A 50560-nucleotide genomic window follows, 5' to 3' on the forward strand; every position below is an offset into this window, starting at 1 on the left:
GTTTCTTTGGTGGAGATCAACAATGGTTTGAAGATGTTTTGCATTCAAACTATCTTACTAAAAAAGGTTGTTCAGTAATTGCCTTCACAAATTTTCTTATCTACATTGCAAATACAAAAAAAGAATATGCTAAGTTAGTTCCAGAAAATTTTATCGGAAGTCCGATAAATAAGACTGATTATATAAAATTTGCTGACAAGTTATCTACATTTATTAAACCTAAACTATATGGCGTTCCATTTTTATTTCCAATGAACAGCGCTATTCGAAAGTACGCCAAGAAAAACGGAGTGATTCTTGTTGTACAAAACTACAATTTTACATGGAATATCAGAAATATAGTGACATATATTATTGGTGCAATAGCAAATGGCTATCCAGTTTTGATGTTGACGTTAAATCATAGAAATCCTGATGTTAAATTTCATTGGGTTACGATAACTGCGATTTATTATGATGATAGTTGGAAAATTGAATGCTCAAACTGGGGAACAAAGAGAGTGTATGATTTAGAAAAATGGTTTAAGGAAAAGTCTTTGTACAAAGGTTTAATTTATTATCAATAGGAGGATTTTATGGATTATTTAAAAAAATATAATGAATGGTTAAATGATGAGTGTTATGATCAACAAACCAGAGACGAATTGATGTCAATAAAAGATGATGATGAAGAAATACAAGATAGATTTTATAAATCATTAGAATTTGGTACTGCAGGTTTGAGAGGAAAAATCGGGGCAGGTACTAATAGAATGAACAAGTACAACATAATGAAAACAACACAAGCACTTGCAGATACTATAAAAAATTACGGCGATGAAGCTTTGAAAAGAGGCGTAAGCATTAGCTACGATGTTAGAAAATTCTCCAAAGAATTTGCAGAAATATCGGCAAACGTATTAGCTTCTAATGGAATAAAAGTTTATTTGTCTGACGATATTAGACCAACACCAATGTTGTCTTATTCAATCAGAAAATTCAATTGTATTTCAGGAATTATGATTACAGCATCTCACAATCCAAAAGAATATAATGGATACAAGGCTTATTGGGAAGAAGGTAGCCAAATTCTTGAAGATAAGGCTAATGAAATTTTGAATAATTTGGACAAAATAGAAAGTTTTACAGAAGTGAAGATTGGAGATTTTGAAAAATTAATATCCGATGGGAAAATAGAATATTTTGGAGAAAATTTGGATAAAGATTATTTTGATGATGTTCTAAGCCTTACAATTAATGACGATAATATTGATAAAAATGTTAAAATCGTATACACTCCTTTAAACGGAACCGGAAATAGATTTGTAAGACATATCCTAGATGTTAGAGGATTCAAAAATGTTTATGTTGTAAAAGAACAAGAAAATCCAGATAGTAACTTCACAACTGTTCCTTATCCAAATCCTGAAAATCCAGAAGCATTTGAATATGCCATTAATTTGGGAAAAGAAGTTGGAGCTGATTTGTTATTGGCAACAGACCCAGACGCAGACAGAACCGCTGTAGAAGTTTTAAGTGATGGAGAATATGTCTTCTTAGATGGTAATAAAATTGGAGCATTATTGACTAATTATATTTTAAGTCAAAGATACGAAAAGCATGATTTGCCAGAAAATCCAGCAGTTGTTAAATCAATTGTAACAGGAGATTTGTCTGCTAAAATTGCAAAAAAATACGGCGTTGAAATGATTGAAACATTAACTGGATTCAAAAATGTTTGTGGAAAAGCAAATGAATACGAAAAAACTGGAGAAAAATCTTGGGTATTCGGATATGAAGAAAGTATTGGTTATTCCTATGGAACATTTGTAAGAGATAAGGATGCTGTAAGCTCTTCAATGATGATTTCAGAAATGTTAGCTTTTTATAAGAAACAAGGAAAGACATTGATTGATGTTTTAAATGATTTGTATGAAGAATTTGGATATCATGAAAATTCACTTTCTTCTGTTGTGTTAGAAGGATTAGATGGTCAAGAAAAAATCGCAAGAATTATGGAAGAATTCAGACATAATCCAATTAATGAAATAGGTTCTACAAAATTAGTTGAAACAAAAGACTACAATGTAAATTATGCGGATTTTGGAACTCCAAGATCAAATGTTTTGAAATATTACTACGACGATGGATCATGGTATGCTTTAAGACCTTCTGGAACTGAACCGAAAATCAAACTATATATTTATTCTGTTGCAGATTCAAAAGAAAAAGCTGAACAAAAAGTTTTGGATATCGAAAAAATAGCAAAAGAAAAAATGATGAATGTTAAATAATTTAAAATATCACTTGCCCTTTCATTCTTGGGTAAGTGATATTTTTTAATTGGCAAATATTGAGATTTTTTGATATTGTATGTATAATATACTATATTAAATTCTAGGAGAGAAAAATGAGAAAACTTGAAGAAAGAATAATGAAAGATGGTCAAGTATTACCAGGAAATATACTTAAAGTAGACAGGTTCATTAATCACATGATTGATCCTGCTCTTTTTGAAGATTTGGCAAATGAATTTTATGAAAAGTATAAGGATAAAAAAATAAACAAAATACTTACGATTGAAGTTAGTGGAATTGCAATTGCGTATGCATGTGGGATTAGATTTAATTGTCCTGTTGTTTTTGCAAAGAAAACAAGTTCAAAAACTTTGGGAGATAATTGTTACAGAACAGAAGTGTTTAGTTTTACTAAAAATAGAAGCTACGAAGTAATGGTTTCAAAAGAGTACTTAGATGAAAATGATCATGTTTTATTAATTGATGATTTCCTTGCAAATGGTAAAGCATTGGAAGGTTTGATTGATATTTGTTCACAAGCGAATGCAACTGTTGAAGGAATTGGAATCTTGATAGAAAAAGTTTTTCAAAAAGGTGGAGACCATTTAAGACAACAAGGTTACACTATAGAATCATTGGCGAGAATTAAAGGATTTACCGACGATTCTGTTATATTTGAGGATTAATTTTGACAAATTGTAACTTTATTATTCATTTTTTAAGTCCAAAATATGATATATTAGATTAGGATAAAATGTGAAAGGATGGGAGCCTGTGAAATACATTATTGACATATTGGACGCATTCTTTTCTATACAAATTACTCCAAATTTAAAATTATATAATTTAATTTCTATGTTTTTTAAATATTTGTTTGTAATAATAATTTACTATTTTATTTTCAACATAATCAAGATGATTTATTTGGACATAAAAGGAACAAACAATATGAATTACAGTTCAAATACTTATTTAAAACTAATTAATAGAAAAGAAAATTTGCCTTTTAAAATACAAGAGCATTATTTTATAGGAAGAACTGCTACTATAGGAAGAGACGACAGCAATCAAGTTGCATTAAAGGATAGGTTTATATCGAAGAGACATGCACGTATTTATAAAGAAAAAAATAATTATTATATCGAGGATTTGAATTCTGCTAATGGAACTTTTTTGAATGGACATAAATTGATTAATTCTGCAAGATTGAACGACAAAGATTTGATAGACATCGGACAAATTGAATTTATGTTTGTAAATGGTGACAAAGATGCAAACTAAACGTAAGAAAAATAGCAGATTTAAAGAATTTATCGATAATTTAAAACCAATGCGTGTAAATAGTAAAATGATAAAGCCAGTTTATTTGATATTACTGTTTAACATATTTGGTTTTTTTCTAGCTTTGGGTTCAAATGAAAAAGGATTAGAACCGAAAGCTTTAGCTTATTTTTTGTTTGCTACAATTTTAATGTTTTTGGCAAATAAATACGTAACGAGAATCACTAAAGGTGATGGATATATATTACAAATCGCTTGTATGCTATTTAGTATTGGTATAATCGTGATTTATAGGCTTAATCCTTATGAAGGATTGAAGCAGATAATGTGGTTTACCATAGGGATATTATTGTTTTTTGGAACATTTTTTATTTTAAAAAGCTACAAAAAATGGTACAAATTCACAGCACTTTATTTGATAGGTTGTGTTGTGATGTTTCTATTGACATTACTTCTTGCTGAAGATAAATACGGAGCTAGAAACTGGATTAGCATATTTGGAGTTGGATTCCAACCATCTGAAATTACAAAAATTTTGTATGTATTTTTCTTAGCTAGTTATGACTATAACACTGATTTGTTAGATAAGATAAATATAAAGTCAGCGCAAAAATACAAAAAATATCTACCTATAATCAAAAGATATTTCTTGATGATTGTTGTGTATCTGTTTATTGGGATGTTTTTCTTGCAAAAAGATTTGGGAACTGCAATGATTTTTTACGGGTTATTTTTAGTTTACCAAATTGTAAATCAAGAAGACATCAGATTAATTTTGTTAAATTTACTCATAGCTATTGCCGGAGCGGTAGCTGCATATATGCTTTTTTCCCATATACGAATAAGAGTGTCTACATGGCTAGATCCATGGAAGAATATTGATGGAATTGGATATCAAATTACACAAGCTTTGTTTGCGATTGCAAGTGGTGGATTTTTTGGAACTGGACTTGGATTAGGAAGACCTGATGTAGTTCCTGTAGTCACAAGTGATTTTATTTTCGCAGCGATATGTGAAGAAATGGGGACTTTCACAGGAATGGGTGTAATAATGTTGTTCTTGATTTTGATTTATAGAGGAATGAAAATTTCTTTGTATCAATCAAATAAATTTTACAAGATTGTGGCGCTTGGAATTTCTGTTATTTTTGCAATTCAAGGTCTTGTTATGTTTGGCGGTGTTATGAAGTTGGTTCCTCTAACAGGAATTACTATACCATTCGTAAGTTACGGTGGTACTTCAATGGCGATGTCATTTATTTGCCTTGCGATTTTACAATTCTGTTCAACTGATCAAGGAGAGGAAGATATTTATGCAAAATAAAATGAACAAAAGAATTATTGTGGTTTTATCTTTCTTGATGACTTTGTTTGTGTTGTTGGTTTTGTATTTGACTTATTTCCAGATAGTAAAAGCTGATAAAATTGCAAACAATGAATACAACAAAAGATTGTGGGTAGATGAAGATAAGGTTGAACGTGGAACAATCTATGATAGAGATAAAAATGTTTTGGTAGAAACTAAGAAAGATTCATCTGGGAAAAATTATAGATTTTTTGATTATGCCGATATTTATGGAAATATAACTGGATACAATTCAAAAACATACGGTACAGCTGGTCTTGAAAAATCATACATGAAAGAACTATTAAACATTAACAAAGATACGCCTTTATCACAATTGAGAAATATCGTAAGCTCAAATAATAAAGGTAACGATCTTGTTTTGACCACAAATTCCACTCTACAAAAACTTGCATACAATTTATTAGACGGCAAAAAAGGTTCAATCGTAATGATGAATCCGACAACTGGTGAAGTTTATGTAATGGCAACTTTTCCTTCATATAATCCAAACGAAGTTTCATCACAATGGCAAGAACTTTTAAATAGGGAGACATCTCCACTATTAAATCGTGCAACACAGGGAATGTATACTCCGGGATCGGTTTTTAAAATAATTACTGGTAATGCAATATTAGAAAATAAAGACAAAGTTGACAAAGTTGTAGAAGATAATACTGGTACAATTGAGTTTAACAAGTACACTATTTCCAATAATAATGGCGCTGTTTTTGGAGAGACTGATTTGAGAAAAGCGCTTAAAAAATCATCGAATGTGTATTTTGCATCGCAGGGTGTAAAATTAGGCAACAAAATTTTAGAAGATAATGCTTCAAAATTTATGATTGGCAAGAAGATTCCTTTTGATTTACCAGTAGCAGTAAGCGTTAATGGATATTCTAAAACAAAGAGTAATGCAGATATTGCAACAACAAGTTTTGGTCAAGGAGAAACTTTGGTGACTCCATTGAATATGGCGATGGCAATGAGCGCTGTAGCAAATGATGGGCAAATGTTAAAACCTTATTTGGTTAGTCAAATAATAGATTCAGAAGGCAAAGTAATTAAAGAAACTAAGCCTGAATTATTATCTGAAGTTGGCAATAAACAAAATATGGAAACATTGAAAGATTATTTGAGATCTACTGCAGAAAGTTACGATACACTAAATGTTAGTACATCTGTAATCGCAAAATCAGGTACGGCAGAAATTAAAGATAAAACAAGTACCCACGCTTGGTTTGTCGCTGCTGCACCGGCAAAGAAACCAAAATTTGCCATAGCAGTTATTTTGGAAGATGATAACTCTTATGGCGTAAAAACTGCAGGGCCTATAGCTTCAAAAATGCTCAACGCAGCGATTAATGAATTAGGTTTAGAAAAATAAAACAAAACATGGATAGCTTTGATGATTCATTGCAATCCATGTTTTTTTATTACTTATAAGAATTTGTCTTTTATATTTAACCAATACCAGTCTTTTAAGAAAACTAATTTATTGATATACTGATCTGAATAAGTGAAGTTTACATAATCTACATTGTCATAACTTCTATTCAATCCATCGGCTAAAACGATGGAGCTTTTTCTGTCAAAATTGTGATCTCTAAAATACAATGTAACGTTACTTTTTGATGGAACGACAAGGGAATTTAAAAGAGAACGGTATGCTTTTGAATTAATTGGGGCGAGAGGCGTTACTTGAAAACCATCAAGCCCGTGATATAATACGGATCCACCTGCTGAGAAGTTATACGCAGTCGATCCAGAAGGAGTGGATACAATTATTCCATCTCCAGCAAATGATTCTAGGTGGTTATCATCGATGTATACATCCAAATAAACAATGGATGAGTCATCACTTTTTACCACAAATTCGTTCAGAGCTTTGTGTGTATAAGTTTTGCTACTATTTCTGATAGCAGTCTTTGATTCGAGTAGGGAAATTTTTTCAATTCCATAATTTTGATTAATTAAATCTGAAATGAATTTGTCGATATTTGGAATAAGAATTTCTTGATAAAAGCCTAAGTGACCGGTGTTTATTCCAACAAAAGGAATAGTTGAAAATTCGTATTTGTGAACTGCTCTTAAGAATGCTCCATCCCCACCGATACAAAGATTAATCAGCGCATTCTCGTCAAAATCGAATGTAGGTTTGAATCCTTTCTGTTCTAATTTTTCCTTTACAATTAAAGCTGTTTCAAGTGATTTTTGGTTATCGTTTACATATATATTTATAATTTTGCTGTTTTTGTTCATTTATACTAAAAGCTCCTAATATTTGATATAATTTTATTATACCAAATAACTGGAGATTTAAACAATGAAACAAATTAGTTTTGATGTAGATAGAAAAATAAGGTTAGATGAGTTTTTGAAATCAAATCACATTTCCAAAAATTTATTTCTCAGTATTTACAAAGATGATATTTTTATAAATGGGAAACATGCAAAGAGAAATTCTAAATTAAAACCAGGTGACAAAGTAGCCATCAATCTTAGAAATGAAGAGAATAATTACAAACCAATAAATTTATACATTGAAGTTTTGTATGAAGATGATGATATTTTTGTATTAAATAAACCAGACAAACTTACAATGAATACAGACGGAGAAGAAAGCTTAGCGAATTTTGTGTCTTATTTATTTAAACAACGAAATATTAATCAAAAAGTTAGATTTATCAATAGATTGGATCAAGATACATCAGGTGTTGTAATGGTTGCTAAAAATAAAATAGCTCAAGCCTATTATCAAAAAAACTCGTTTGAGAAAAAATACTTGGCAATCGTAAAAGGAAATCCTAAAAATCAAAAGATAGAATTAAATTTAAAACGTCATGGAATTAAAACAGAAATCGATGAAAACGGGAAAAATAGTGTAACTATTTTACAAAATCTTAAAAATTATGGGGATTATTCATTGGTTAGTTTAAAGCTTGTGACAGGTAGAACTCATCAAATAAGAGTAAGCATGGAATATATTAATTGTCCAATAGTCGCAGATAGTTTGTACGGAGAAAAAATAGAAGGATTTTCTCAAATGCTACATGCAAATGAAATAGAATTTGTTGATATGAAAAGAAATGAGCATATTATTACGACAGAAATTCCACAAAGATTTAATAAATTTTTAAATAATTAATCTTACTTGAAAACACTTTTATGTTGTAGTATAATTAAATTAACCTCAGAAGAGGAACCCTGAAAAATTAAACCGACACACACTATAAGGGATGACGGACGTTCAATAATTGATGACGAGCCCTCTTTGAAGGGATGTCAGATGTTTGAGACAGTCAACCCACCTTCACATACTGAAGGTCATTAATTGATTAGGGTCTTCTGAGGATATTTTGAAAATAAAAGCGATTTCGCTTCTTAGCATGGGACAAAATCTCATGCTTTTTTCTTATGTGTTTAATTTGAGATTATCTATTCACTAAAGTAGTATGAGAATGTATAATATATGATAGATAAGGTGAGTGATATTATGAAAGATTCTAATTTAAAGAAATGCCCAAATTGTAATTCATTTGTTGGCGTTGAAGATAGATTTTGTAGAGTTTGTGGTCATGATTTTTCAAAAGATGATGATTTTTCTTCTGAAGGAAAAACATTTGAGGATTTTTTGTTAGAGGCTTCTAAATTTAGAAGCGAAACTCAAAATCACAATCTTGGTTTTATAAAAAAAGAAAAAGATAGTTCAACAGATAATGAGAAAAATTATTCTAAGATAGATAATGACTCTAATCAAGATACAACTGACAGATTAAATGTAGTGGATATTGAATCTGAATCATTGAAAGAAGAAAGAGAAAAAGCATTCCAAGAAACAAATACAGATTATGATGATTACTACGATTATTATGATGAAGATGATGAAAAATCATCGATATTTAAGAAAATTATATTTTCAATTATTGGTGTGGCTTTATTAATTGGTATTGTATTTGGTATTAAATACATAAAACCTATGTTCCAAGAAAATCTTGCTGGAAAAACTATTACAGCTGAAACTGTAAAAGCTAAATTTATTCAAGCAGTACAAGCAAAATCCTCAGAACAAATGATAAGTATTGTAAAATCATCAAATCAATCTGTGCCCTTTAAAGACAAAGATGCTGAAGAATTTATTAACGAAATAAATTCTAACCCTGAGCATCAAACAACTATTTTGAAATGGTTAGAAGATGATGAAGCAAATCTAAAATCAGATAAATCTTATAAAAGTACTAACCCATTAAAAATGGTAAAGGAAAATGACGGATATAAAATTTTGATTGATCCTATAAAGTTAACAATAGAAAATCCAGAAAACGCAAAGTTGAGTTTAGAAAATGCTTCACAATACGCATTTCCAGGAAAGAAAATTTTATTAATAGAATCTAATGATTTAACATTGAGACAAAATTATGATTTATCCTTTTTCTCAAAAAATAATGCGATTAATTGGGATATTGTAGACATAAATAAAACATTGCCTGATTTTGATGTAGCAAGTGGAGAGAAAAATTATGAAATCAGAAAAACAATAGATGATGATTGCCTTGTATTTGTAAATGACAAAAACACTGGACTTACTACTGATAAGTTTAATGAAAAAGGCAGAAAGAATTTAACGGAAGACCAAGATTTTGTAAGAATGGTTGCCAAAGGTAAAAATGGTTTATTAAAATCGCCAAAACAAACTGTTGGCTGGGAAACCTGGGTTAGATTGTATTTGAAAGATTAAATTTAATAAATAATTCACTAATAATGTTTGAGAATTTAAATTAGAGGGTATAAAATAATCATAAGAAAATTTATTTAAGGAGATGTTATTATGAGTTTAATGGATTATTTAGAACATAAAAGAAGAGAAAAGGAAAGACAAATCAAATGGGAAATTGCTAAACGTAAATATGAAGACGAAGCTAAAATTACTTTAGGTACAGTTATTGGTGCTTCATTAGGTTTAGCAGCAGGATTGTTATTGGCACCTAAATCAGGTGAAGAAACTAGAAAAGACATCAAAAAATTTGCAGAAGAAACTAAGAAAACAGCAGTAAATAACTTAAACGATGTAGTAGATACTGTAAAATTAACTGCTGACAATGTAACAGACAGTGTTAAAGACAAATATCAAGATTTCCAAGATAGAGGAATGACTGAATTAAATAGAGTTTCTGATCAATTCGATGAAGTTAAAACTGATTTGGGAGTTCTTGGTGAAGATCTTAAAGATGTAGTAAAAAAAGACGGAAAAGTAATCAAAGAAGACGTTAAAGATACTAAAGACCAAGTAAAAGATTCTGCAGAAAAAGTTGGAGATTCTGCTAAAAAAGTAGCAGAAGAAGCAAAAGACGGTGCAGAAAAAACTGCTGAAGAAGGAAAAAAACAAGCAAAGAAAACTGCTGACACTGCAAAAGAAGAAGCAAAAGAAGTTAAAAAAGAAATCAAAAAGTAGGTAAGAAATGGTAGATGCTTTATATATATTTAAAATAATATTATATATTTGTTTATCTGGATTCTTAATTGCTTTAATCGTATTTTTGTTCAAACTTACTGACTTAATAAAGAGCATAAAAGCTGTTTTAGCAGATAACAAAAAGGATATCGATAGATCAATTGGTGAAGTACCACAAATATTAGACAATGTAACTGGTATAACTAACAAAGCCGATCGACTAATAGGTGATGTGTCTCCAGATGTAAGAAATATTACAAACAATGTAAGTAACACTTTATCACACGTTGAGTCAGTTTCAAGCAACGTATCAAATACTGTGGATTATGTTGCTGAATCTGTAACTGATACTGCAACTAACATTAAATACGGATTCTTAAATTCTACAGATTATGTTGGTTCTGCAAGAGATATTATTAATTTCGTAAAAAGTTTAGCTAAAAGATAATTAAATAAGATTTTATAAGCCAATCGGAAAATTTCTGATTGGCTTATCGTAAATCTTTAAAAATTTTTATAATTCATGAAAACAATTGTAGAAATTGTTAAAATCCTATTGAAAAACAGTTAATTTTTTGGTATGCTATTAAGGAAAGATGGGATAGAATGAAAAAAATAAAAATTATCTCAAATCCTTCATCAGGAAGTCAAACACACGCAAGAGATTTAACAAAACTTATTAATTATTTAATTGAGGATAATTTTATAGTTCAGCTTTTTAAAACAAAAGGCAAGAATGATGCATATAATGAGGCGTTAAGCACATCTTCTGATGAATGGGATTTGATAGTTGTTTCAGGCGGAGATGGAACGGTTAATGAAGTTGTTCATGGAATTTGCGATAGCGAAAGTGGTATTCCTATTACGATTTACTCCACAGGTACAGTAAACGATTTCGCAACTTACTTAAACTTGCCCACAACACCTTACAAATTATATAGAATGATTAAAACTGGGAAAATAATTAAAAGTGATGTTGGAAAAGTCAGCAATGAAGACTCGCACAGGTATTTTATCAATGTTTTTGCAGTTGGAAATATTGCTTCTGTTAGTTATGTTACCGATAAAGCTCAAAAAGCGATTTTTGGTAGACTGGCGTATATTGTTGAAGGGTTGAAAGAACTTCCTAACACATTAAATCAACCTATGGAATTGAAGATTAAAACAAATGATGATTATTTAGAAGTAAAATCTCCTATTATGATTATTTCGAATTCAAATACTGTAGGTGGTTTTGAAAATATTTGCCCACAAGCAAAAATTGACGATCAAAAACTAGATGTTTTAATTATTAAGCATTCCCGTCTTAAAGAAGTTGCTCAGATTTTAATAGATGCTTTTAGTTCAAAGCATATTTATTCTGAAGATGTATTATATTTTCAAACTGATACTTTAACCATTGAATCTAATCAGACAGTTCCAGGAGATGTGGATGGAGAATATGGTGGGAATTTACCAGTGAAAGTTGAGATTAATAATAAACCAATAAATATTTTAGTAAGGAGCGATTAAATGTCATCACCAACAATTAAAGACGTAGCAAAACTTGCTGGAGTTTCGATTTCTACAGTATCTAGAGTTATGAATGATTCCAAGCCTGTTAGTCCAGAAGCGCGTAGAAAAGTTTTAGATGCAATTGAAAAACTTGATTTCAAACCAAACGAATTGGCAAGATCTTTAGTAATGAAAAGATCCAATTTAATAGGCGTAGTAGTGAAAGATATCGGCATTCCATATATGGCACAAATTGTAAGAGGTGCTGAAGAAATTGGAAGAATGTACAAATACGATATACTATTGTCTTCTACATACGGCGATTTGGAACAAGAAAAGAAGATTATAGACTTCATGTTTACTAAGCAAGTAGAAGGAATAATTTTGATTTCAGAAGACATTGAACCAGAGGTTATATTCAAGTTGAAAGATCAAACTGTTCCTTATATTCAATTGGATAAATTCTGGAATATAAAAGACGTGCACACAGTACAAATCGACTACAAAGAAGCCATGATAAATATGATTAATCATATTTATGATTTAGGTCACAAGAAAATTTTATTCGTAAAAGAAAATCAAGATACTGAAATAGGTCAAGAAAAACTTAAGGGATACAGACAAGCTTGTGATGATTTGAAATTAGAAAAAATTGAAATTTCATCAGAAGGAGTTTCAGTTAAAGATGGTTACGAAGCAGGAGATAAGATTTTCGAAATGAAAGATTCGAAAGACATAACTTGCGTAAGTTTTAGTGAAGATGCACAAGCAATAGGATTTATAAATTATTGCTATGATAATAACAAGAAAGTTCCAGAAGATATTTCCGTATCTGGATTTGGCGATATACCAATGACAAGTATTTACAGACCTACTCTTACTACAGTTCAAGAACCATATTATGACATAGGTGCTGTATCTATGAGAACTTTAGTAAAGGTTTTGAAAGAAAATAAAATTATCAACGAAAAGGCAATATTAGGTTCTCAAATAATGAAGAGAGAATCTGTAAAAGATATCAATTAAAATATTTTCCTGTTTAAAAAATCAATTAATAGGATATAAATAAAGTAGTCATAGGAGGATTATTATTATGGTAGAACAAAATGTTATAGTAAAAAACGAAACTGGTTTGCATGCTCGTCCAGCTGCATCTTTGGTACAATTTGTTAAAAATTTTGATGGTAAAGTTGAACTTATTAAAGATGGTAAAACAGCTAACGCAAAATCTATTTTCAACGTTATGGCTTTAGGTATTTCTCAAGATACTGAAGTCACTGTTAGATTAGATGGTGAAAACGAAGAAGAAAACTTAAAAAAACTAGTTGAATTTATAGAAAATTTAGAAGACTAATTAAAGCAAGAATTCATAGCCGTCACTTTTGTGGCGGCTTTAGTTTATCAGGAGGTATTATGAGTTTAATTAAAAAAGGTATTATTGCAAGTGAAAATTTAGCTATTGGCAAAATTAAACTTATGAAAAAACAAGAAGTTAAGATAAGTAGCGAAAAAATTTCTGATGATGAAATTAAACTTCATGTTGATAAATTTAATAAAGCTTTGAATGATTACAAAACAATCTTATCAGAAACAAAAGTTGACAATGATACACAAAAACAAGTTATAGAAGCCCATTTGAGTATGTTGGACGATCCTTTTCTATCAGAAAGTGTGATTTCAAAAATTAATGAAAATTTTGCAAGCGACAAAGCTTTAAATGATACGATTGATGAAATGGTTATGATGATGCAGTCGCTAGACAATGAGTATATGAGGGAAAGAGCGTCCGACTATAAAGATATCGGTCAACAATTACTGTACAAAATTAAAGGAATTGAAAATCAGAAACTAGATTCATTAGAACCTAATACTATTTTGGTTTCAAAAGAGCTGACTCCTTATGAAACATCAATAATTGATAAAGATAATGTTGTTGGATTTTTAATGGACTTGGGAGGAAAAACTGCACACACTTCAATTATTGCGCAAACCTTAGGTATTGCTTGTCTTGTTGGCATGAAAGATATAACAGAAAATGTTAAGGATTCTCAAACGGTTATTATAGATTCATATAAGGGAATCTGTATAATTGAACCTGATGAAGAAACTCTTTTAGAATACAAAAATAAAAAGTCTGAATTGGATGATGAAAAGTCAAGGCTTGAAAAAAACAGGTATAACAAAGCAATTACTAAAGATGGAAGAGACATTGATGTAATGACAAATATCGGAAATATTGAAGATTTAGAAAAAGGCTTAGAATCTGGTGCTGAAGGCGTTGGTTTATTTAGAACAGAATTTTTGTATATGTATAATGACAATTTCCCGACAGAAGACGAACAATTTAAATCTTACAAAAAAGTAGTGGATATTTTAGACGGAAAATCCGTAATTATCAGAACTTTAGATATTGGTGGAGACAAAGAACTTCCTTATTACAAGTTTCCTAAAGAAGATAATCCATTTTTAGGTTGGAGAGCTTTGAGATTTTGTTTTGATATGAAGGATGTTTTTGATGCTCAAATCAAAGCAATATTGAGAGCTTCTGCATTTGGAAAAATACGAATTATGCTTCCTATGGTTATTTCAGTAGAAGAAATAGAAAAAGCACTTGAAATAATTGAAAATAATAAAGATGAATTGAGAGATAAAAATATTGATTTCGATGAAAATATAGAAGTTGGTATAATGATTGAAACGCCAGCAAGTGTTATTGTCGCCGAAGATTTAATAGAATACGTTGATTTCTTTAGTATTGGAACTAATGACTTGACGCAATATGTCCTAGCAAGTGATAGAGGAAATGATAAAATTTCAAGTCTTTATAACACATACAATCCAGCAGTTCTTAGAGCTATCAAAAAGGTTATTGATGTTAGCCATATACACGGAAAATGGACAGGAATGTGTGGAGGATTTGCCGGTGATACTAAAGCAATGAAACTTCTTTTGGGTATGGGATTGGATGAATTTTCTGCGCCAGCAGCTTCAATTCCGAAAATAAAGGATGTTATTGCTAACAATTCATTTGAAGAAGCAAAAATTTATGCAGATGAAATTTTACAAATGAAAAAAACTACAGATATTGAAAGAAAAATATCTGAATAAATATTTTGTTTTAAAATTCTGATTATTAATGATAAAATTGTATTGGTGATTATATGGAAATCAAAGATTTACAATTTTTTAAAGATAAAAATATTTACGATTGTGATTTACAAGATGATAAGTACATTGTAAATACAGATTCTGGTAAATATATCGTTGAAATATACGAAGGGGATTTGGAGTCTTTTTTGAAATACAACCAACAAAATAATTATTTGTTGTATGAGTTAAATGACAAATTTGCAAAGATTGAAGATAGTGGATTTGAAAATGGTTATACTTTTGTGATTAAAAAATTCATTCAAAATCTTACAGATCAAATCTCTGTTGAAAAGCAAATACAACTTGGAAGTGAAATAGGCAAAATTCTCAGAAAACTTCACGAAAATAGCCAAATTAACGATGATACTACTTGGTCGAAGATTTTTAATTACAAAATCAATAATCTTATATACAACTACTCAATGACAAACTTCAGAGGAGATAAGGATTATATTGTATTTGACTACATTGAAAATAATAGATATTTAATTGAATCGAGAAGGTTGAGTAATATTTATCTGTTTGATAATTTAGAATCTATCTATGTAGACGAAAATAATTTGAATTTTGTATCAAAAAATGTAAGTTATATGGCGGATTCTTTCTTTGAATTTAGAAAAATAAACGAAGCTGATGAGAAAAATAGGATTTTCTACTATTCTTTATTAAAATCTTATTTTAATGGGAAAATTCCCAGATTATTTTATAGAATTCTTGCCATATACACTATTTTGGACATTCTGGAACCAAAATTAAATGGAGAAAATGATGTTGACTTGACAGGAGAATTCGATAGAATATTAAGCATTTACAATGATTTTGATTGTATAATTCCTGTGTGGATTAAGGAAACTGAAGGAAGGATAAGGGAGCTTAGTTATGAAGGTAAATTGTAAGTTTTGGTTTGAAGATGACAATGGCAAGAAGTTTTTCGGTAAAGGAAATTATCTTCTGCTAAAAGAAATTGACAAGACAAAATCTCTTAACAAGGCTTCAAAAAATCTCAAAATGAGTTACAGCAAAGCTTTTAATATTATAAAAAATAGCGAAAAAATTTATGGAGAGAAGTTTGTGGATACCGAAATTGGAGGAGCCAATGGCGGAGGATCGACATTAACAGAAGTTGGTGAAAGATTAATCAGAGAATATGAAAAAGGTATGTCAAATTTTACCAGAACTAGCAACAATTTAACAGAAAAAATTACAAAAAATTCCTAAAAAGCTTGTATTTTTTATAAAATCAGTGTAATATATATTTATCGAAGTGTCTTAATAATTAAAATCTCAATGGTTAACATTGGGATTTTATATTTGGATACTATTTTTAATTTATAAAAGGAGTTAAAATGAAGAAAGTAGTTTTAGCATTAGGTGGAAACGCTCTCGGAAATTCACCTGAAGAACAAATCAAAGCTGTTAGAAAAACAGCTGTATCTATAGTTGATTTAGTTGAAGATGGTAACGAAGTTATCGTTTGCCATGGAAATGGTCCACAAGTTGGTATGATTAATTTGGCTATGGAAACTGCTCATAATTCTAATCCACAAATTTCTAACATGCCATTTGCAGAATGTGTTGCTATGAGCCAAGGATACATAGGATATCATTTACAAAAGGCTATCAAAAACGAATTATCAAAAAGAAACATGAAAAACGCAGTGTCTACTATAATTACACAAGTTAAAGTGGACAAGAATGATGAAGCTTTTGCTAATCCAACAAAACCTGTGGGATTATTTTATTCAAAAGAAGAATCTGAAAAACTTGCTGCAGAAAGTGGATATACTTTTAAAGAAGATGCAAACAGAGGATACAGAAGAGTTGTTCCATCTCCAAAACCAATTGATATTATTGAAAAAGAAGAAATCAATACTTTGATTAAAGAAGATTTCATCGTTATTGCTGGAGGTGGGGGAGGAATTCCTGTCGTAGAAAATGATGGACAATTAGAAGGTATAGGAGCTGTTATAGATAAGGATTTCACTTCAGAAAAATTAGCGGAAATTTCTGATGCAGATTTGTTAATCATTTTAACTGCAGTAGAAAAAGTATGTATTAATTACGGGACAGAAAATGAAGAAGGCTTGGATGAGTTAAACTTATCAAGAGCACAAAAGTTAATAGAAGAAAAACAATTTGCAGAAGGATCTATGCTACCTAAGGTTAAGGCTTGCTTGAGTTTTATCCAATCAGGTGAAGGTAAAACTGCTTTGATAACTTCTTTGGAAAAAGCAAAAGAAGGAATCAATGGTTTAACAGGAACTAGATTTGTAAAATAATAATAGTACTTCCAAAACAAGAAATTGATTTGTTGTTTATGGAAGTATTTTTTTAATGCCCTTTAAATTATTTTGAATTTAATATAGAATATAGTTTGATGAAATTAAAAGGAGAGTGTATATGGAAAGTAATTCGAATTCATTATTTGATTATTATGGCAAGCCTTCCATGCTTAAATCATTTCCGATAGCTATGCAACACTTGTTGGCAATGATTGTGGGTAATGCGTTGCCATCAATAGTCTTGGCGAGTGCTTTGAAATCAAGTGAACATGCAATTACGGATGCTCAAGCAATTTATTTGATTCAAGCAGGAATGTTTATTGCTGCAATAGCGACATTATTACAATTGTATCCAGTTTTAAAATTTGGTGCAAAATTACCAGTTATTATGGGCGTTAGTTTTGCTTACATTCCAGTTTTATTATCAATTGGAAAACAATATGGAATAGGTGCTGTGTATGCATCACAGTTGGTTGGTGGTATTGTGGCGATATTCACGGGAGTATTTATTGGAAAAATTAGGAAGTTCTTTCCTCCTATTGTTTCGGGGACAGTTGTATTAACAATTGGGCTTAGTTTGTATTCGGTGGCTGTAAATTATATGTCAGGTGGAAATGGACCTATGCAAGGAGAAATCAGAAACTGGGTTGTAGCGATTATAACTTTGTGTGTTGTTTTGTTTTGTAATATGTTTATGAAAGGATACATAAAACTTGCAGCAATTTTGGTTGGAATTATTGTAGGATATATAATTTCATTATTTTTAGGAATGGTTAAATTTGACAATGTTGTTAGTGCTTCTTGGTTTATGCTTCCACAAATTTATCCATTCAAATTCCAATTCCATTTGGATGCTATATTGACTATGTCAATTATGTACATCGTAAACTCTGTTCAAGCAGTTGGAGATTTAACTAGTACTACTGTAGGTGGAATGGATCGTGAACCTACTGATGTAGAATTATCGGGAGGCATAAAAGCAAATGGTCTTGTAAGTGTTATTGGTGCATTCATAGGAGCACTTCCAACTGCCACATATTCACAAAACGTTGGAATTGTATCAATGACAAAAGTGATTGCAAGAAAAGTTTTGTTGATTACTGCTAGTATGGTATTTATCTGTGGATTAATCCCAAAATTTGGAGCATTGATGCTTTCAGTTCCACAAGCTGTAATCGGTGGAGCAACTATATCAGTATTTGCACAAATAGCCATGAGTGGTATGAAACTTATAACTTCAAGCGAAATGAGCGTAAGAAATACAACTATAGTTGGATTAGGAGTTGCACTTGGAATGGGTATAACACAAGTTGGACCAAACGCTGTGAGATATTTCCCACAATGGTTCAGAATGGTATTCACAGCATCACCTGTAGTTGTTGCAACTTTGATAGTATTTTTCTTGAATATTATTATTCCAGAAAAAACATTAGAACAAGAAGAAAAAGAAAGAAAAGAAATAGACTAAAAAATCCCTCGCGAGAGGGATTTTAATATTTCATATATTTTTTATCGATATATCTTTTTAGTACGAATGAAAGATGAGAATATAACGTGAATCCTTTGTAGTATAATAGCGCTTTTTCATTTCCACAATATAAAATTTGCATAGGATCAGTGTCTGGAACATAATATTCTAATTCTTCATCGTTCAATGTGTGCGCAATATTTTTCATTAAAATAGGCGATTGTCTTATAGCATACACGCCTGCTTTTGGTAAGTTAGGATATTTGTCGATACTAACACAATCTCCAACGGCAAATATTTTGTCTGAAATTTTCATATACTCATCGGAAATCAAGAAGTTTTTATCGGTTGTATTTAAACTTCCAAAATCAACATTCACACCGCTAGAACCAATGCACATTATCAATTTATCAAAATCTATATCTATTTCATTAATAGAAGATACGTTTTTGTTTTCGTAAACTTTTATACCTTTTTTACTTAATAACTTTCTAGCTTTTTTATTAGCTTTGTCGCTAAATCCTTCCATATTTACACTGCCTCTTGTTACTATGGATATATTCTTGTCGGGATAAATAGTCTTAAGCACGAAAGCTAATTCCAATCCACTTGCACCAGCTCCTAATATAAGAATATTTTTATCAGTATATTTGATTTTTTCTTTTAAATTGATAATTGTGTTTATAGGCTTAGAATTTATTATATTTTCTCCAGTTCCAATAGTTTTTTGAGTCGCTCCTAAATTAATGCTCAAGTAATCGTAGTCTACTGTGTGATTTTTTGCTATGACCTTTTTGCTTTCATCGTCGATTTTTATGATTTTATCGAAAATCAATTCTGCTCCGTATTTTTTACAAACTTTTCTTACGTCAAAGCATATCTCATCATGAGAGTATACTCCTTCCAAAAAAGCTGTATACATACCGGAATAATATTGGTATTCGTTGTCCGTAATGACCGTTATTTTAATATCCGGATATTTTTCTTTTATATTTTTGATTACAAAAATATGTCCGTGTCCACAGCCGCACAAAACTAAATGTTTCATTTTGTCTCCTTCAGTACATTTTTTATTTATAATTATATATATCATACCAGAAAAGCAAAATAATGTTAAATTCATTTTCCGTTTGACAATATTGTTAATAATTGCTAATATTATATTGTATAGAAGGTATCTATATTTACACGATAACAACGTTTACTCTAGCTAATGAAATTCGATAAATTACTATTAAGTTTTTCATTGTAAAAGTGTTATCACAAAAATTTAAGGAGGACATTATGTCAAAAGTTTACAAAAAAATAATTGCTTTATTTCTTTGTTTAAGCATGGTTTTTGCAACTGCATGTGGTGGTGCAGGCAAAGATTCATCTGATAATGGAAAATCATCAGACACTAATGAAAAGAAAGAACAAGTAAAGGTAACTATGGTTACTGACCAAGGTGGAATTAACGATAAATCTTTCAACCAATCTGCTTATGAAGGATTTAAAAATGCGAAAAAAGAAGGATGGTTGGATTTCAGATATATCGAATCACACAAAGAAAATGATTATGCACCAAATATGGAAACAGCATTGGATGATGAAAGTGATGTAATATTTACAATTGGATATGCATTATTTAAAGCAACAGATGCTGCAGCAAAAGAAAACACAGACCAAAAATACGCAATAATCGACAATGCAAACGTAGAAAAAAGACCAAACATGATTGGGGTTTTATTTGCAGATAACGAAAACTCATTCTTAGTTGGATACATTGCAGGTATGACTACTAAAACAAATAAAGTTGGTTTTGTTGGTGGTATGAAGAGTGATGTAATCGACAGATTTGAATACGGATTCAAAGCTGGAGTAAAGGAAGCTGAAAGACAAAAGAAACAACCAATTGAATTCCAATCACAATATGCTGATAGTTATGCTGCACCAGATAAAGGTAAATCAATTGCTAACTTAATGTACCAAAAAGGTGTAGATGTTATATTCCACGCAGCAGGTGGTACAGGTTATGGTGTTATTCAATCAGCTATTGATAATAACAAATATGTAATCGGTGTTGATAGAGATCAATCTGAAGATGCTCCTAAAAACATGTTAGTTTCTACAGTTAAAGGTGTAAATGTTGCTGTACAAAAAATCTCAAAAGATATTAAAGACGGCAAGTTTGAAGGTGGAAGCACAGTAACTTATTCATTAAAAGATGGAGATGCTGTAGACATTGCTTATGCTAAAAATGATTTAGTAGCACAAGATGTTAAAGACAAAGTAGAAAGCTTAAAGAATGACATCAAAGAAGGAAAAATCAAAGTTCCACAAAATGAAAAAGAATTTACAGAATTCGGATTTGATAAATAAGGTTGATAACAGGGATTGAAAAATCCCTGTTTTTATAACTGTTTTTAAAAATGAAAGGGAAAAACATGAACGATGAAAAAAATATTGTTGTAGATTTAAAAGACATATCAAAATCTTTTGGCAGCAATAAAGTACTTGATAATGTAAATTTCACACTCCATGAAGGAGAGGTTCATGCTTTGTTAGGTGAAAACGGAGCTGGGAAGACAACTCTAATGAATATACTTTATGGGTTGTATGAACCTACATCTGGAAGCATTACAGTAAAAGGAAAAACTTTTGATCAAATGACTCCTAAGTTAGCAATACAAACAGGTATCGGAATGGTGCATCAACACTTTATGCTTATAGAACCATTTACTGTTTATCAAAATATTGTTTTAGGAAAAGAAATAACGAGTAAAAACGGAATTCTGGATAATAAAAAATCAATAGATACAGTAAAAGAATTGTCTGAAAAATACGGTTTGATGATTGATCCAGAAGCGAAAGTTTCCGATATTTCAGTAGGAATGCAACAAAGAGTTGAAATCTTAAAATGTCTATATCGTGGAGCGGATATTTTGATATTTGATGAACCAACAGCAGTTTTAACTCCACAAGAAATAGATGATTTTATAAAAATTGTAAAAAATCTTACAGAATTAGGAAAATCAATAATAATAATTACACATAAATTATCTGAAATTAAAGCAATGGCAGATTATTGTACTGTTATTAGACGTGGAAAATTTATCGATAAGTTAAACGTCAAAGAAATCGATGAAAATATTTTAGCAGAAAAAATGGTTGGTCGTGATGTAAGATTTAATGTTGAAAAAGAAGACCAAGAGCCTGGCGAAGTTGTATTAGATATTAAAGATTTGGTTGTAAAAGATTCCAGAAATATTGATGCTGTAAAGAATTTGAATCTTCAAGTAAGGAGAGGAGAAATTGTTGGCGTTGCAGGTGTAGATGGCAATGGCCAATCGGAGTTGATTGAGGCAATTACTGGTCTTAGAAAAATAGAATCTGGAAAGGTTACATTAAAAGGGAAAGAAATTACAAATCATTCTCCAAGAGATATTATAGATTCAGGAATGAATACTATTCCAGAAGATAGACAAAAACACGGACTTATATTGGATTATTCGATCGCTGACAATTTAATTTTGGAAAATGTTAAAAAGAAACCTTTTAGTAAAGGGTTAAAATTAGATTTTGATGCTATTAATGATAATGCAAAACAATTAATCGAAAAATTCGATATCAGACCTAATGATTATCATCAAAAAACAAAGAATTTGTCAGGAGGTAATCAACAAAAGGTAATTATCGCGAGAGAAATATCCAACAATCCTGATTTGTTAATAGCTGCTCAACCAACCAGAGGATTGGATGTTGGGGCAATAGAATTTATTCACAAATATTTAGTGGATCAAAGAAACAAAAACAAAGCAGTATTGTTAGTTTCATTTGAATTAGATGAAATAATGGATTTATCAGATAATATAGCAGTTATATTTGATGGCAAAATCGTTGGAGAAAAACCAGCAAAAGAAACTAATGAAATGGAACTTGGTAGATTAATGGCTGGAGGTGTTGTAGATGAAAAATAACAATGAACAAATTTCAATATTCACAAAGTACAACAAGCTATTCTTCATGCTTTTATCTATCATTATAGGTTTATTAGTTGGAGCCTTGGCTTTAGTATTAGCAGGTTATAGTCCTTTAGAAGCATATAGGCTAATGCTTGAAGGAATATTTAAAAGGCCTAAAAATGTTGGATGGACAATTGTGAATGCTATTCCAATTATATTCACTGGACTTGGTGTTGCATTTGCTTTTAAAACAGGTTTATTCAATATCGGGGCAGAAGGTCAATACATTGTTGGAACAATGGTAGCATTTTTATTGGGATATAATCTTCACTTACCAGCATTTATTCATGTACCTGTAGTAATAATTGTGGGAATGTTAGCTGGGGCAGCTTTTGGAGCACTAGCTGGATTTTTGAAAGCAAAATTTGGAATACATGAAGTTATCTCAACAATAATGCTTAACTGGATAGCTTTTTACTTTAACAATATGGTTGCGAATTATCCAAAATTCAAAGCACCGAACTCAATGGGAACTCACGAAGTTCAAGAAACTGCGAAAATTACATTGATGCAAAATGTAAAAGGACTTCCGAAAGCAATTGATAACTTCTTCAAAGCTCCAATTCACTTGGGATTGATTTTAGCAATTGTAGCAGCAATTTTGTTATGGTATATTTTGAAGAAAACAAACTTAGGATATGAATTAAAAGCTGTAGGTCTTAATCCAGACGCAGCAAAGTACGGTGGAATTGATGTCAATAAAAAAATGACATTATCAATGGCTATAAGTGGGGCAGTGTGTTCACTTGGTGGAATCACTCAAGTTTTAGGATACAGATACACAATTTCTGCATTATCTAGTATGGAAAACTTTGGATTTGATGGACTTGCAGTAAGTTTACTTGCAAATAATAACCCAATAGGTTGTATTTTCTCTGGATTATTTTTTGGTGGATTGAAATACAGCGGTGCCAACGTACAAAGAGTTTTGCATGCGCCAACCGAAATGATTAATATAATAATGGGAACAATTATTTTGTTCACAGCAATTCCATTGATGTTCAGAATAATAAAATCTAGATTTAAAAATAAAGGAGGCAAATAATGAACTTAGTACTTTTAGGATTAGTAATAGGTAATACATTAATCAATGCGACTCCTATTTTATACGCTGGATTAGGTGGTATGATTTCTGAAAAATCAGGAGTTACAAACATCGGACTTGAAGGGATGATGACAATTGGTGCATTAATTGCAGCAACTGTAGGATACTACACTCACAATCCTTGGTTAGCATTTTTGTGTGGTGGACTAAGCGGAATGGTATTTGCATTAATTCACGCAGTTGTATCCATCACATTTGCAGGAGATCAAACTATTTCTGCAATAGCTATAAATTATTTAGGACCTGGTGTTGCATTATTTGTTTCTAGAATATTCTTCGATGGAGCAACTCAAACGAAACCAATTGAGCCACAATTCAAAATTCCAGTATTATTTGATGGAATTCAAAACAAATTCTTGGCTAACGTAATTTCATTACCTGCTACAGTTTATTTGGTATTTGTATTAGTATGTTTGATTTATATATTTATGTACAAAACAAAATGGGGAATGAGATTGATTGCAGTTGGTGAGCATCCGAAAGCAGCAGAAACTTTGAACATAAATGTTTTTTTCGTTAGATACATGGCAGTTTTGTTCTCAGGATTTATGGCTGGTTTAGGTGGAGCTACAATGTCTATTTCACTTGTATCTTCATTCTTCCCTGCATTAGTTGCTGGGCAAGGTTTTATAGCTTTGGTTACAGTAATATTCGGAAAATGGACTCCACAAGGTGTTATGTTAGCAGCTCTATTCTTCGGATTTGCTCAATCAATATCTGTTGTGTTGGGAGGAACAAATCTACCAATACCATCAGAATTAATATCAATGATTCCATATGTTGCAACATTAGTTGTATTGATACTATTTGGTGGAAAAACAAAAGCACCTACAGCAGATGGAATTCCGTATTTGAAAGATGATATAGCAATTTAAAATAATCAAAAAAGGTAGTGTGAATTTCACACTACCTTTTTAAAATTCAATCTAAATTAAATTACGCTCTACATAAAAGCTTAAGATTTTTCCATCGTAAGAAATTATTCCAGAGTCAACCATTGAGCCAAGTAGATTTATATCATTATAATCTGATTCCCATCCCAATAAATTTGCATAATAATCTTCAATTTGAGGAGATCTTCTTACATTGATAAGTCTTTTCATATCTTCAAGATGTTGTGGTGTTTTTGTTGGCATTCCTTCGGCAATAATTATCAATTTATCATCTTTAAATTCTGAATCAATTCTAATACTTTTTGTGTCGTACATGAAAAAATAACTTAATATTTCTGATACAATTAATTTAGCTTTTTTTTCTTCGTTACTAATCATCGTTTTTTAACCTCACTCTCATTAAGAAATTATCCATTTCACTAAATACTGGAACTAAAATACCAGCGACAAATCCTCCTGAAAATCCATTGTTGTACAAATTAACTCCGCCATGAACTACTCCTATGTTGAGAACCATAGCCATGTGCAAAAATCCTGCTAAAATACCTCTGAAAAAGCCAAACTCACCAGCGATTGGAGCAAGAGTCGTTCCAAATAAAGCAGCTAAAAGGCTTGATGTAGATAGAGGATTAACTGTATTTAAAATAGATGCTAGGAATACACCAATTAAAATAGGGATAGTGTTTTTAGGGTGTTTACCAAATGCAGAAAAACCTGTTACAGTGAAAATTCCTCCTATTATTGGTCCACTTATTTTGCCACCTACAATTATGATGTAGCTTGTCGCAATTAGTCCCATAATGCCCATATTAATCATCGTTTGATATAAACCATCAAGCGATATAAAATCCGTCGCTAATCTACCCGAATTGTACATTATATTTTCATATCCATGGAAGGATAAATTATTCTTTATAAATCCTAACAAAAATATGGAAATAAAAAGCAAATACAAAAATATTATTATTCTTATATCATTAACTGGATATATCAAGTTCACAGATTTTATAGTCACATTAAACATTCTTAAAATTCCTACATAAAGCATTCCAACAATTCCTGCTGTAAATCCCATGTTGTATAAGTTATAACCTTGATGAAATCTCAAAAAAGTTCCGGATAAAGGAACCATAATAATTCCTATACTTATTCCAACTAAATAACTTAATATAATTGAATGTACAATAGATAAATTTGAGTCAAATGCTATTTCGCTAATTAGAGGGCCTAATGCACTACCAAATAACGCTGGAAGTATTACAGATGCTCTTGATGTATTTTCTATTTTTGCATAAATCAACACTCCAATAGTTATTGGAATTGTGTTGAAAATATTTTTGCCAAAAAAAGCAAATCCAGTCATAGTGAAAACAGCTGCAACTCCTGGACCAGAAATAACAACATTAAAACTATGTGATAGAATAGTTGATAATAGACAAATCAAGCCAGCATTAAAAAATGCCGCTCCAATATTTGCTAAATACATATAATCAGTAATTAAAGTACAGGGACTTTTAATTATAGTTATCAAACCGTTAAAAATTTCTGTTGGAGAATTAAATAAAAACGCCACTACCATCAGTAATCCAGCTAATGTGTAAAGAAGTTTATAAATCCCCATTGAGTGAAAAACTTTTTCTTTATCTTTCATAAGACCTCCATTTATAATTTAGTATATTTTATTATAAAGAAGTATAAATTTCAACAAAAAAGGAGCGATATTAAAATATCACTCCATAAAATTCTAGTTAGGTTTGTTTAAAAGTCTGTTTTTTAATTCTTGTTCCATTGCCATTAATTCTTGTTTTGCTTTTACTCTATTTTCGTGACCTTCGATTTGTATGTTTCGAACTTCATCTAATGCACTGATAAGTTGCTCGTTAGTGTGTCTAATTGTTTCGACATCAACAATTCCTCTTTCGGTTGCTTTTGCAGTTTCTATAGTACTCATCTTCAATGTGTCAGCGTTTTTACGCAATAAATCATTAGTCAAGTCTGTAACCTTCTTTTGCGCTTCTGCTGCTTGAGAGTTATGATAAACACCTAATGATAAAACCATTTGGTTTTTCCAAATAGGAATAGTATTTACTATTGTAGATTGGATTTTTTCTACCATAACAGCATTTGAAGATTGCACCATTCTTATTTGGGGAGCCATTTGCAAACTCACCATTCTCGTAAGCTCAAGATCGTGTAATTTTTTTTCGAATCTAGTAGCCAAATCTCTTAAATCATTTGCTTTTTGCGCAGTGATAGAATTAGGAGAATTTTCGGCTTCTTTGAGCATATTTGGAAGTTCTTCATTTCTTACTTGATCCAATTTCTTTTGTCCAGCAAGAATGTACATGCTTAATTCCTTAAAATATTGTTCATTTAGCTTATACATTTGGTCTAACAATGAAATATCTTTCATCAAAGTAATTTGATGATTTTCTAAAATTTTTGAAATCTCATCTACATTTTTTTCAGCCTTTTCGTAGTTTGCTCTCAAAGCAGTAATTTTATTGGCACCTTTTTTGAAAAAACCAAACACACCTTTATCTTCAGTTTCATCAAATGATTTTAATTCTGTAACAACGGAAGATAAAAGATTACCAACTTCTCCAAGATCTTTTGTCTTTACTGAATTTAAAGTTTTTTCAGAGAAACTAGCGATTTTCTTTTGGGCTCCAACTCCGTATTGTAAAACTATGTTGGAATTAGATAAATCAATTTGTTTAACAAATTCATCAACAGTTTTTTGTTCCTCAGGAGTAAGGTTAACTTTTTGTTCAAATTCTGGGTAAAAAACTTCATCTTCTTTAATTTCATTTAGTGTAGGTTCTTCTACATCCAAAGTCAATTTAATAGGTTTATCTTCCATTATTCAGCACCTCTCTTAAACATAGTATTTTTCTCAATCAATCCATCTTGTGACAACAAAGTATTCATAACTTCGATTTCTGAGTTAATATTCAAAATATCATCGCTGTACAAATCAGTTAAAAGCTTTGAAAAAGCTTTATTGATATTTTGAATAGCATTTTTAATATCATTTTTTGATTTTTCTACGCTTAATATATCATTCTTTTCATTTTCAAATTGAATGTAGTTTTTCACCAAATTTATAGCAGTTGGAGTGTAATAATCCACGAATTTGTTAAGTCCATTGACATCAGAATTGTCGTTTTGAATTTGATTATTTATCGACACTAACAAATCTTTTAATTTAATGACATCTTGTTTGAAATCAAAATCCTTAACAGATGTGATTAAATTTTCAGTTATCGTAATATAATTAGTAATATCTCTGTTAGATTCAATCTCTTTTTGGTTTTCTTCTGATTTGCTTTCATCTAAATAATGAGCTTTGTAAGCATCGTAGCTTGTTCTATCTAACAAAAACAAATGACCGTTTTCCACGACACGAGCTTGAGGGAAGTATCTTTTGTTTATGAAATAAATTAGTTCCTTACTACATTTTTCAACAGGAAGATTAACTGCTGATGCAAAATCTTCTACGTTTAAAATTTTATTGTCTCCAATTTCTGTTTTGTATCTTAAAAATCGTTGTAATTTTGATGCGTGAATATGTGACAAAAATCCCACAACACCAAAAGCTAAGCTTACCATAATACCAGAAAACAGATCGGGTAAACTATGGGTCAACGATGAGACAGAGCCAAATAAAGTCATAGCGCCTATGGCATAACTAATATTTCTTAGTGCAAAATAACTTTTTGGATTAATCTTTTTTTGAGTTACTAATTTAGAGTCTTTGTTTGCCAGATATTGTTGTTTCGGTTTAGGTTTTAGATTAAATGTGTTCATAACAACATTTAAACCGTTTTTTGATAAATCCAACGCCATATCGATAGATTTTTCTATTATTTCACCAACTTTTGAAAAATCATTGTCGCTTATAGCGTTATCTATATATTCTTCTAATTTGTTTTTCTTCATTTCACACCTTCCTATTACTATTGTATCATATATAGTAGTTGAAATTAAATGAATTTTATTTACAAAAAATCAAATCGATTTTTAAATATTGCTTTGACTTTTAAATATTTTCAATTCAGTTTATAATAGTATTAGATTTTCAAAATAAAATACAGGAGGATATATGGAAGAAATAAGTGCAGGTGGGGTTGTTATCAATAATGGTAATGTTGCTGTGCTTAAAAAGTTCCGTGGTGAATGGGTTCTTCCTAAAGGTAGGGTAGAGAAAGGAGAAAGCTTAGAAGAAACTGCAATTAGAGAAGTTTTTGAAGAATCGGGACTAAGAGCTGAGATTGTTAAGTATATTGGATATGTAAAATATAAATACAGACACATGGATGGCACGAAAGTTCTAAAAACAGTTCACTATTTTTATATGGTAACGAAAGATAATAATATTATCCCACAAAGAGAAGAAGGCTTTGCAGAAGGAGATTTTATGAATCTCGACAAAGCTTTAAGATATGTGCGTCACAGCGCAGAAAAAAATATGATAAAAACAGCTAAATCGTTTATAGAAAAAAGGTAAAGATATGAGCTTTTCATCTGATATTAAAACTGAAATAATAAGTAATCTTGACGATTACGATGTTTTGGCAATGCTATCAGCTTTTACTAAGACAATCGGAACTTTAAATTATAATTCATTGGGTGTAAAGATTACTTTAAAGACAGAAAGTAATCCCGTTGCAAGATTGATATTTTCTAATTTGAAAAAACTTTACAATTATGAGTGTGATATGAAAGTTATTCACAACAACAATCTTCGTAAGAAAAATATCTACGAAATATTGATTGATGATAAGATATCAAAACAATTTTGTGAAGATACGCACACTTCAACTAGCCCTTTTGACTTTGATTTGGGAATTGATGAAGAATTAATTGATTCTAATATCAAGAAAATTAGTTTCCTGCAAGGAGCTTTTTTGGGGACGGGTTTTTGTTATGACCCATCAAAAATGTATCATTTAGAGATGATTTTCAAGCAAGAAAATGTTGGTAATCAAGTAAAAGATTTACTTCAAGGTTTTGGAATAAAATCTTCTATTTTTGAAAGAAGTGAAAATTATGTTTTGTATATCAAAGAAGCTGAAGCAATTTCTGATTTTTTGAGTTTGGCTAAAGCATACAATAGTGTTTTAAAACTTGAAAATATCAGAGCATTCAAAGATATAAAAAATAATGTCAACAGAAGGTTTAATTTTGAGACAGCAAATTTGAATAAAACTGTTGATGCTGCTTTGAAACAAAAGCTTATAATAGAAAAAATTGAAAACACGATAGGTCTTGAATCGCTAGATCCGCTATTGTTGGAATTAGCTTATGCCAGAATAGAAAACCCAGATGTTTCATTAAAAGAATTAGGAGAAATGATGACTCCTAAGATTTCAAAATCTGGAGTTAGTTACAGACTTAATAAACTTAAAAAAATTGCTGATGATTTATAATTGTCAGCAATTTTTCTTTTAAAATAACCAAACTTATTATAAAATAAGGCTAAAGGAGTTTGAAATGATAGATACGTTTACGCATTTACATGTTCATACAGAATACAGTTTACTAGATGGATTTTCCCCAATAGAAAAACTTTTAGATAAAGTTGAAGAATTGCAAATGAAATCCATCGCTATTACTGATCACGGTAGTATGTTTGGAACAGTAAAGTTTTATAAGGAATGCAAAAAAAGAAACATAAAACCTATTATTGGTTGTGAAATCTACACGACTAATAAGGATCATAAAATTAAAAATCCAGAAAATAAATTCTACAATCATTTAGTTCTTTTGGCTAAAAATCAAATAGGTTATTCTAATTTGATGAAAATTGTGTCACTTGGATATGTTGAAGGATTTTATTATAAACCAAGGGTGGATAAGGATACTTTGAGAAAATATTCTGAGGGAATCATTGCTTTGTCTGCGTGTTTGAAAGGAGAAGTACAAGAATCTCTAATTAGATATGGATATGATAAGGCAAAAGATGTTGCAAAGGAATTAAAAGATATTTACGGAGAAGATTTTTACTTAGAATTACAAAACCATTCTTCTCGAGAAGATATGGTAGTTATGGAAAATATTCCAAAAATCGCTAAGGAATTAGATATCGGACTTGTGTGTACTAATGATGTTCATTATATCGAAAAAGAAGATTATAAAATACACAATATTTTGATTTGCCTTCAAACAGGCAAAACAATCGAAGAAGACAATAAAATGAGCTACATTCCAGGGGAGTTTTTTCTAAGAAGTGAAGAACAAATGAGAGATTTGTTCAAAGATTATCCCGAAGCAATCGAAAACACGAAAAAAATTGCAGAAATGTGTAATGTTGAACTTGAATTCGGTAATCTTCATCTACCTTATTTTGCGATTCCTGACGGCTTTACAAACAGTAGCTATCTAAAAAAACTTGTTTTTGACGGACTAGAAAAAAGATTTTCAAATGATGACAGATTAGAAGAAGCGAAAGAAAGATGCGAATATGAGCTATCTGTAATTGAAAAGATGGGATATGTCGATTATTTTTTAATCGTCTGGGATTTTATTAGATTTGCAAAATCACAAGGCATTCCTGTTGGACCTGGACGTGGTTCTGCAGCTGGAAGTATTATAAGTTATTGCTTAGAAATTACAGATATCAATCCATTGGATTACAATTTAATTTTCGAAAGATTTTTGAATCCTGAACGTGTTTCTATGCCAGATATAGATATAGATTTTTGTTATGAAAGAAGAGAAGAAGTAATAGATTACGTAGTTAATAAGTACGGCGAAGATAAGGTTGCTCAGATTGTAACTTTTGGAACAATGGCAGCTAGAAATGCAATAAGAGATGTTGGAAGAGTTCTTGCTATGGATTTTAAAACTGTGGATGATACAGCCAAGAAAGTTCCTAATCTTTTGAATATTAATATAGACAAATCACTAGAAATTTCTCCGGAATTTAGAAAAGCTTACGAAGAAAACCGTGATGTAAAAAAATTAGTCGATGTTGCACGAAGAGTTGAAGGAATGCCACGTCACACATCAACTCACGCAGCTGGTGTGGTTATATCCAAGCTCCCAATCATGGAATATGTTCCGTTGGCAATTAACAAAGATGCTGTCATTACACAATTCAATATGACAGAACTTGAAGAGCTTGGACTATTGAAGATGGACTTTTTGGGCCTTAGAACTTTAACTGTAATCAGTGATTGCATGAAATTTATCAAAAAAAATAAAAATATAGATGTATGCTTTGAAGATATGGACGAAAATGATCCTAAAGTTTTGTCAATGTTTACAGTTGCACAAACTTTGGGAATATTTCAATTTGAATCGCAAGGCATGAGAAACTTTTTAAAAGAATTGAAACCAACTAAATTTGATGATTTGATTGCGGCAAATGCTTTGTTTAGACCTGGTCCAATGAATGAAATTCCGACTTACATTCACAATAAACACAATGAAAAAGATGTTGAATATTTATCTCCGTTACTTGAAGATATTTTGAAACCAACTTACGGTACGATTGTTTACCAAGAGCAAGTTATGCAAATTGTACAAAAAATCGCGGGATTTAGCTTGGGAGAAGCTGACAATTTGAGACGTGCTATGAGTAAGAAAAAAATGAAAGTTATGGAAGATGGTAGAAAAGAATTTATCTTTGGAAAAGAAGATGAAGATGGAAATATTTTGATTGAAGGAGCTATTAGAAGAGGAGTCGGTGAGGATATTGCAAATAAAATCTACGATTTGATGATAGACTTTGCAAAGTATGCATTCAACAAATCTCACTCTGCAGCTTATTCGTTAGTAGCAATGAGGACGGCTTGGTTAAAATATTATTATCCAGTAGAATTCTTAGCAGCGCTTATATCTTCGGTTATGGGAAACACTTCACAACTTTCGTTGTATATTGAAGAAGCAAGAAGACTGGACATAAAAATTGAGGCGCCAGATATCAATTACAGTCTAGATAAATTTGGTGTGAAAGATAATTCTATAATTTATGGATTGAAAGCTATAAAAAATGTAGGAACGAATTTAATAGAGCAAACAATTATTTCAAGAAATGAAAATGGTAAATTCAAAAGTTTTAGAGATTTTGTGGAAAGAATTTATGCAAAAGATAAATCAGCTATAAATAAAAGATCCATTGAATCGTTAATAAAAGCAGGAGCATTTACATCTCTAGGTGAAACAAGAGCTACATTAATGCTTCAATACCAATCTATCATTGACTCAGTTCAATCAGGTTTAAAAAACAACGTACCTGGTCAATCAAATTTGTTCGATATGTTTGAGTCCAAAGATGACGATGAACGAGACGATTTTACTAGAAGAGAAGAGTTCGATAAATCAGAACTTTTGAGAATGGAAAAAGAGGTATTGGGTATATATTTATCAGACCATCCTTTAAGAACTTACTCAAACATCATAGAGAAATATTCTAATTTTTCTACAGGGGACTTAGAAGATGATGCTTACAATGAGAAAAACTTCGACGGGAAAAGAGTTAAAGTCGTAGGAATAATTGAATCAATCAATAAAAAATTCACCAAAAATCAAAAGATAATGGAATTTGTTAAATTTGAAGATCTGTATGGAACTATGGAATTGATAGTTTTTCCACAAAAGTACGAACAATATTCAGATATTTTAAATGAAGATGAAATTTTGATTGTGAGTGGAAGATTGAATATTATTGAAGGAGAAGATCCAAAAATTTTGGTAGATAACATTCAAAGTATCAAAACTATTTCAAACGTTGAAAAACAAGATGAAACACAGCCAAAATTATTTTTAAGAATTACAAAAAATATGCCAAGTTATATCTTGGATAAAGTCAAACCAATACTACTCAATAGCAAAGGGAATACTCAATCAAATATATATTTTGAAGAAAAGAAACAAAACTACTTGCTTGGAAATGAATTTAGAATTTCTTGTGAAGACAATACTATTGATCAATTAGTTTCTTTACTAGGAAGAGAAAATGTAGTTTTAAAATAGAGGTTAATTATGAAAACAATAGCAATATTGACAAGTGGTGGCGATGCACCTGGAATGAATGCCTGCGTTCGTTCTATAGCTAGAACTTGTATTTACAATGGAATAAGAGTAATGGGAATAAGATCTGGATATGATGGTCTTATGAATGGAAATATTTACGAAATGAATGTGTCTTCAGTTGCAGATATTATCCACAGAGGTGGAACTATTTTGGGTTCTGCTAGATGTAATGAATTTAAAACTGAAGAAGGTCAAAATAAAGGCGCACAAATATTAAAGGATTTCGGAATAGATGGACTAGTCGTTTTAGGGGGAGATGGTTCATTTAAAGGTGCAAGTGCACTAAGCAAAATAGGAATATCTACAATTGGAATTCCTTGTACAATTGATAACGATATGGGTTATACTGATTATACGATTGGATTTTTTACTGCCGTTGAAACAGTTAGTGATGCGATATCAAAATTAAGAGACACATCTTCAAGCCATGGCAGAGCAAATATAATTGAAGTTATGGGAAGAAATTGTGGAGATATTGCTCTTTATTCTGGTGTTGCATCTGGAGCAGAATCAATCCTAGTTCCTGAAGTAGAATTAAATATCGATGAAGTTACAGAAAAGATAGAACGAGGAAGAAAAAGGGGAAAGCTTCATCATTTAATCATGCTTGCTGAAGGAGTCGGTGGAGCTTACGATATTAAAGACATAATTGAAGAAAAAACAGGAGTTGAGACAAAAGTTACAATTTTAGGTCACGTTCAACGTGGAGGTACACCTTGTACTTTTGATAGATTAATGGCAACTCAAATGGGAAATTTGGCAGTAAAATTAATCATGGAAGAAAAAACAGGATTAGCAATAGCTATGAAAAACAATAAGATAATCACAGTTCCAATAGATGAAGCAGTAGCAACAAAAAGAAATTTCAGAGAAGATTTGTACGATATATCTAAGGAAATTTCAATATAGATAGGAGTAAATATGTTAAAGAAAACTAAAATAGTATGTACTATAGGTCCGGCATCAGATTCTTTAGAGACTTTAAAAACATTGATGCAAAGTGGAATGAACGTGTGTAGATTGAACTTCTCACATGGAAGTCATGAAGAGCATTTACAAAGAATAAAAAACATAAAACAAGCACGAGAAGAATTGGATATGCCAATAGCTATTATGTTGGACACAAAAGGTCCCGAAATTAGATTGGGAGATTTTGGAGTTGATCAAGTTCAACTTTCAATTGGTGATCAATTCACATTAACTACAAGAGATGTAACTGGAGATCAAAATATCTGTTCTGTGAGCTACAAAGGACTTCCAGATGATTTGGATATCGGGAAGAAAGTATTGATAGATGATGGATTAGTTGAATTAGAAGTTGTAGAAATAAAAGATACAGATGTGATTTGCAAAGTTAACAACTACGGTATTTTGAAGAGAAAAAAAGGAGTCAATATTCCAAATTCAAAAGTAAAATTACCAGCAATCACTGAAAAAGATATTTTAGATATAAAATTCGGAATTGAAAATGGAATTGATTATATAGCTGCATCTTTTATCAGAAAATCACAAGACGTATTAGATATTAGAAAAATTTTAGAAGAAAATAGCGGAAACGACATAAAAATAATATCTAAAATTGAATCACAAGAAGGCGTGGATAATTTGGACGAAATAATCAACACTTCTGATGGGATTATGGTTGCAAGAGGAGACTTGGGCGTAGAAATCCAAACTGAAATTATGCCTATTGTTCAAAAAGAAATAATCAAGAAAACTTCATTAGCTGGAAAACCAGTTATTACTGCGACACAAATGTTAGATTCTATGATTAGAAACCCAAGACCAACCAGAGCGGAAGTTACAGACGTAGCGAATGCGATTTTGGACGGTAGTGATGCTGTTATGCTTTCTGGAGAGACTGCGGCAGGAAATTATCCAGTAAATGCTGTAAAAGTTATGAATGATATCGCAATTAATACTGAAAATTCTGAAGAGTTTAAAGAAGCTGCGAATAAAAGGTTGAAATGGTTGGACATTACAACAACAAATGCAATAAGTATTGCAACTAGAAGTATTAGTGAACAATTGGAAGCAAATGCGATTGTAGTTGCTACAACTTCAGGTTCAACAGCTAGAAATGTTTCAAAATATCGTCCGTTGTCACCAATAGTTGCAGCTACTACATCAGAAAGTGTAATGAGAAAACTATCTTTAATTTGGGGTGTTCATCCAGTTCTTAGCGAATTAAGTGAAAACACTGATGAAGTAATTGATAGATCAATTTCTGCGGGTATCAAAAAAGATTTGGTTCACGAAGGAGATTTAATTATAATCACAGCAGGCCTTCCGGTTGGAGTTTCTGGAACTACAAATTTATTAAAAGTACACACAATTGGTGATATTTTGATTGAAGGAACAGGAATTGGTAAAAAATCCGTTACTGCAAAAGCTAGAGTTGCTAAAGGTGTAGAAGATTTGGCTTCTAAATTTGAAGATGGAAATGCAATTGTATTGTACAGTTTGGAAAGAGAATTCGTTCCATATATTCAAAAAGCTTCTGCAATTATTGTGGAAGAAGGTGGCCTAACATCACCTGCTGCAATTGTTGGATTGCATTTGGGAATTCCAACGATTGTAGGATGTAAAGATGCTGTAAGTAAAATCAAAGATCAAGAAATTTTGACTATTGATCCAATAGCTGGGTTAGTTTATCGCGGAGCAGCCAAGATTTTATAACGGTAATGTGGTACAATAAACTTAGAGGTAGAAAATGAATACTGTAATATTTGATATGGATGGCGTAATAATTGATAGCGAAGTAATTTATATTGATTTTTTCAAAAAAGTACTTCAAGATTTTGACGTCGAAATATCTGAAGAAGATTTGTTTTCTCTTGCTGGTTTGAGTCAACAAAAAACCGATGAATTTTTGAAATCAAAACTTCATAGAAAACCTGAGGAAGTATATAGTTTGATGAAAAAATACATCGATGATGATAAAATAAACTACAGTTCTATAGTAATGGATGGATTTTATCCATTATTAAAAGAGCTAAAAAGAAAAAATTTCAAGATTGCATTAGCATCTTCATCACCAAAAAAAACTATTAATAATGTTTTAGAAGAATTAGATATAAAGGATGAATTTGATGCGATAATAAGCGGCGAGGATTTTAAAGAATCAAAGCCAAATCCCGAAATTTACATTAAAACATGTGAGATTTTGGGAGTACGTCCCAAAGATGCTATTGCAATTGAAGATTCTGATTACGGTATTGATTCTGCAAAGAATGCAGGATTAACAGTAATTGCCAGAAGAGAGAATAGATTTAATTTTAAACAAGACAAAGCTGATTTTATTGTCGATAATTTACAAGATATTAAGCTTATATTGGAAAAATTTGAAAAAGAAAAAAATGGCGTTTACAAAATCAGAAGAAAATCAAAAGAATTTGTAAAAGCGATGTTTTTTATTGATCGAGAATCTTTCAATGATAATGTGGATGATTGTGATATTTATTGTTTATATCGAAATGATAAAATGAAATCTGCAATCATAAAAAAACATGATAAAATAATATATAAGAATGTAGAATCAGAGTTGGATTATAAATTAATACTAGAAGGAATAGAAAATAAGGAAATAGATGAGATTAGATAAATTTTTAAAAAATTCAAGGATTATTAAAAGAAGAACCGTAGCAAAAACTGCTTGCGAATCCCAAAGAGTGAAAATCAATGACAAAATCGCTAAACCTGGAGACAACGTAAAAGTCGGAGATATAATTGAAATAAGTTTTGCTCAATCGGTTTTAAAGGCAAAGGTTACTGAATTGATAGATAATCCAAAGAAAGACGATGCAGATAAAATGTTTGAAACTTTAGGAGATTAAAATGAATGCCAGGGATAATCAGATAAGAAAAAGAAGAAAAAACGTTAATAAATTTAGAATAATAGTTTCTGCAGTAACTATTTTTGCTTGTGCTACGTTGTTATTTACAATTTTTAAGCAACAAATTCAAATCAGAAACATTAATAATGTTAAGTTGGAACAACAAACAAAGAAGAATGAACTTGAAAAAGAAATAAAAAAATTATCTGAAGATTCCAAAAACTTAGACAATCCTGAGTTGATAGAAAAATATGCCAGAGAAAAATTAGGTATGGTAAAACCTAACGAAGTTTTGATTAAGGATGAAAAGGAAAAACCAAAAAAAGACACAAATTTTACACCGTCGCCAACTTTTGACAAAAAGCCTGATAAATAATTATTGACACCGTTTTTTTAGTAGTATATACTGGTATATAGTATTATATTAGGAGGAAGATATTGCGTATGTCTATATCAGTGGGCGATATTGTTGAAGGTAAAGTAACAGGAATTACTAAGTTTGGGGCATTTGTAGAATGCGAAGACGGAACTAAAGGATTAGTTCATATTTCACAAATTTCTAATGATTACATAGAAAAAGTTGAAGATGTGTTAAAAGTTAATGATGTAGTAAAATGTAAAGTCATGAGCATTGAAGATAATAAGGTTAGCTTTTCAATAAAGGAATGTCTTCCGAAAAAAGAACACAAAAAAGAATTTTCAAAGAAAACTTATTCAGAAGATGATAAGAATTCAAACAAAGAATCTAGCAAAGAATCAAGTTTTGATGATTTACTTTCTAAGTTTATGAAAGAAAGTAACGAGAGATTAGATTCTATTAGACAAAGAGAGAATAAAAAGTTTTCAAAGAAAAGAAAGTATAATTAGGAGTAACGCCGCAGATTTATGCGGCTTTTTTATTATTATGGATTTGATACACAAAATAAAAAATACTATCATCAGAGAAAACTTAATACAAAAAAACGACAAAATTTTGATAGGATTATCAGGTGGGGCAGACTCAGTATTATTATTCAATGTTTTATACCAACTAAAAGATGATTTAGGTTTTGAGATAAAAACATGCCACATTAATCATTCTTACAGAGTTACTGCCGATCGAGATGAAAATTTTTCAAGGGAAATATCTGAAGAAAAAAATGTTCAATTTTTTTCAAAAAAAGTAGATATGAAACAATTTTCCATCGACAATTCTATTAGTTTGGAAGACAGCGGTAGGATTTTAAGATATAATTGTTTCAACAAAATTTTAGAAACAGAGAATTTCAATAAGATTGCTGTAGCACACCACTTGGACGATCAAGTGGAGACTTTTTTCTTACATTTGTTTAGGGGAAGTGGAATTGATGGATTGTGTGGAATACAATATCGAAACAAAAATGTAATAAGGCCACTTTTAGATGTATCAAAAAATGAAATCCTAAATTATTTAGATAGCAATAATATTGAGTATGTAACTGATGAGACAAATTTCATAGCCGATGTCAAAAGAAATAAAATTCGACTTGAAATGTTGCCATATATTCAAGAAAATTTCAATAATTCTATAAACGAATCGATATATAGGACTATAAATATTTTACAAGATTCAAAAGAAATAATTGACGATATTACTAATCTTAAATTCGAAAAATTAGTTAGTCAAAGAAATGGTGAATATTCTATAGATGTAAAATTATTTGAAATCGAAAAAATCTCTATTCAACGAAATATAATTAGAAAACTTTTAATTGAATTAAATGGGTCTAACCAAGATATTAGAATGGCTTATATAGATGATATTATAGAATTATTTGATTTAAAAAACGGCAGGGAATATATATTTAAAGACTACAGTTTTTTCAAAAGTTATGATAAAGTAATTATTAGGGAAAATGTAGACAACAAAAAAAGTCAAAGTGTAAAATTTGAACTTGGGACAATCATTTTTGGGAATTTTAAAATTAGTAGTTATCTAACAAAAAATACTAATATTAAACCTTCAAGAAATAAAATGGTTTTTGATTCTAAAATTCTATCACATAATCTTGTTTTACGAAGAAGAAAAAATGGAGATAGAATTAAATTAAAGGGATTTACCAAGAAAATTAAAGATGTATTTATTGATAATAAAGTTTTACAAATTGAACGCGATAATTATCCCATTTTGAGCGATGAAGAAAATGTATATGCTATTTTGTCGTTGAAAAGATCAAATTTGTACATGAAAAATTCTAACAGCAAAGAAGTTTTAGTTATAGAGGTGACTTATGAAAAGTAATTTATGTGATGCAGTCGAAAAGGTGCTAATACCAAAATCAGAAATCGACAAAAGAATTGAAGAATTAGGACAAGAAATCACTGAAAAATACAGAGATAAGGGAGAACTTATCGTAGTTGGTATTCTAAGAGGCGCAGCGATGTTTATGAGCAATTTAACATTGAATATCGACTTAGAAGTTGGAATAGATTTCATGGCAGTATCAAGTTATGGACATTCTTCGGAATCGAGTGGAACTGTAAGAATCATCAAAGATTTGGAAGAAGACATCGCCGGCAAAAATATCCTTATAGTTGAAGATATTGTGGACAGTGGTCGCACATTAAATTACTTGGTTCGAAACTTAATGGATAGAAAAGCAAAATCAGTTAAGATAGCGAGTCTTTTGGATAAACCTGAAAGAAGAACTAACGAAGTTGATGTTCAATTCAAAGGTTTTACTGTACCTAATGAATTTATAGTTGGTTATGGATTGGATTTTGCACAACAATTTAGAAATATTGAAGATATTTGCATATTGAAGAAATCTTTTTATGAAAAGGAGATTTAATGAAAAAAGTAACTAAAAGTTTAGCGATTTATCTTGTTCCAATTATTTTAATAGCTTTTTTCGTGACTATGACTCAAAACAATACATTGAGCACAAAATATTTTACTGTCAACGAAATGATTGTAAATGTAAAGAAAGATAATGTTAAAGAAATTGTTGCAAGAGGAAATGATATAAAAGGCGTTCTAAAAGATAGCAAGGGTACTCCTTTTAGAATGTATATGCCCCCAGAAATGTGGGAAGTTTTTTACAATAATTATCTGAAGGAATCTGTTGAAAACAACAAGATAGTTTTGAAGACTGAAAAAGATCCTGGCAAACCATGGTATGTTGATATAATGCCAACCATATTAATTATAGTCGGGCTTGGAATAATTTGGTTTATGTTTATGAATCAAACACAAAACTCTGGAAATTCTAAGGCTATGAATTTTGGAAAATCAAAAGCAAAACTCAACCAAGATTCAAAAGAAAAGGTTGTGTTTGCTGATGTAGCGGGATTAAAAGAAGAAAAAGAAGAATTGATGGAAATTGTAGATTTTCTGAAAAATCCTTCTAAGTATATAGACATTGGTGCAAGAATTCCTAAAGGAGTTTTGTTAGTGGGGCCTCCAGGAACTGGTAAAACATATTTATCGAGAGCAGTCGCAGGTGAAGCAAAGGTTCCATTTTTCAGCATTTCTGGTTCTGATTTTGTCGAAATGTTTGTTGGTGTCGGTGCATCGAGAGTTCGTGATTTGTTTGAACAAGCTAAGAAAAATGCTCCTTGTATCATTTTCATCGATGAAATAGACGCAGTAGGTAGAAAAAGAGGAGCAGGACTTGGCGGAGGCCATGACGAAAGAGAACAAACGTTGAATCAATTACTTGTTGAAATGGATGGTTTTGGAAAAAATGAAGGCGTAATTGTAATGAGCGCTACTAATAGACCTGATATTTTGGATAAAGCATTGTTGAGACCTGGAAGATTTGACAGAACTATTTATGTGGGACTTCCAGACGTGAGAGAGAGATTAGAAATATTAAAAGTTCACACAAAAAACAAAAAACTTAAATCAGATGTGGATTTGGAGAATATTGCAAAAACAACTACTGGTTTTTCTCCAGCTGATTTGGAAAATTTGTGCAATGAAGCAGCACTTCTTGCAGCAAGAAATAATGAAGCAGAAATTTCAAATGAAGTGTTCAAAGAAGCATCTATAAAAGTTGTTGCTGGTCCAGAAAAAAAATCACAAGTTGTAATAGAAAAAGAACGTGTGCTTACAGCTTATCACGAATCTGGTCATGCGATTGTATCCGGATTCTTGGAAGATAATGACAAAGTTCACATGATTACAATTATTCCTAGAGGAAGAGCCGGAGGATTTACTGCATATCTTCCACAAGAAGATGCGAAATTTATGACTAAAAGACAAATGCAACACAAATTGATTTCGCTTTTAGGTGGACGTGCAGCAGAAGAAGTTGTGCTTGACGATATCTCCACTGGAGCAAGTAACGATATTGAAAGAGCAACAAAAATCGCACATGCAATGGTAACAAAATACGGTATGAGTAAGAGATTGGGACCTATGATGTACGGTGGAGATGACGCTGAAGTATTTTTAGGTGAAGAGCTTGGTAAGAACAAGCAGTATTCTGACAAGATAGCTTATGAAATTGATTCTGAAATGAGAGAACTAATCGATGAAGCGTACAACAAAGCTTTAAATATTTTAAATGAAAACATCGATTTGTTACATGCATTGGCAAACAGACTTTTAGAAAAAGAAACTATTGGCCAAGAAGAATTCGAAGCTATATTTGACAAATACACTAAGACAAAAATTCACGAAAATGAACCAAAAGAATTAGTCGATATAAGAAAAAAAGACGAAGAAATAGAAAACAATATAGAAAATCAGGAGAAATAATGAGCGCACAAAATATTATTAATGTGATGTATATATTGATTTTGCTTTTTGGATTGAAGCAAATGTACAATGTATACAAAGTCAAAAAAAATATTGGTAGAGTCATCAAAAACTTTAACCAAAGAAAAAGAGTTTTAATGATGGTTGCATCATATTCAATTGTAATATTGGGATTATTGTATCTTTACCAACAAAAAACATGGTTCCCATTAATTTATATATTACTTGGAGTAATATTCATTTATTTAACATTCGAAAAAATCTCATTCACAGATAAAGGGATTTATTTCAATGGATTTTTGGCTGAATATGAAGACATCAAACAATGGAAATACTCCAAAGATAAGAGATTTTTGGAATTAACTTTGAAAAATTCCAAAGCTACTAACAAACTTATTCCGATCAATCCAAGCGATGCTTCTGAAATGCAAGTAATCATAAAAAAGAATAAGAAAAAACAATAAAATACTTGACAACAAAACTGTGATTAAATATAATAAAAAAAACACTATTTTTGTTTTTCATAAATTGGCTTTCTTTGATTGCCAATTTTTTTTATTTTAATACATGGAGGTATTATGGATACAAACAAAATTTTTGGGATTGACACTTTTGATAAAAAACAAATGAAAGATTCACTACCATTTCCTATTTATCAAAAATGGAAAAACGCAGTTAGAAAAGAAGATTTACTTGATATTGAAACGGCAGAAATAATTGCGCATGCGATGAAAAAATGGGCGATTGAAAGAGGAGCCACTCATTTTTGTCATTGGTTTCAACCATTAAATGGATTAACAGCAAAAAAACATGATTCATTTTTGGATAGAGGAGATGATAATACTCCAATAAATAGATTTTCGGCAAAAGAATTAATTAAAGGAGAACCAGATGCTTCATCATTTCCTACAGGATCAATTAGATCTACGTTTGAAGCAAGAGGTTATACTTATTGGGACTGCACATCTAACACCTTTATTGTAGATAATATTATGTATATACCATCGGTATTTGTATCTTATGATGGGACTACGCTGGATAAAAAACTGCCACTACTTAAAAGCTTGGACTACTTGTCTGATTATGCTACTAAACTTTACAACGAGATTTCTGATGACCATTGTTACAGAATGAAAGTCAAAATCGGATTAGAGCAAGAATTTTTCCTTATAGATGAAAATGTATACAAACAACGTATTGATTTAATTAATACAGGAAGAACACTTTTAGGAGCACAAGCTCCCAAATCGCAAGAACTTACTGACCATTATTTCGGTTCAATTCCACAAAGAGTTGAAGCATTCTACAAAGATGTTGACGAGAAATTATTCAGACTTGGAATATACGCTAAGACTGAACACAATGAAGTTGCTCCAAATCAATTCGAAGTAGCGATTCTTTTTGAAAACGCAAATATTTCTGTAGATGATAACCACTTAGTTATGGAAATACTTAAAACTACTGCAAGAAAACATCATTTAGTATGCTTGTTGCACGAAAAACCATTCAAAGGTGTAAATGGTTCCGGTAAACACAATAACTACTCTTTAGTTACTAATCACGGTAGAAATGTATTTTCACCAAAAGCTGATATGGAAAATGACCTTGTGTTTTTGATATTCACAGCATGTTTGATAGAAGCTGTAGACAAATCACAAGCACTTTTAAGATCCGCATCTTCAACTACTTCCAACGACTATAGATTAGGAGGAGATGAAGCGCCTCCATCAATAATATCTATGGATTTGGGGCAAGATATTGAAGAAACATTTAACTCTCTTATGAATGAAGAAGAAATTGTCAGAAATTATCCTGAATTTTCGATAAATAGATTTGATTACATTCCACCAAATATGACAGACAGAAATAGAACAAGTCCATTTGCCTTCAGTGGAAACAAATTTGAATTTAGAATGTTAGGCTCTTCAAATAGTGCAAGCGATGTGAACATAGTTTTAAATACAATGTATGCAAATGCAATTAAAAGAGTATATGAAAAATACAAATCTCAAAATGAGAATATAGAACAATTTATTAAATCAGAAGTTGTCAATATTTTGAAAAATCACAAACATATTTTGTACAGACAAGACAACTACACAGAACTTTGGAGAGAAGAAGCAAAGAAGAGAGGTTTATTGGATTTAGTTCATTATTTTGATTCTTTGTATTCCTTAATTTCAGAAGAATCTATCAAGGATTTTTGTGGTATACTAAGTGAGGAAGAATTACATGCAATCTACGATGTTGGATTGGAAGATGTAATAACAACTCATGGAATTGAAGCGAAGACTTTGATTTATATGTTAGATAAATTTGTTATTAATGCTTTCTCAAAGCAACTTATTCAAAACAGCAAATTAATCGAAAAATGTGGAATTAATAGTTTGGATTCTACACAAGAAAAATTGAAAAATGGTTTGAATGAAATTATTGACAAAAGAAATAATTTGGAAGAAATGATACAAAAATCTGATTTTGAATCTAAATACGATAAGGCTAAATATTTTCAGTATGAAATTAGTCCATTAATTGAAGAAATCAGAGAAATACACGACGGTCTTGAAAAATTTGTCTACAAAGAAAATTATAGTTTGTGTGATATTCAAGACATATATTCATCATTAATATAATTATAGGAGGAGTAATGAGTAAATTTATTTTTATTACTGGAGGAGTTGTCTCTGGTATAGGTAAGGGAATTAGCGGAGCAAGTATTGGAAGAATGCTAAAAGATAGAGGGATTTCTGTATTCATGCAAAAATTTGACCCGTACTTGAACATAGACCCAGGTACTATGAGTCCTTATCAACATGGAGAAGTTTTTGTAACAAAAGACGGAGCAGAAACTGACCTAGACTTAGGCCATTATGAAAGATTTATTAACGAAGAATTAACTCAAAGATCTAATATTACGACTGGAAAAGTCTACAACGACGTTATCAAGAAAGAAAGACGTGGAGATTATAACGGCAAAACCGTACAAGTTATTCCGCATATTACTGATGAAATAAAAAAAGCGGTGTATAAAGCAGCTGAAGAATCACAAGCAGACATTGTTATAACAGAGATCGGCGGAACTGTAGGTGATATTGAATCATTGCCATTCTTGGAAGCAATCAGACAAATCCACGCTGAAAACGAAAAAGAAGACGTATTATTCATTCATACAACCTTAGTTCCAACAATTCCTGGAAGCAATGAACTAAAAACAAAACCAACACAACATTCTTATAAAGAATTGATGAGTTTGGGAATAAAAACAAATGTAATAATCCTTAGAAGTGAGGGAATAGTTACAGATGAATTAAAAGAAAAAATCTCATTATTCTGTGATGTTCCAGTTGAGGCTATTATTCAATCATTTAATGTTGACTTTATCTACGAAGTTCCATTGAAATTCCAAGAACAAAATTTGGATAAATATATCATGAGAAAAATGAAACTAAAATCCAAAGGCGAAGAAGATGGAAAATGGAGAAAAATGATTGAAAACTACAGAAAAGCAACTGAAACTGTAAATATCGGTTTAGTTGGAAAATACACAGAACTTCACGATGCTTATCTTTCTGTAGAACAAGCATTGATAGATGCTGGATATGCAAACAATCACAAAGTAAACATTCGTTGGATTAATTCCGAAGAATTAAACAAAGACAATATCAAAGAATCATTTGAAGGATTGAATGGTATTATCGTTCCAGGCGGATTTGGTGGCAGAGGCATGGAAGGAATGGTTGAAACTTCAAAATATTGTCGTGAAAACAATATGCCATATTTCGGAATTTGTTTGGGAATGCAAATTGCAGCAATAGATATCGCTAGAAATGTACTTGGTTTAGCTGATGCTAATACAGCGGAAGTTGTTGCTGATTGCAAAAACCCTGTAATAAGTTTAATGAAAGAACAAAGAGATATTGAAGATATAGGTGGAACATTAAGACTTGGTAACTACGAGTGTCACTTGAAAGATAAATCATTGGCAAAAGAATTGTACGGTGAAGAATTTATTCAAGAAAGACACAGACACAGATATGAATTCAACAACGATTACAGAGAACAATTTGAACAAAATAATGTTGTATTCTCAGGAATTAATGACCAATACAACTTGGTAGAAATGCTTGAAATACCACAAAATAAATTCTTCTTAGGTTGCCAATTCCATCCGGAATTCAAATCAAGACCTAACAAAATTCATCCTTTATTCGATGGATTCATAAAAGCATCCATTGAAAACAAATAAAGAAGGTGGAAGATATTTTACTTGTAATAGATATTGGAAATACTAATATTGTATTGGGTATTTTCAAAAATGATGAGTTGATTTTTGAATGGAGAATATCCACAGATTTGCACAAAACTAGTGATGAATACGCTCTAACATTAAGACAAGCTTTGGAATATTCAAATATTAAAAAATCTGATATAAAAGAAGCTATTATTGGTTCTGTAGTACCAAATCTGATGCCAACTATACCAAAAGCAGTAAAAAAATATTTGGGAATTGAACCATTGATAGTAGATGAAAATATAAAGACGGGAATAGTTAATAAATACGCAAGTCCAAAAGAGGTCGGCGTAGATAGAATAATCAACGCAGTAAGTGCTTGTAAAAAATATTCTACTCCAGTTATTATCGTAGATATTGGAACGGCGATTACTTTTGATTATATTTCGGAAAATAAAGAATATTTGGGAGGAGCAATAGCTCCGGGGATTGCAATTTCATCAGAAGCATTATTTATGAAGACTGCAAAACTACCAAAGATCGAAATAGAAATGCCGGATAAAGTTATTGGAGATAGCACCGTAAAAAGTATGCAATCAGGAGTTGTATTTGGATTTATAGGATTAATAGATTATATAATTGAAAAAATCCTAGAAGAAAAACACAAAACAAAAGATGAAGTTACAATTATTGCAACTGGTGGTTTTTCTTATTTGATTGCAAAACAATCAAAGTATATTACAATTATTGACAAACTAATCACTTTAGATGGCTTAAAAATTATTAACGAATTAAATAGAAATGATTAAAGAAAAATTAAACTTAAATAGTAATTTGTTTTTGGCACCATTAGCTGGAGTTACAGATATTCCATTTCGAATAATCTGTGGAGAATTGGGAGCGGGGTTGTGCTTTACAGAAATGATAAGTGCCAAAGCACTTTACTATGATGACAAGAAAACTAAAAAACTTTTAGATACAGATCCAAGAGAGAACAATACATCTGTTCAAATATTTGGACACGAACCAGAAATCATTGCATATGCAACTAGATTTCTGACTGAAAATTACAATTTCAAATCAATTGATATAAATATGGGATGTCCTGCACCGAAAATTTTCAAAAACGGTGACGGCTCAGCTTTAATGGGAGATTTGAACTTAGCGGAAGATGTTATAAGAGCTTGTAAGAACAACACTGATTTGCCAGTTTCTGTAAAATTCAGACTTGGAATCGATGAAAATTCCATGAATTACATGCAGCTTGGACAAATTTGTGATAGATTGAAAGTAGATTATATTACACTTCACGCTAGGACAAGAAAAATGTTTTATTCAGGAGAAGCTGATTGGTCTCATATAAAAAGATTAGTGGAAAATGTAGACATACCTGTATTTGGCAATGGCGATTGTTTTACAAAAGAAGACATTAGAAAAAATATGGAATACTCAAATTGCGATGGAGTTTTGTTGGCAAGAGGTGCAATGCAAAATCCATTTATTTTTAGTGATGATGAAATCAAAACTAAAGAAGAAGTTATCGACACAATAAAAAAACACATGCAATTGAAATTGGAATTTTACGAAGAAAAACGTGCGATTTTGGAAATGAGAAAGCACATTCAATGGTATCTGAAAGGATTTAGAAATTCTAATAAAGTTAAGAACAAAATCAATCAATTGACAGATCTTGTTGAAATATACAAAATACTAGATGAATTTAAAAATGAATAGTTTAATCATATACTAAAAACTTGACAATTATGCCTTTTGTTATATAATTTTAGAATATATGGTTAAAATAAGGAGAATAGATTATGGCAGATAAAGAATTTTTATTAACTCAAGAAGGATTAGATCAACACAAAGAAGAACTTGAGTTTTTAAAGACTACTCGCAGAACAGAAATAGCTGAGAAAATCAAAGTTGCCAGAGGATTTGGCGACCTTTCTGAAAATGCAGAATATGATGAAGCTAAGAATGAACAAGCGCAAGTAGAAGAAAGAATTAACTATCTTGAAAACTTGCTACTATATGCAAAAGTAATTCAAGATGACGAAAATCAAAAAGACGTTGTGACAGTTGGATCAACAGTAACTTACAAAAACTTAAAGTCAAACAAAGAAATGACATATAAAATAGTAGGGACAGCGGAAGCTGATCCTTTTGAAGGTAGAATTTCAAATGAATCACCAACTGGAAAAGCCCTGTTAAACCTAAAAGTTGGTGACACTACTACAGTTGAAACACCAGGTGGAATCGTAGAATTAAAGGTATTAACTGTAAAGAAAGGATAAAAATGGAAAATTTAAACGAAATGCTACAAATTCGTAGACAAAAGTTACAAGAATTATTAGATGCAAATGAAAATCCTTACGTTCATGAAAAATTTGACAATGCTAATAATACAAAAGAAATCCTAGATAACTTTGACGAATTTGACGGAAAAGAAGTTAAAATAGCCGGAAGAATTATGAGCAAAAGAGGACATGGAAAAGTTAACTTCATGGACTTACAAGATTCTTTTGGTAGAATTCAATTATTTAATAAAGTAAATGAATTAGGCGAAGAAAATTATGCAAAAGTAAAAAATATGGATATCGGAGATATCGTTGGTGTTGAAGGATGTATTTTTAAAACACAAAGCGGAGAAGTATCTATTAGAACAAAGACTGTAGTTTTATTATCTAAATCATTACAAATATTACCTGAAAAATGGCACGGACTAAAAGATCCTGATTTGAGATATAGACAAAGATATGTGGATTTAATTATGAATCCAGAAATCAAAGATACATTCATAAAAAGATCTAAAATTATTTCAGCAATCAGAGAATTTTTGGATACAAGAGGATTCTTAGAAGTTGATACTCCAATTTTGAACACAATAGCTGGTGGAGCAAATGCTAGACCATTTATCACTCACCACAACACATTGGATATCGATATGTATTTGCGTATCGCAAATGAATTATACCTTAAGAGATTAATTGTAGGTGGATTCGACAAAGTTTATGAAATGGGCAGAATGTTCAGAAATGAAGGAATGGATCACACTCACAATCCAGAATATACGGCAATAGAATTGTATCAAGCTTACGCTGACTATAATGATATGATGGATATCACAGAACAATTAGTTGCTTTTGTTTGTGAAAAAGTTAATGGATCTATGAAAGCACAATTTGGTGAAACAGAAATAGACTTTACACCACCATGGAAAAGAATAACAATGGTTGATGCAATAAAAGAATATGCAGACATCAACTTCGATGAAATTGAAACAGATGAACAAGCTCGTGAAGTTGCCAAAGCAAACAATGTTGAAATCGCAGACAATATGTCACGTGGCGAAGTTATCAACGAATGTTTCGAACATTTCTGCGAAGAAAAATTAGTTCAACCAACATTTGTATTGGGTCATCCAGTTGAAGTAAGTCCATTGGCTAAGAGAAATCCAGATGATGAAAGATATACTCACAGATTTGAAGCATTTGTATGCACAAAAGAAATAGCAAACGCATTTAGTGAATTGAACAACCCAATCGACCAAAAAGAAAGATTCTTAAAGCAAGTTGAAGCCAGAGAAAATGGCGATGACGAAGCTCAAATGATGGATTATGATTTCTTGAATGCATTAGAAGTAGGACTTCCACCAACAGGCGGTTTGGGAATTGGTGTTGACAGACTTATAATGATGTTAACTAACAATGAATCAATCAGAGATATAATGTTGTTCCCAACAATGAAGCCAATAGGCTTAGAAAAGGCAGAAAATAGCGATTCATCAAAAGAAACTTACGAAACTTACGACAAACTTACGACAGAAAAAATCGACTTTTCAAAAGTGAAAGTTGAACCATTATTTGAAGATATGGTTGATTTTGAAACTTTCTCAAAATCTGATTTTAGAGTTGTAAAAGTTAAGAACTGCGAAGAAGTTCCAAAGTCAAAAAAACTTTTGAAATTTACATTAGA

At 30.8% G+C, this 50560-nt stretch carries 47 protein-coding genes (1 of these 47 running past the window's edge); 41 read left to right on the forward strand and 6 right to left on the reverse strand.

Translation table 11 applies throughout. The features are described 5' to 3' along the window. The 6 genes from DES33_RS03065 to DES33_RS03090 form a co-directional block, all read left to right on the forward strand. Positions 1-566: the 3' portion of a hypothetical protein gene (locus tag DES33_RS03065; protein ID WP_110058048.1), read on the forward strand. Its footprint begins 52 nt before the window's first position; 566 of the gene's 618 nt are visible here — the last part of the coding sequence; its start codon lies beyond the left edge, outside the window; it ends in the stop codon at positions 564-566. A gap of 9 nt (positions 567-575) precedes the next feature. Then, complete coding sequence (locus tag DES33_RS03070; RefSeq protein ID WP_110058049.1) at positions 576-2273, forward strand: phospho-sugar mutase; 1698 nt, start codon at positions 576-578, stop codon at positions 2271-2273. Positions 2274-2389: 116 nt separating this feature from the next. After that, the gene (locus tag DES33_RS03075) at positions 2390-2962 is read left to right on the forward strand and encodes a xanthine phosphoribosyltransferase (RefSeq protein ID WP_110058050.1); all 573 of its coding nucleotides are present in this window, start codon (positions 2390-2392) and stop codon (positions 2960-2962) included. Between the two features lie 262 nt (positions 2963-3224). Further along, complete coding sequence (locus DES33_RS03080; RefSeq protein WP_249033607.1) at positions 3225-3557, forward strand: FHA domain-containing protein; 333 nt, start codon at positions 3225-3227, stop codon at positions 3555-3557. Then, complete coding sequence (locus tag DES33_RS03085; protein WP_094224859.1) at positions 3547-4881, forward strand: FtsW/RodA/SpoVE family cell cycle protein; 1335 nt, start codon at positions 3547-3549, stop codon at positions 4879-4881. The genes DES33_RS03080 and DES33_RS03085 overlap by 11 nt, the downstream gene beginning before the upstream one ends. After that, positions 4871-6289, forward strand: coding sequence for a peptidoglycan D,D-transpeptidase FtsI family protein (locus DES33_RS03090; RefSeq protein ID WP_110058051.1), 1419 nt, complete (start codon positions 4871-4873; stop codon positions 6287-6289). Before DES33_RS03085 ends, DES33_RS03090 begins: the two co-directional genes overlap by 11 nt. Positions 6290-6342: 53 nt before the next feature. Here DES33_RS03090 and DES33_RS03095 read toward each other — a convergent pair whose 3' ends face one another. Next, positions 6343-7164 carry an NAD(+)/NADH kinase gene (locus tag DES33_RS03095; protein WP_094224857.1) on the reverse strand — a complete coding sequence of 274 codons (822 nt, stop codon included), beginning with the start codon at positions 7162-7164 and terminating at the stop codon, positions 6343-6345. Positions 7165-7228: 64 nt separating this feature from the next. On the opposite strand from DES33_RS03095, the gene DES33_RS03100 reads away from it, so the two are divergent. From DES33_RS03100 to DES33_RS03155, 12 genes are all read left to right on the forward strand, one after another. Continuing rightward, the gene (locus DES33_RS03100; protein WP_110058052.1) at positions 7229-8050 is read left to right on the forward strand and encodes an RluA family pseudouridine synthase; all 822 of its coding nucleotides are present in this window, start codon (positions 7229-7231) and stop codon (positions 8048-8050) included. Between the two features lie 348 nt (positions 8051-8398). Then, positions 8399-9640 carry a zinc ribbon domain-containing protein gene (locus tag DES33_RS03105; RefSeq protein WP_110058053.1) on the forward strand — a complete coding sequence of 414 codons (1242 nt, stop codon included), beginning with the start codon at positions 8399-8401 and terminating at the stop codon, positions 9638-9640. Between the two features lie 90 nt (positions 9641-9730). Continuing rightward, positions 9731-10354, forward strand: coding sequence for a YtxH domain-containing protein (locus DES33_RS03110; protein ID WP_110058054.1), 624 nt, complete (start codon positions 9731-9733; stop codon positions 10352-10354). Between the two features lie 7 nt (positions 10355-10361). Further along, positions 10362-10802, forward strand: coding sequence for a hypothetical protein (locus DES33_RS03115; RefSeq protein WP_094205903.1), 441 nt, complete (start codon positions 10362-10364; stop codon positions 10800-10802). Positions 10803-10960: 158 nt separating this feature from the next. Further along, complete coding sequence (locus DES33_RS03120; protein ID WP_094224854.1) at positions 10961-11866, forward strand: diacylglycerol/lipid kinase family protein; 906 nt, start codon at positions 10961-10963, stop codon at positions 11864-11866. Next, a complete protein-coding gene (locus DES33_RS03125; RefSeq protein ID WP_094207296.1) occupies positions 11867-12874 on the forward strand; it encodes a LacI family DNA-binding transcriptional regulator in 1008 nt (335 codons plus the stop codon). A gap of 67 nt (positions 12875-12941) precedes the next feature. Continuing rightward, positions 12942-13202 (forward strand): HPr family phosphocarrier protein, encoded by a 261-nt coding sequence (locus DES33_RS03130; protein ID WP_002836732.1) that lies wholly within the window; start codon positions 12942-12944, stop codon positions 13200-13202. Between the two features lie 59 nt (positions 13203-13261). After that, positions 13262-14956 carry a phosphoenolpyruvate--protein phosphotransferase gene (gene ptsP / locus DES33_RS03135; RefSeq protein ID WP_110058055.1) on the forward strand — a complete coding sequence of 565 codons (1695 nt, stop codon included), beginning with the start codon at positions 13262-13264 and terminating at the stop codon, positions 14954-14956. Between the two features lie 53 nt (positions 14957-15009). Next, positions 15010-15894 (forward strand): hypothetical protein, encoded by an 885-nt coding sequence (locus DES33_RS03140; protein WP_110058056.1) that lies wholly within the window; start codon positions 15010-15012, stop codon positions 15892-15894. Beyond that, on the forward strand, positions 15878-16216 hold the full coding sequence (locus DES33_RS03145) for a winged helix-turn-helix domain-containing protein (RefSeq protein WP_094208787.1): 339 nt from the start codon (positions 15878-15880) through the stop codon (positions 16214-16216). The genes DES33_RS03140 and DES33_RS03145 overlap by 17 nt, the downstream gene beginning before the upstream one ends. 128 nt (positions 16217-16344) lie before the next feature. Beyond that, positions 16345-17277 (forward strand): carbamate kinase, encoded by a 933-nt coding sequence (gene arcC, locus DES33_RS03150; RefSeq protein WP_110058057.1) that lies wholly within the window; start codon positions 16345-16347, stop codon positions 17275-17277. A gap of 121 nt (positions 17278-17398) precedes the next feature. After that, positions 17399-18748, forward strand: a complete 1350-nt coding sequence (locus tag DES33_RS03155) for a uracil-xanthine permease family protein (protein WP_094223572.1) — start codon at positions 17399-17401, stop codon at positions 18746-18748. 22 nt (positions 18749-18770) lie between these two features. Here the strand turns inward: DES33_RS03155 and DES33_RS03160 are convergent, their stop codons facing one another. After that, a complete protein-coding gene (locus DES33_RS03160; RefSeq protein ID WP_110058058.1) occupies positions 18771-19796 on the reverse strand; it encodes an NAD(P)/FAD-dependent oxidoreductase in 1026 nt (341 codons plus the stop codon). A 236-nt stretch (positions 19797-20032) separates the two neighbouring features. Between DES33_RS03160 and DES33_RS03165 the strand changes: the two genes are divergently transcribed. The 4 genes from DES33_RS03165 (at position 20033) to DES33_RS03180 (ending at position 24732) form a co-directional block, all read left to right on the forward strand. Then, positions 20033-21109 carry a BMP family lipoprotein gene (locus DES33_RS03165; protein ID WP_094207289.1) on the forward strand — a complete coding sequence of 359 codons (1077 nt, stop codon included), beginning with the start codon at positions 20033-20035 and terminating at the stop codon, positions 21107-21109. A gap of 65 nt (positions 21110-21174) precedes the next feature. Then, positions 21175-22707, forward strand: coding sequence for an ABC transporter ATP-binding protein (locus DES33_RS03170; RefSeq protein ID WP_110058059.1), 1533 nt, complete (start codon positions 21175-21177; stop codon positions 22705-22707). Beyond that, a complete protein-coding gene (locus DES33_RS03175) occupies positions 22697-23797 on the forward strand; it encodes an ABC transporter permease (RefSeq protein ID WP_110058060.1) in 1101 nt (366 codons plus the stop codon). The genes DES33_RS03170 and DES33_RS03175 overlap by 11 nt, the downstream gene beginning before the upstream one ends. Then, a complete protein-coding gene (locus DES33_RS03180) occupies positions 23797-24732 on the forward strand; it encodes an ABC transporter permease (RefSeq protein WP_110058061.1) in 936 nt (311 codons plus the stop codon). Before DES33_RS03175 ends, DES33_RS03180 begins: the two co-directional genes overlap by 1 nt. Before the next feature lie 51 nt (positions 24733-24783). Here DES33_RS03180 and DES33_RS03185 read toward each other — a convergent pair whose 3' ends face one another. From DES33_RS03185 to DES33_RS03200, 4 genes are all read right to left on the reverse strand, one after another. Then, entirely contained in the window at positions 24784-25128 is a 345-nt protein-coding gene (locus DES33_RS03185) for a hypothetical protein (RefSeq protein ID WP_094207284.1), read from the reverse strand. Further along, positions 25121-26401 (reverse strand): DUF1576 domain-containing protein, encoded by a 1281-nt coding sequence (locus DES33_RS03190; protein ID WP_110058062.1) that lies wholly within the window; start codon positions 26399-26401, stop codon positions 25121-25123. Before DES33_RS03190 ends, DES33_RS03185 begins: the two co-directional genes overlap by 8 nt. 93 nt (positions 26402-26494) lie before the next feature. After that, positions 26495-27613, reverse strand: coding sequence for a toxic anion resistance protein (locus DES33_RS03195; RefSeq protein ID WP_110058063.1), 1119 nt, complete (start codon positions 27611-27613; stop codon positions 26495-26497). Continuing rightward, on the reverse strand, positions 27613-28692 hold the full coding sequence (locus tag DES33_RS03200; protein WP_110058064.1) for a 5-bromo-4-chloroindolyl phosphate hydrolysis family protein: 1080 nt from the start codon (positions 28690-28692) through the stop codon (positions 27613-27615). The genes DES33_RS03195 and DES33_RS03200 overlap by 1 nt, the downstream gene beginning before the upstream one ends. 163 nt (positions 28693-28855) lie before the next feature. Here DES33_RS03200 and DES33_RS03205 point away from each other — a divergent pair, with 163 nt between their 5' ends. The 19 genes from DES33_RS03205 to lysS all read left to right on the forward strand — a co-directional run. Continuing rightward, positions 28856-29260 carry an NUDIX hydrolase gene (locus DES33_RS03205; RefSeq protein WP_002836712.1) on the forward strand — a complete coding sequence of 135 codons (405 nt, stop codon included), beginning with the start codon at positions 28856-28858 and terminating at the stop codon, positions 29258-29260. Between the two features lie 4 nt (positions 29261-29264). After that, a complete protein-coding gene (whiA, locus tag DES33_RS03210; protein ID WP_110058065.1) occupies positions 29265-30182 on the forward strand; it encodes a DNA-binding protein WhiA in 918 nt (305 codons plus the stop codon). Positions 30183-30246: 64 nt separating this feature from the next. Further along, entirely contained in the window at positions 30247-33732 is a 3486-nt protein-coding gene (locus DES33_RS03215; protein ID WP_110058066.1) for a DNA polymerase III subunit alpha, read from the forward strand. A 9-nt stretch (positions 33733-33741) separates the two neighbouring features. After that, positions 33742-34701 carry a 6-phosphofructokinase gene (pfkA, locus tag DES33_RS03220; protein WP_110058067.1) on the forward strand — a complete coding sequence of 320 codons (960 nt, stop codon included), beginning with the start codon at positions 33742-33744 and terminating at the stop codon, positions 34699-34701. Positions 34702-34713: 12 nt separating this feature from the next. Then, positions 34714-36471, forward strand: coding sequence for a pyruvate kinase (gene pyk / locus DES33_RS03225; protein ID WP_110058068.1), 1758 nt, complete (start codon positions 34714-34716; stop codon positions 36469-36471). A gap of 34 nt (positions 36472-36505) precedes the next feature. Next, entirely contained in the window at positions 36506-37396 is an 891-nt protein-coding gene (locus DES33_RS03230; RefSeq protein WP_110058069.1) for an HAD family hydrolase, read from the forward strand. Continuing rightward, complete coding sequence (locus DES33_RS03235) at positions 37383-37628, forward strand: RNA-binding S4 domain-containing protein (protein ID WP_094203802.1); 246 nt, start codon at positions 37383-37385, stop codon at positions 37626-37628. The genes DES33_RS03230 and DES33_RS03235 overlap by 14 nt, the downstream gene beginning before the upstream one ends. Position 37629: 1 nt before the next feature. Then, positions 37630-38004, forward strand: a complete 375-nt coding sequence (locus tag DES33_RS03240) for an FtsB family cell division protein (protein ID WP_110058070.1) — start codon at positions 37630-37632, stop codon at positions 38002-38004. A 68-nt stretch (positions 38005-38072) separates the two neighbouring features. Then, on the forward strand, positions 38073-38495 hold the full coding sequence (locus tag DES33_RS03245; RefSeq protein ID WP_094224835.1) for a S1 RNA-binding domain-containing protein: 423 nt from the start codon (positions 38073-38075) through the stop codon (positions 38493-38495). Between the two features lie 37 nt (positions 38496-38532). Next, positions 38533-39888 (forward strand): tRNA lysidine(34) synthetase TilS, encoded by a 1356-nt coding sequence (gene tilS, locus DES33_RS03250; RefSeq protein WP_094224834.1) that lies wholly within the window; start codon positions 38533-38535, stop codon positions 39886-39888. Next, on the forward strand, positions 39878-40438 hold the full coding sequence (hpt, locus tag DES33_RS03255; protein WP_110058071.1) for a hypoxanthine phosphoribosyltransferase: 561 nt from the start codon (positions 39878-39880) through the stop codon (positions 40436-40438). Before tilS ends, hpt begins: the two co-directional genes overlap by 11 nt. Then, positions 40438-42351 (forward strand): ATP-dependent zinc metalloprotease FtsH, encoded by a 1914-nt coding sequence (ftsH, locus tag DES33_RS03260; RefSeq protein WP_094224832.1) that lies wholly within the window; start codon positions 40438-40440, stop codon positions 42349-42351. Before hpt ends, ftsH begins: the two co-directional genes overlap by 1 nt. Continuing rightward, entirely contained in the window at positions 42351-42815 is a 465-nt protein-coding gene (locus DES33_RS03265) for a DUF5673 domain-containing protein (RefSeq protein WP_094207269.1), read from the forward strand. Before ftsH ends, DES33_RS03265 begins: the two co-directional genes overlap by 1 nt. A gap of 114 nt (positions 42816-42929) precedes the next feature. Continuing rightward, the gene (locus tag DES33_RS03270) at positions 42930-44984 is read left to right on the forward strand and encodes a glutamine synthetase III domain-containing protein (protein ID WP_094224831.1); all 2055 of its coding nucleotides are present in this window, start codon (positions 42930-42932) and stop codon (positions 44982-44984) included. A 14-nt stretch (positions 44985-44998) separates the two neighbouring features. Next, the gene (pyrG, locus tag DES33_RS03275) at positions 44999-46597 is read left to right on the forward strand and encodes a CTP synthase (RefSeq protein ID WP_110058072.1); all 1599 of its coding nucleotides are present in this window, start codon (positions 44999-45001) and stop codon (positions 46595-46597) included. Positions 46598-46602: 5 nt separating this feature from the next. Continuing rightward, positions 46603-47391: a type III pantothenate kinase gene (locus DES33_RS03280; RefSeq protein ID WP_110058073.1), complete on the forward strand. Its 789-nt coding sequence runs from the start codon at positions 46603-46605 to the stop codon at positions 47389-47391. Next, positions 47384-48316: a tRNA dihydrouridine synthase DusB gene (gene dusB / locus DES33_RS03285; protein WP_110058074.1), complete on the forward strand. Its 933-nt coding sequence runs from the start codon at positions 47384-47386 to the stop codon at positions 48314-48316. The genes DES33_RS03280 and dusB overlap by 8 nt, the downstream gene beginning before the upstream one ends. 83 nt (positions 48317-48399) lie before the next feature. After that, positions 48400-48879 (forward strand): transcription elongation factor GreA, encoded by a 480-nt coding sequence (gene greA, locus DES33_RS03290; RefSeq protein WP_094205876.1) that lies wholly within the window; start codon positions 48400-48402, stop codon positions 48877-48879. Between the two features lie 2 nt (positions 48880-48881). Beyond that, positions 48882-50560 (forward strand): lysine--tRNA ligase (lysS, locus tag DES33_RS03295; RefSeq protein ID WP_110058075.1); only part of this gene is annotated, 1679 nt, incomplete at its 3' end.

Source organism: Finegoldia magna, from assembly GCF_003182075.1.
In the GTDB taxonomy this organism is placed as follows: domain Bacteria; phylum Bacillota; class Clostridia; order Tissierellales; family Peptoniphilaceae; genus Finegoldia; species Finegoldia magna.

What these genes read in the sequence shown, in the direction of transcription:
- DES33_RS03070 (WP_110058049.1), top strand. Translation starts at nt 576, where the DNA reads ATGGATTATTTAAAAAAATATAATGAATGGTTAAATGATGAGTGTTAT.
- DES33_RS03075 (WP_110058050.1), top strand. Translation starts at nt 2,390, where the DNA reads ATGAGAAAACTTGAAGAAAGAATAATGAAAGATGGTCAAGTATTACCA.
- DES33_RS03080 (WP_249033607.1), top strand. Translation starts at nt 3,225, where the DNA reads ATGAATTACAGTTCAAATACTTATTTAAAACTAATTAATAGAAAAGAA.
- DES33_RS03085 (WP_094224859.1), top strand. Translation starts at nt 3,547, where the DNA reads ATGCAAACTAAACGTAAGAAAAATAGCAGATTTAAAGAATTTATCGAT.
- DES33_RS03090 (WP_110058051.1), top strand. Translation starts at nt 4,871, where the DNA reads ATGCAAAATAAAATGAACAAAAGAATTATTGTGGTTTTATCTTTCTTG.
- DES33_RS03095 (WP_094224857.1), bottom strand. Translation starts at nt 7,164, where the DNA reads ATGAACAAAAACAGCAAAATTATAAATATATATGTAAACGATAACCAA.
- DES33_RS03100 (WP_110058052.1), top strand. Translation starts at nt 7,229, where the DNA reads ATGAAACAAATTAGTTTTGATGTAGATAGAAAAATAAGGTTAGATGAG.
- DES33_RS03105 (WP_110058053.1), top strand. Translation starts at nt 8,399, where the DNA reads ATGAAAGATTCTAATTTAAAGAAATGCCCAAATTGTAATTCATTTGTT.
- DES33_RS03110 (WP_110058054.1), top strand. Translation starts at nt 9,731, where the DNA reads ATGAGTTTAATGGATTATTTAGAACATAAAAGAAGAGAAAAGGAAAGA.
- DES33_RS03115 (WP_094205903.1), top strand. Translation starts at nt 10,362, where the DNA reads ATGGTAGATGCTTTATATATATTTAAAATAATATTATATATTTGTTTA.
- DES33_RS03120 (WP_094224854.1), top strand. Translation starts at nt 10,961, where the DNA reads ATGAAAAAAATAAAAATTATCTCAAATCCTTCATCAGGAAGTCAAACA.
- DES33_RS03125 (WP_094207296.1), top strand. Translation starts at nt 11,867, where the DNA reads ATGTCATCACCAACAATTAAAGACGTAGCAAAACTTGCTGGAGTTTCG.
- DES33_RS03130 (WP_002836732.1), top strand. Translation starts at nt 12,942, where the DNA reads ATGGTAGAACAAAATGTTATAGTAAAAAACGAAACTGGTTTGCATGCT.
- ptsP (WP_110058055.1), top strand. Translation starts at nt 13,262, where the DNA reads ATGAGTTTAATTAAAAAAGGTATTATTGCAAGTGAAAATTTAGCTATT.
- DES33_RS03140 (WP_110058056.1), top strand. Translation starts at nt 15,010, where the DNA reads ATGGAAATCAAAGATTTACAATTTTTTAAAGATAAAAATATTTACGAT.
- DES33_RS03145 (WP_094208787.1), top strand. Translation starts at nt 15,878, where the DNA reads ATGAAGGTAAATTGTAAGTTTTGGTTTGAAGATGACAATGGCAAGAAG.
- arcC (WP_110058057.1), top strand. Translation starts at nt 16,345, where the DNA reads ATGAAGAAAGTAGTTTTAGCATTAGGTGGAAACGCTCTCGGAAATTCA.
- DES33_RS03155 (WP_094223572.1), top strand. Translation starts at nt 17,399, where the DNA reads ATGGAAAGTAATTCGAATTCATTATTTGATTATTATGGCAAGCCTTCC.
- DES33_RS03160 (WP_110058058.1), bottom strand. Translation starts at nt 19,796, where the DNA reads ATGAAACATTTAGTTTTGTGCGGCTGTGGACACGGACATATTTTTGTA.
- DES33_RS03165 (WP_094207289.1), top strand. Translation starts at nt 20,033, where the DNA reads ATGTCAAAAGTTTACAAAAAAATAATTGCTTTATTTCTTTGTTTAAGC.
- DES33_RS03170 (WP_110058059.1), top strand. Translation starts at nt 21,175, where the DNA reads ATGAACGATGAAAAAAATATTGTTGTAGATTTAAAAGACATATCAAAA.
- DES33_RS03175 (WP_110058060.1), top strand. Translation starts at nt 22,697, where the DNA reads ATGAAAAATAACAATGAACAAATTTCAATATTCACAAAGTACAACAAG.
- DES33_RS03180 (WP_110058061.1), top strand. Translation starts at nt 23,797, where the DNA reads ATGAACTTAGTACTTTTAGGATTAGTAATAGGTAATACATTAATCAAT.
- DES33_RS03185 (WP_094207284.1), bottom strand. Translation starts at nt 25,128, where the DNA reads ATGATTAGTAACGAAGAAAAAAAAGCTAAATTAATTGTATCAGAAATA.
- DES33_RS03190 (WP_110058062.1), bottom strand. Translation starts at nt 26,401, where the DNA reads ATGAAAGATAAAGAAAAAGTTTTTCACTCAATGGGGATTTATAAACTT.
- DES33_RS03195 (WP_110058063.1), bottom strand. Translation starts at nt 27,613, where the DNA reads ATGGAAGATAAACCTATTAAATTGACTTTGGATGTAGAAGAACCTACA.
- DES33_RS03200 (WP_110058064.1), bottom strand. Translation starts at nt 28,692, where the DNA reads ATGAAGAAAAACAAATTAGAAGAATATATAGATAACGCTATAAGCGAC.
- DES33_RS03205 (WP_002836712.1), top strand. Translation starts at nt 28,856, where the DNA reads ATGGAAGAAATAAGTGCAGGTGGGGTTGTTATCAATAATGGTAATGTT.
- whiA (WP_110058065.1), top strand. Translation starts at nt 29,265, where the DNA reads ATGAGCTTTTCATCTGATATTAAAACTGAAATAATAAGTAATCTTGAC.
- DES33_RS03215 (WP_110058066.1), top strand. Translation starts at nt 30,247, where the DNA reads ATGATAGATACGTTTACGCATTTACATGTTCATACAGAATACAGTTTA.
- pfkA (WP_110058067.1), top strand. Translation starts at nt 33,742, where the DNA reads ATGAAAACAATAGCAATATTGACAAGTGGTGGCGATGCACCTGGAATG.
- pyk (WP_110058068.1), top strand. Translation starts at nt 34,714, where the DNA reads ATGTTAAAGAAAACTAAAATAGTATGTACTATAGGTCCGGCATCAGAT.
- DES33_RS03230 (WP_110058069.1), top strand. Translation starts at nt 36,506, where the DNA reads ATGAATACTGTAATATTTGATATGGATGGCGTAATAATTGATAGCGAA.
- DES33_RS03235 (WP_094203802.1), top strand. Translation starts at nt 37,383, where the DNA reads ATGAGATTAGATAAATTTTTAAAAAATTCAAGGATTATTAAAAGAAGA.
- DES33_RS03240 (WP_110058070.1), top strand. Translation starts at nt 37,630, where the DNA reads ATGAATGCCAGGGATAATCAGATAAGAAAAAGAAGAAAAAACGTTAAT.
- DES33_RS03245 (WP_094224835.1), top strand. Translation starts at nt 38,073, where the DNA reads ATGTCTATATCAGTGGGCGATATTGTTGAAGGTAAAGTAACAGGAATT.
- tilS (WP_094224834.1), top strand. Translation starts at nt 38,533, where the DNA reads ATGGATTTGATACACAAAATAAAAAATACTATCATCAGAGAAAACTTA.
- hpt (WP_110058071.1), top strand. Translation starts at nt 39,878, where the DNA reads ATGAAAAGTAATTTATGTGATGCAGTCGAAAAGGTGCTAATACCAAAA.
- ftsH (WP_094224832.1), top strand. Translation starts at nt 40,438, where the DNA reads ATGAAAAAAGTAACTAAAAGTTTAGCGATTTATCTTGTTCCAATTATT.
- DES33_RS03265 (WP_094207269.1), top strand. Translation starts at nt 42,351, where the DNA reads ATGAGCGCACAAAATATTATTAATGTGATGTATATATTGATTTTGCTT.
- DES33_RS03270 (WP_094224831.1), top strand. Translation starts at nt 42,930, where the DNA reads ATGGATACAAACAAAATTTTTGGGATTGACACTTTTGATAAAAAACAA.
- pyrG (WP_110058072.1), top strand. Translation starts at nt 44,999, where the DNA reads ATGAGTAAATTTATTTTTATTACTGGAGGAGTTGTCTCTGGTATAGGT.
- dusB (WP_110058074.1), top strand. Translation starts at nt 47,384, where the DNA reads ATGATTAAAGAAAAATTAAACTTAAATAGTAATTTGTTTTTGGCACCA.
- greA (WP_094205876.1), top strand. Translation starts at nt 48,400, where the DNA reads ATGGCAGATAAAGAATTTTTATTAACTCAAGAAGGATTAGATCAACAC.